This is a genomic window from Lapidilactobacillus dextrinicus DSM 20335 (genome assembly GCF_001436095.1).
GTDB classification, from domain to species: domain Bacteria; phylum Bacillota; class Bacilli; order Lactobacillales; family Lactobacillaceae; genus Lapidilactobacillus; species Lapidilactobacillus dextrinicus.
Genome location: NZ_AYYK01000009.1, coordinates 1 through 57,671, shown reverse-complemented (window position 1 = coordinate 57,671; position 57,671 = coordinate 1). Strand labels below are relative to the sequence as shown.

Sequence of the window (57,671 nt, the reverse complement as noted above, 5' to 3'; positions counted from 1 at the left end):
GCGCCGCAAATAGAGCAAAAATCCAAAAATGTGATGCCTAAGAAAGAAAATCGACCAATTAATCCTGTGGAAAAACTTGGCCGAAAAATTGGTAATACGTTAGATACTAAGCAAAAAATAACTGACCAAGCTAAAAAGGCCACAGAAAATATTGTTAATACGCCGACTAATGCCAAATACAACCTTCACCAAGGTAAGAAAAGTATCAAACATGGCGTGAATGATTTTAAAAACGGTATCACAAAACAACGCAGTGATAATCAAACTCAACGTGAACAGGCCCAAAAGAAACGTCGTGAACAATTAGCTACACGTAAGTTAGCCATCAACCCAAGCCCCAAAAAGTTCACCCAAGAAGCTTCAACAATCAGACCAATGCCAAGCGTTCGAAAACTTAAACAGTTACAATCATCAACCGAAAAACAGCCAACCGTTAATCTTAAACGACCACTTCAAAAATACAAGATTAAACAACCAACACAAGAACCAATTAAACGTTCCACAACAGATCATCAACTATCTGAAAAGAAATCAGCTAAAAACAATTCATTAGAAACAACATCGAAACAACGATCAGCGACCAACAAACCAAAATCACCACAACTTGTTCAACATCAAAAATTAACCCGACCTCAAGCCAAGAAGTATCAAATTAAAGCCTCTAAACGAGGTGGTCCTAAATGAAATTAACTAAATGGTTATTAGCTGGTACACTGCCACTCGTCCTGATTGTTGGTTTGTTATTCACTGTCGCAACTACTAGTGAAGACGATGAAGAATTAACAAATGACATTGAAATCTTTGATCCGGATAGTACTAATCTATCTTCTGACGTCCTGAAGTATCAATCGTTAGTTGAAAAATACTGCCAGCAATTCAAAATTCCTGACCAAATTAATGTCATTCTTGCCATCATGCAAGTTGAATCTGGTGGCAAAGGTAATGATGTGATGCAATCTAGTGAATCACTCAATCAAAAACCGAATAGCCTTAAACCAGAAGCCTCAATTAAGCAAGGCGTAAAATATTTCGCTGGTATTATCAAGCAAATGAAAACTGTAAAAGTCGATTTAAACGCTGCTATCCAAAGTTATAACTATGGCGGAGCTTTTATTGATTATGTGGCCAATCATGGCAAAAAATACACCCAAAAAGTTTCTAACGAATTCGCTAAAGCAAAATCCGGTAGAAAGAAAGTCAATTATGATAACCCAGTTGCTAAAGACAAATGGCGCTATGCTTACGGTAATATGTATTACGCTACTCTCGTCAATGACTATTTAGACACAGGTACACCAGTCGAATTCAATGACAAAACAGTTCAAAAAATCATGAATGAAGCCCTGAAATATAAAGGTCGTGCTTATGTTTTTGGTGGTAGTAATCCAAGTACAGGTTTTGATTGTTCTGGATTCACTCAGTGGAACTTCAATAAGGCTGGCATTAGCCTGCCCCGTACTGCTCAAGCACAATACAATGCCATGAAGCATCTCAAGCTTAAAGATGCCAAACCTGGTGATTTAGTTTTCTTTCATTCCACTTATAACACCGCTGATTACGTTACCCACGTTGGTATCTATGTTGGCAGGATGAAGATGTTTCATGCAGGCGATCCTATTGATTATGCTAACCTCAAAAATTCCTATTGGCAAAGTCACCTAATTGGTGCTGGTCGTATTAAAAAGTAGAAAGAAGGTTATCACGTGAACAAGAAACAACAGCAAAAAAGCGCTAAACCACGTATCAAACGTGTTGGTTTGCGCCATACAACGACCATATTTTGTTGGTTACTGCTATTAATTAGCGTTGGTTTTGGTATTTATAAAAGTTTTACCGCCGTAGATACTCATACCATTCAGCAAAAAACGATTGTTAAAACGAAGATAGTTGATACCAATCCTATGACAACCTTTGTCACCGATTTTGCCAAAATTTATTACGCATGGGAACCAAAGCAAGAACACCTTGACCAGCGACAAGTGCAGTTAAAACAATATCTATCCGATCAGTTAATCACACTAAACGCTGAGACGATTCGCACTGATATTCCCACTAAATCCACGGTTAGGGCGATTAAGATCTGGCAAGTTAAACAGCTGAAGAAAAATAATTATCAGGTTCTCTTTTCAGTTGATCAAGATATTGAACAAAACAAAGGTAAAGACAAAAAGATTACGCCGGTGTCTGCCTCATATCTCACGACAGTCTTCCAAAATAAACAGAAAGATTTAGTCATTACCCAAAATCCAACAGTTGCGGCTTCCCCTACTAAAGCTAACTTGAAAGAAAAAATTCAGCAAGCAGATGGTTCAGTTAATACCCAAACAACAAAACGAGTTGAAAAGTTTCTGACAACATTCTTTACGCTCTACCCTAAAGGAACTGAAAATGAGCTTCAATATTACGTTGAAGGTGGTACTAAACCATTAAACAAAGATTATAAGTTTGTAGAATTGATTAATCCTATCTTCAAAAAATCGGGTCGTAAGCTTGAAGCCATTATAACCGTTAAATATCTAGATACAGTTACTAATATGACACAGTTATCTCAATATCAGCTTATTTTAAAGAAAACGGCTGATAACTGGATTATTAAAGCAGGACTATAATTACCAGTGCAACAAATTATTCTTAATTTATAAACCTATAAAATTAAGAGTAAGTACACTATCAGTAAAATATTGCAGTGTATTTACTCTTCTTTACATATTTAACTAATTACTTTTTAAAAGCATTCTTTTCCCAATTTTGAGCAGCAAGTTGAATCGCATCCCATGGTGATCCAACAGGAGGTGAATAAGACAAGTCTAAATCGTTGATGTTACTCACAGTCATGTCATTGTAAATTGCAGTTGCAAAAATATCGTTACGTTTGGCGACCTCACTTCCGTATTTCCCAACCAATTGGGCACCCAATAACTTACCGGTATTCTCGTCTCCGGTAAGCTTAATTTTAATTCTATTAGAACCAGGAAAATAAGCCTTATGGTCATCTACATCAGTTGTTACAGTTAAGGGAGTAAATCCAACATTCATAGCTTCTTTTTCCAATAACCCTGTGCGAGCTACAACAAGATCGTATACCTTTAAAACCTGTGTCCCTATACTGCCTTTGTATGAACGTGGAACCCCTGCAACGTTAAACCCAGCAATACGTCCCTGCTTGTGTGAGGTTGTTCCTAATGGTAAGTATGTCCAATCTAATAATAAATGTTTAGTTTCAACTAAATCACCAGCTGCCCATATATCAGGCAATGTTGTCTGCATATAGTTATCGACTTTAATTGCACCGTTTACTCCAGTTTTGGCACCTGCTTCAACTAAAATATCAGTATTTGGTTTAACTCCAATCACAATTAAAGCCAAATCAAAACTAAATACATTATTGTTTTCCCGCATATCCGTACCAATTATATCCACAGTTGTTTTATTTTCCTTAATCTCTGAAACTGTCAGATCTGTAAGAACCTTTATCCCGTTGCTAACTAATTTTTTGTGAATAATCTTTCCTAAATCTGGATCAACTGTAGATAATACTTCTGAACCACGCTGAAAAATAGTAACGTTCAATTGTCGCCTTTGCAACGCTTCAGCCATCTCAATGCCAATATATCCTGCACCAACAATAGCTATATTTTTGATACTATTGGAAGTTAATTCGTTTTCAATTGCAAAATAATCATCCATCGTATGCAAGACATGTATCCTGCTGTTTTTTTGCTCAATCCTTTTTAAATTGAGTCCAGCAAGACTATCTAGCTTTGGAACAGCTCCAGTTGCTACGATTAATTTATCATAATAATATTTTTGAATTGTATCATCGTTCAATCTAGCAACAACAAAATGTTCGCGAGATTGTATTTTTTTGACAACAGTGTTCATGTGAAATTCAATTCCAGTATCTTCTAACTCTTTCAAACTCCGATGCGCTAATGAATGCCAATTTTCAACTTCACCACTGACCGCATAAGGTAATCCGCAGATTGATAGATTGGGAAATTCATCGGCAAGCAAGACTTGAACTTTTAAGTTTGGCTTTAGCTCTTTAGCTTTTAGAGCGGCTGAAATTCCTGCATCACTACCGCCAATAACTAATAATATTTCGTCCTTATTAACCATACAATTAATTCCTTTCACTTTTGCAAACTAGTAAAATTTTATAAATATTCAATAGTACCAGATAATTAACATAATTTTCCTTATCATCCAAAAATACTTAATGATAACCATAACCCGAATAGCGAAATGAACAAGACAGGAATTGTAACTGTAATACCGATTTTAAAGTATGTTCCCCAGGCAATTTTAACATTCTTCTGTGCCAAGACATGTAACCACACGAGCGTTGCTAAAGAACCAATTGGTGTAATTTTTGGACCCAAGTCAGACCCAATTACATTGGCATAAACTAAAGTTTGATGCATCAATCCTGATACATTTGCCGCTTTGATTGATAAGGCATTTATCATAACAGTTGGCATATTGTTCATTGCTGAGGAGAGAAATGCCGCCAGATAACCCATCCCCATTGTTGCAGCAAAACGACTACCAGTTGCCAACTTGCCAATTATTCCGGCAAGCAATGATGTTAAACCAACGTTTTGAAGGCCGTATACTACGACGTACATACCAATTGAGAAGAAGACAATATTCCATGGTGCGCCGCCTTTGATAACCGCTTTGGTATCAATTTGCGAGCTTTTACGAGCTACTAATAGAAATATTACGGCGATTAAAAGTGCGATAAATGATACAGGGATATTTAAAAAGCCACTACTAAAATAACCGAGTAATAGTGCTGCTAATACAAACCATGAGAACTTAAATAATCGGTGATCTTTAATTGCCGTGCTTGGTTTAGCAACTTGTGAGATATCGTAATGCTTGGGCAATGCTTTACAGAAATAAAGATATAAAATAACGATACTTGCGATCAGTGAGAACAAATCAGGTAACCACATTCTTAACGCATATTCAGAGAATGTAATGCCGAAAAAATCTGCTGAAACAATATTAACCAAATTACTTACGACTAAAGGCAATGAGGTTGCATCTGCGATAAAACCACTAGCAATGATAAAAGGAAAAACTCGTTTCTCATCAAAGTGTAGTGCCCGAACCATTGCAAGAACAATCGGTGTTAAAATGAGCGCGGCACCATCATTAGCAAATAAAGCTGCCACAATTGCGCCAAGAACCGCAATAAGAACAAACATCCGAATGCCATTACCTTTTGCAAGCCGAGCCATATGCAACGCTGCCCATTCAAAAAAGCCAATTTGATCAAGAATTAAAGAGATTAAGATGATTGCGACAAATGATAGTGTTGCATTCCAAACAATGCCGGTTACTGTGCCAACATCTTTAAATGTTACGACTCTAAATACCAATGCTAAGACCGCACCGCCAATGGCAGTCCAGCCGATTGATAATCCTTTTGGTTGCCAAATAACGAAGACCAAGGTCAATAAAAAAATAAATATTGCAAAAAAGACTTGCATAGCTCCTCCAAACTATCAAAAATCAAGGCATTTCTGCCTTGATTAAAGAATAACCACATATATTTTGATATTTAATACTTTTAGCTTATTAAATTGTTAGTAATACCTTTTCAAAATCAGGCTGCCATTGTTCAACTGCAAAATGATTATTTGAAAGTTCTTTTACTTTTTCAATCCATTCAACTTCATTCTGTGCTCTGGCTTGTAAACAAGGGTTGGTAGTATTGGTTGCAAGCATACTCTGGTTAACCAACCACCATGTGTGTGCCATCTGTGCCCGATCAAGATCATCATTTAGGCGCATTGATTCATAAACGGGGGTCGTTTCTGGCAAGGTTACCATCACGATTTCGGTTTGGCTTGGATCTTGTAACCGAGGTAATAAATCAATGATTGCTTGTGGAACTTCACCAGAAGTTCGCTGTACTTCTTGAGCGTAGCTTTGTGTAGAATCAAGTAATAACAGTGTATGACCAGTTGGAGCGGTATCAATTACGACCACATCGCTATCATCTTGAGCAACAATATTGGCAAAGGCACGAAACACTGCAATTTCTTGAGTGCATGGTGAACGTAAATCTTCAGCAATATAATCAACATCATCAGATTTCATGGTTTTCTGTGCACTTGCTAAAACTTCATCCTGATAATCCTTTAAAACTTGTTGTTCATCAATATGACTGACCGTAATATCAGGGTCATCAGTCTTAAAAAGATTTAGGTGATCTGCTGGATCTGTAGTAGCCAAATGAACAGTCTTATGTTGGGCTACTAATTTTTTGGCGATTTGAACAGCAACTGTTGTTTTACCAACGCCACCTTTGCCCATGGTGAAGATGATTTTTTTATTAGATTTTACTAGATCATTAACGATGACATCTAAATTAGGATAGTCGTTTTTGATACTTGGCTGAGGAGTTAATTTTGGTTGTTCAGATTGTAGGACTAAACGTAATTTATCCAGACCAGTAACATTATAAGGGCGTAAAGGCACTTCAAACTGGGCAAGTTCTTTCAATGAAGCCGGCATTTGTGCAAGGTCATTTTGTTGCTGTCTAAAGATTGTCTGTGATGGTAAATCAGTCGGATCTTTTAATGTGCCATTAATAATGAGTTGTTGGTTCTTAATGCCAATAGCGGCAAGTTCTTGTGCAGCGCGATCTGCTTCTAATAAGGATGCTTTCTGTGGGCGGGTCACTAACATTAATGTCGTCAATTCGGGATCATTTAAGGTAACGACGGCTTTCTCATACATTGCCTTTTTGTCATCCATTCCGGCAAGTTGTCCAAGACAAGAAGCGCCACGATCATTTTCATCTAAATAGTTATTCCAAGCTGATGGCAGTTGAAGCATTCTCAAAGCATGTCCAGTTGGAGCAGTATCAAAAATAATATAATCAAATTTTTGATCAACCTCTGAATCAGTTAAAAAATTAGCAAATTCATTAAATGAAGCAATTTCAACTGTACATGAACCAGAAAGTTGTTCGGCCATATTATTGATGGCAGTTTCTGGTAAGATTCCGCGATAAGGTCCAATGACACTTTCACGATATTCGGCGGCAGCAGTTACGGGGTCAAAGTTCGCAACAAACAATCCGGGAACATTCGCAATATCTTTAGGTTTATTGGTTAACTCTGTATCAAATACATCTTGCAAATTACTGGCTGGATCGGTAGAAGCCAACATTACTCGTTTACCAGAGTCAGCTAGATTAATTGCTGTCGCACTAGCAGTTGTTGTTTTACCAACACCGCCTTTTCCTGTAAAGAATAAATAATGAGTTAATTTTGTTGATTGAGGTTGATAAGTTTGCATATTATTTTCTCCTTAGATAGACGGTCATCTATATATAGTACAAAAGAAACGGCTGTGCCATTCTTACATCAAGTAGGAATTAGCAGCAGCCACTACCGCCACAACAACTATTCTTTTGTTCAGCAGGAACGAAAACCAAGCCAGTGTATTCGGATAGTTCATCGATTGTTGGATATGTGCCAGTTTTAACGATTTCGTCGTCAACGACTGTAATAGGTAATACTGAGTCAGCATCATCCTTGATAGCCGACAAAATTTCAGGTCGTCCACTAAAAACATCGGGGTTATTACTCAAATTGTAACGATTTGCTTCAACATTCGTAACACCTTGCATTGCCTCAAAGGCTGATGTGATTGTCAATAAGTCCTGATTAACACTGGGTCCGCAAACACCTGTGGAACAACACATAGCTGGTTCAAATAATTCAATTTTTTTCATTAGTAATGGCAACCTTTCCTGAAGAACAATTTGGACAATCAGCATCCGAATGACAAATACATTGGTCGTCACTAGTTAATAGCAGATCGGTGTCTTTTTTAAAAGACGTCATAAATTCTTCGTTAAGGGTATAATGTTGCCACTTACCGTCCTTGCGTGCTGATACGATGCCAGCATTCTGTAAAACTTTCATGTGATGAGATAAAGTTGGTTGTGAAAAGTTGAAATGCTCTAAAATATCACATGCACATAAAGACCCACAAGAAAGTAAATCTATGATTTTTAACCGATTAGGATCAGCCATTGCCTTTAGTATTTGTACGTAATTTTGATAGTCCATTAAAAATTCCTTTCTTATACATAGACAAACATCTATATTAGTTAGTATAGACATCCATCAATGTATTGTCAAGTATCCTTTTTGTTATTTAGATATTTAGATTTCTTATAATATTCTTGATAATTATTGATTCATAGACTTAATTGTACGAATTAGACTACACAAAACAAGGAGAGTGTCCAATGAAATATCGAACTTACAAATTTCCTGTTAACAATGGCAATGAAGTTGCTAGAAATTCTCTTTTTGGAGCTTTTATTCAGTTAATGGATCAAAAGCCAATTAACCAAATAACAGTATTGGAACCACCACCAAAATTAACTCGTATATAAAGATGATAATTTTGTAGAGTTGATTAATCCTATCTTCAAAAAATCTGATCATAAACTTGAAGCGAGCATAACTGTTAAATATCTAGATACAGTTATCTCAATATCAGCTTTTTTTAAAGAAAACGGCTGATAATTGGATGATTGAATCTGGCATATAAAAAATACCGCCAACATTTAAGTGTTGGCGGTACTACATAATTATCTATATTCTCTTCTACTTATCAATCACACCATTAACTTGCGTAAAACAACTCATAATGTTAGGTATGCGTATGATCGATATTTTTAATCAATTTTCTCTGAATCAAAATACTTCTTAATTTCTCTTTCCGAATTAGCTGTAAATCCCCTTAATAGCTCAACATCATTTTGCTGTGCAAGTTGCGTAAGAACCGGTAAACTATCTTGAATCGTACTCGATGCACTCGTTGTAAATGGAATTATTTTTTTACCTTTTAAATTAATAGATTCAAAAAAAGTGTGAATTAGCATTGGGGGTTGATACCACCAAGTAGGAAATCCAAGATAAATCAAATCATAGTCATCAATATTTATTGACAGCGAAGCTAAAGCCGGATGAATATCATTATCCTTTTCAGATTCTGCGCGCTTGCCGGCTTTTTCATAATTATTGGAATACGGTGTACTTGGCTTTAAAGATTCAATATCAAAGTGTTTGATTTCTTCTATTTTCTCTGCCACTTTTTCAGTATTCCCAGTTAAAGAGAAATATAAAATTATTTTTTTCATTGGAAGGCCTCACTTTTAACTTTTCTCAAACCTTTATATGCTTATTAAGCTAAGCTTTTATATTATTGACATTTTATTTCTAACCCTGACCATCTTTAAATGCTGGATAAAGTGTCATTCCACCATCGATAAATAGTGTAATTCCAGTAACATAGCTAGACTCATCAGATGCTAACCAAGCTTCCCCAGCGGCAACTTCCTCTGGTTTACCAATTCGATCCATTGGTACCATTTTGACTGTCTGTTCATACTGAGCTGGATCAGCAAACTTTTCAGCATTAATTGGTGTATTGATTGCTCCTGGTCCAATCGCATTAACCCGAATATTATCTTTAGCATATTCCATTGCAATCGTTTGGGTAAATAATTTAACACTGCCCTTTGCAGCAGCGTAACTAGCAAAGGTTGGCCAAGGAATTCGTTCATGAACAGATGACATATTGATAATATTTCCCTTTTTATTATGGTCTTTGAAGTATGCTAATGCTGTCCGAGAACCAAGAAAAACGCCTGTCTGGTCAATAGCAGTTACCTTGTTCCAATCATCAAGTGACAATTCATGTGTTGGTGACTTAATTTCCATACCAGCATTGTTCACCCAAACATCTAAATCGCCATAATTTTCAATAGCAGCATCAAGTAGTTTTTGTACCCCTTCTTCAGAAGTAACATTGGCTTGAACAATCACTGCTTCACCGCCGGCCTCAATAACCGCATCGGCAGCTTTCTGAGCGCCAACGGGGTCACTATTATAATTAAGTGTCTTCGGAATATATAGTGGAATTACTTTCTTAATAGTTTAAAAACAACTGGTGTTTAAATCGGATTTTCTGGTGGGATGTTAGGATAATCAATAGTATTTTATAAAAGTATCAATCACATACGAGTGATACTTTGGGAAAAAAATAAAATAGTCCAATTTACTTGAACGTGTACTATGGTACACGGTTTATAATATTCATGGGGTGAAATAAGATGATTTATCGCATTAGTGAGTTTGCAGATAAATGTGGAGTTAATAAAGAAACGATCAGATATTACGAGCGAAAAAATTTATTACAAGAACCTCACCGAACGGAAGCTGGTTATCGGATATATTCATATGATGACGTTAAGCGTGTTGGGTTTATTAAACGAATACAGGAACTTGGTTTTTCTTTAAGCGAGATTTATAAATTACTTGGTGTTGTAGATAAAGATGAAGTTCGTTGTCAAGATATGTTCGAATTTGTTTCTAAAAAACAAAAGGAAGTGCAAAAACAAATAGAGGATTTAAAACGAATTGAAACTATGTTAGACGACTTAAAACAACGATGTCCAGATGAAAAGCAATTACATTCGTGTCCAATAATAGAAACATTAACATGAGAGATTAATTAACGAAAGGAGCTTTTTTATGAATAAATTTAAGGTAAACATTTCAGGAATGACTTGTACGGGTTGTGAAAAACACGTAGAATCAGCACTTGAAAAGATAGGTGCTAAAAATATTGAGTCTAGTTATCGTCGTGGTGAAGCAGTATTTGAACTGCCCGATGATATTGAGGTTGAAAGTGCAATAAAGGCGATTGCTGACGCAAACTATCACCCGGGCGAAGCAGAAGAAATACAAGTGCAATCGGAAAAAAGGACAGATGTAAGTTTAAATGATGAAGGTAACTATGATTATGATTACATCATCATCGGTTCTGGTGGAGCTGCCTTTTCATCTGCCATTGAAGCCGTTACTTTGAACGCAAAAGTGGCTATGATTGAGCGTGGAACGGTGGGTGGAACTTGCGTTAATGTCGGATGCGTTCCTTCTAAGACCTTATTAAGAGCAGGGGAAATCAATCATCTAGCAAAAAATAATCCATTTGTGGGATTACACACTTCGGCTTCAAATGTTGATTTAGCGCCATTAGTAAAACAAAAGAATGATTTAGTAACCGAGATGCGAAATGAAAAATATGTGAATTTAATTGATGATTATGGTTTTGAATTAATAAAAGGTGAAGCAAAATTCGTAAATGAAAATACAGTTGAAGTAAATGGCAATCAAATCACAGCCAAAAGATTTTTAATAGCTACAGGTGCTTCTTCAACTGCACCTAATATTCCCGGATTAGATGAAGTAGATTATTTAACAAGCACTAGCTTATTGGAATTAAAGAAGGTTCCAAATCGTCTTACCGTAATTGGTTCAGGATATATCGGCATGGAATTAGGACAACTATTTCATAACCTCGGGTCAGAAGTCACTTTGATTCAAAGAAGCGAGCGTCTATTAAAAGAATACGATCCTGAAATTTCAGAAGCCATTACTAAGGCCTTAACAGAACAGGGAATTAATTTAGTAACAGGTGCAACCTATGAACGAGTTGAGCAAGATGGAGACATTAAAAAAGTTCATGTTGAGATAAATGGTAAAAAGCGAATTATTGAAGCAGAACAATTGCTAATTGCCACTGGAAGAAAACCAAATACAGAATCATTAAACTTACATGCAGCAGGCGTTGAAGTTGGTTCCCGTGGTGAAATTGTCATTGATGATTATCTTAAAACGACCAATTCCCGAATTTATTCAGCTGGAGATGTCACTCTCGGTCCCCAATTTGTTTATGTAGCTGCTTATGAAGGTGGACTTGCTGCTCGTAATGCAATCGGAGGACTAAATCAAAAGGTCAATTTAGAAGTGGTTCCAGGCGTTACGTTTACTTCTCCATCGATTGCAACGGTTGGTTTAACGGAGCAACAGGCAAAAGAAAAAGGATATGAAGTGAAAACATCGGTATTGCCGTTGGATGCTGTTCCAAGAGCGCTCGTTAATCGGGAAACAACAGGTGTTTTCAAATTAGTGGCAGACGCGAAAACATTGAAAGTGTTAGGGGCGCATGTAGTGGCAGAAAACGCAGGAGACGTAATTTATGCAGCAACATTAGCTGTGAAATTCGGTTTAACTGTTGGAGATCTGAGAGAAACGATGGCTCCATATCTAACAATGGCTGAAGGGCTAAAATTAGCTGCACTTACGTTCGATAAAGATGTTTCGAAATTATCTTGTTGTGCAGGCTAAGGGAACTTTTTTTACAACTCCCTATTCAAGTGAACCAGCTAATACTGTACTAAAGGTGTGCAGTAGTTTAGCAAAGTCTACAAAAGATTTCGGTTATTCACATTAGCTCCCGAATAGCTAAGCGAAAAAAAGATATTGCTTTTAATAAATTTTACTCTAAACAGCAAGATAGTATGTTTCAAGATAGTCAAGCTTTAGAGATATTAGAAGAACTTTATGTACAACATCCTAATGCTGTTTGTCTGCCTATGTATAATCAAAAAGTTAAGTTATTAGACCAGTATGGGCTCATAACAAAAGCTTCTAGTCAGGCTATTGTTGATATGAGTGACCCTGCTTTCCCTTATATTCTTCAGCCTATTGCTGAAGATCGATTGAAAAAAATGCATTCAACTATTAGAATGCATTTTTTTGTGGTTAAGCTAACACTAGCTTGCCCCGCTCGGGTAGAGTTCTGCATGAGATGCGCTTGCTATGCAATAGCCCGTCGGAGGTTTTTCTAGCCGGATAATAGGCGCAGAAAAATAGCAGTTCTCCCAGTAGGAAGGGAGAACGCTACTACCTCGTAGAGCCCACGCTTTACCATGTAAAGTATAGTGGGTTATACTTTACATGAAAGTAATCACCGAATTCCAGTTAGAAACTATTTTATAACTACGTTTTGAGGAGGAGTAAAATGCTTTCTTACGTCCGGCATTACCCACTAGCGATAGCTAAATTAATGTGTCTGTGCTCCCCTAAAATCTGCTGATTTATTACTGACTAATACAGGAGGTTTTTTTATGGGACAGACAATCATATCTGCTATTGGTGTTTATATTTCCACCAGTATCGATTATTTAATTATGGTAGATTGTAAAATTAAACCGAACACTTGAATAAAAAAGCCGCAGCGCCTTTAATGGTAATTGTCCAAAACAACCATAAAGGAACTGCGACTCATGACTAGTTTATCATCTCAAGAACGTACTGTCATTCAAACTTTGCTGGAATTGAATTATTCGATTCGTGCCATTGCGCGCTTTATTAAACGCTCTCCTTCAACCGTTTCGATTGAAATTCATCAAGTTACACCCTATAAAGCTGAGATTGCTCATGCGTTGGCATTGAAAAAACGTCATCTACGTGGTCGTCATGACACGCTAACACCAGCTATCGCTGTCTTTTTGAATCACCACATTGGTATATTGAAGTGGTCACCAGAAACCGCTGCGCATGTTTTAGGGTTACCTTTCAAAACGATTTATAATTGGCTCAATGCTGGTCGACTCAAACTATCATTGGCTGATTTACCTGACAAAGGTATCCGTCAAAAACGTCAATCTGATGGTAGACGACAAGTATTTGTTCATGGTCGTTCGATTGAAACGAGACCTGAAAGTGTGAAAGCACGACAAACCTTTGGACATTTTGAAGTTGACACCATGCAATCGGGTAAAAGACGTGGCGATGTGCTGGTGACAATTACTGAAAGACTAAGCCGACAACATATCGTGAGACGGGTCACTGGGCGCAATAGTCAGGCAGTGACACCAGTCTTAATTCGTTTTTTTCAAGGGATCAAAAATGCCAAGTCAATCACTGTGGATCGTGGGCGAGAATTTGCAAAATATAACGAAATCGAGCAAAAACTAGGCATTCCAGTCTATTTTGCGCACCCATATTCACCAGAAGAACGTGGGAGTAATGAGATATTAAATTGATACGTCCGTCGTTTTATACCGAAAGAACGCAAAATTGAAACAGTTAGCGCCAAAGAATTAGATCAAATTAATCATTGGATCAATGCGAGACCAATGAAAACACTCAACTGGCAATCACCACGAAAGGTTTTTCAGCAGTTCGCAGTGTTCGGTTAATTCTTGCAATCTACCATAAGTTAAAGGAGTCGTGAGGTTCTGTTGCAAAGTTTTAAATCTACTATCAAATAAGGTAGAATAATAGAATGTGTAACAAACTAACATAACTAAATATCTATTATTCCGTTTATGGATCAATTTAAAAAGGAGTTTTTTTATGAATTTAATTTTAACCATTCTCTCCGCTTTAGGGTCTTTTATAGTAACCAATATCGATGACATTTTTGTCTTGATGTTGCTGTTCTCTCAGGCAAGTTCACAAGCTAAAGCAAGTAATGGACGAACGGTGAAGGGAAATCGTATTTATCCTAAAGATATAGTCATTGGTCAATATCTTGGTTTTGCACTTTTAGTTTTAATCAGTCTTTTAGCTACATTTGGAGTAACACTCATTCCTGATCAATGGGTGGGTTTATTAGGACTAATCCCGATCTATTTAGGAGTTAAACTGTTTATAAAGGGTGAAGATGAAGATGAAGGTGCTATTTTTTCTAGTTTAAATAAATTTAATAAGTTCTATTTAAGTGTAGCATTTATCACATTTGCCAATGGTGGAGACAATATTGGAATTTATGTTCCATTCTTTTCTACTTTAAATAACAACCAACTGGTCATTACAGTTGTTACTTTCTTTATAATGGTTGCGGTTTGGTGTTTAATCGGCTATCGTCTAGCAAGATTTAGATATGTTTCTGAAACACTTGAGAAATACGGCCGATGGGTTATTCCAATTGTGTTTATAGGATTAGGATTTTATATCATGGCAGAAAATAATATATTTTCTAACCTGTGGTCTGACTTCGTAAATTTAAATTCCTAATTAACCGTAATAGTTCAAAAATTTTATTGTTATATCCCCTTGCTCCTATCCTAGTATTTGGTACATCTAATTCTGGACAGATGTGTCATAATTAAATCACTTAGGATAGGAGTTTTTTAATGAAACGATATACGAACGAATTCAAAGGAAGCATTGTCAAAATGCATCATGAAGAGAAACGCTCGGTACGTTCTCTTTCAGAGGAGTATGGTGTTTCTCCAGCCGCCATTCATAACTGGCTAAAAGATGCCAAATCAGTTGAACTATCTGATGGTTCTGAAGTGACAGCCAAGGAATTTAAGCAACTTCAAAAAGAAAATCAACGACTTAAAGAGGAATTAGAAATTTTAAAAGCTGCGGCGGTGTTATTGGGAAAGCGTTAGGCCGAATAAGTGGACTTGCCTTTATTAAGGACCAACTAGTTAAACACCGCTTGTCCATTATTTTAACTGCTTTGAAGCTACCATGAAGTACTTATTATCACTGGAAAGAACACCGATCTAGCCAGCACGAATGTGCTGATGTGAAATTAAAAGATCGGATTAGATCGATTTGGCAAAATAACTATAAGGCTTATGGCTATCCACGAATAACTATGGCTTTACAAAGTTTAGGTATTAAAATCGGCGCTAAACGCGTTTTTCGCCTGATGAGAGAAATGGGAATTCATTCATTAATGAATCGTAGATTCAAGAAACCAGGTACCCATGTCGATTACTCACAACGTCCTAACTTTGTCAAACGTTATCCCGAAGCAAGTGTATGGCGTACTGATATTACTTATCTAGAATTACGGCCAAGTACTTGGGTTTACCTTAGTTCTGTTTATGAGCCGAGGGCTCATCGTGTTCTTGCTTTTAAGATTAGCCGCCAAATGGATGCAAAACTAGTCGTTAACACGCTTAACCAAGCACTCGAAAACTTTAAAAAACCTGACTTCATTCATTCCGATATGGGATCATAATATACGAGTAACGAAGTCGAGACACTGCTTGAGAGGCATCAGATTGCCCACTCATATTCAAAACAAGGTTATCCCTATGACAATAGTCAAATCGAATCTTTTCATTCATTATTAAAACGAGAATTCGTGTTTCAAACTCACTTTTCAAGTTTCGAAGATTTGGTTGTCAGAACATCAAATTATATTAATTGGTTCAATACGAAAAGAATTAGAACAGCTGTCTAATAAAAAATGTACCAAATATTGACTTAGGAGCACTTTTTATTCATTAAACTTAAATTTTCTGTCTATAATTGACGCAAAAATAACTAACTGATCGCATTTACTCATCAAAAACATATAAATAAACCGATAAGTCGCAATTTTTTTAATATCATCTCACCTATTTTCATATCGAGCCATAAACAGCTTATATTTTAATCATATGGACTTACCGCATTGCTAAAATAGAGCACTTTAAGTAGAGTGTGTTTCATATTAATCCAGATTTAGAGCTTAGCTTTATGAAACAACCTTTTTTGATATACGATTTTGGAACCAAGTATATATCTTAAATTCTAAGAAGATAGAATTAACACTTATTTTTAGTAAGCTGTCGTGAGTTAAATTTTTTAAAAGACTAAACAAATCATGGAGAGTGTCCAATGAAATATCGAACCTACAAGTTTCCTGTTAATAATGGCAATGAAGTTGCTAGAAATTCTCTTTTTGCAGCTTTTATTCAGTTAATGGATCAAAAGCCAATTAACCAAATAACAGTATTGGAACTCTGCCAGAAAGCAAATATCTCTCGGTCTGCTTTCTACTGGAATTTCAATTCAAAGGAGGATATGCTACGCAAATATTTCGATGGTCAACTCTATTCAATGGTACGTCACCTGCATAAAGCTGATAATACACCCCATATCAATACATTGGAGTATTTAGTTAGATACTTTAGTCTCAATCGAAGACTAATTGATGATTTAATAGATAATCATCTGGAGAAGATTTTAACCGAACACTTAGTTCTAATTGTTCATCAGATTATCAAACAAAATGTACTTCCCGTTCAGAATCATCCTGTATTTCAAGAAAACTATATCGCTGGTGGCTTAACCGCGGTTATTAGAACTTGGTCTGAACATCATTATCAGGAAAGTAATCAAGAAATTATGATCATTATTCTCGGTTTAGTAAAATAATTTTTTAATGGGTTTCAAAAAATGAATAACTTGCATCTTTATATAGTGAACAGGAAATTCTAGCAATTTCACTACGTTTAGGAGGTAAGTCATTTGAAAACTGAAATTGAAGTCACTAAAATTTTTGTTTACTACGTCAGAAGTGCTCTCATTCGCCGGTCATTCCAACTATATCGCGAACAACTAAATCAGATTGAAGCTATTCCTTATGATACATGGCTGATTGAAAAATTAATGAAATCAGAAACACCACAATTGTTAGAACGTATGAGTTTCAATGATATCTGGCATATGGAGGATTTTGTTGATAATGACCAGCTCTCAATTGCACTATCTGAACTAAATATTCGTCAAAAATTCATCCTTTACTGGAAGTTCGTTGAGAATGCCTCTGACTATCAAATTGGCGAGCTTCTTGGTGTCAGTGGTCAGACAATAAGCCAACAACGTCGTTATGCGCTGAGTATTCTTGCAGATCGCTATTTCAGTTCATGAAAGGATGATTAAGACATGGAACAGATCAATTTAGTCCCAACGATTTTAGCAGCACAAGCCGGTAATGAAGAAGCAATGGTTGAACTACTATTTCGTTTTGATCCGATTTGTATTCGACAAGCTAAATATGGCCGTAAAACCTTTGATGAAGATTGCTATCAAGAGTTGCACTTACATTTAATCAAGGTCATCCGTAATTTTGATGTTGAGAAGTTTAAAAATAAATGAAAAAGAGTCCTCTATGGGCTCTTTTTATAATTCATATTATTTTTAATAACATCAGCTAATTACATTAATGACTTTCTTTAGAAAAATAATTTTAAAAATTTCACTCCGCAAAAAAATATAGAAACTTATTCTATCAGAAATAAAAAAGCTATTTATTGCTAGACGTCAGCAAAATCGTGCGATAAAGTTCTTGTAATATGTCTTCACGAAAAGCAGATAGTTTAAAAGTCTCGAAATCCTTTTTTGTTGCAAAACTTTTATCATATTTTAATTCATAAAGCATACTTAATAATCTTTTTCTTGGAGTATTGATTTGAATATTTAACTCCTTAAACTTAGGATATTTTTCATAAAATTTATTAATTTTGATCTTTTCTTCATTTTCCTGCCGTATTCTCAGCTGAATTCTCTCCTTTTTCTCTCTTTCTTCTCTTCCATTCTCCCATTCTTTTTTCGCTTTAAGAAAAGATTCACGTTGACGATTGAATTCTTCTATTTCTTGATCAATCTCATTTATCTTATCAATACATCGTTTAGGAAGTATTAGCTTAACACTATCTAGTACATCTTGAGCTTCTTTGGGATTTAAATATGCCCGATGGTAACAATTCATCATCCATTCTTTTCCTAACGGTTGATTCTGAGCAATAAACCAATCTTCAATCATTGGAGAAATATAAGTTATGTATCCCGGAAAACCAAATTTTCCATTGGTTTCTTTAGCAATTAAGGCATGCAAGATTAGATGCTCAAATAAATCACAAAATACTAGCCTTTCTTTTCTCTGTAGTTCAAATGGATAATTATTCTTTCTAATATAATTTATATCACTTAAATTTAAATATTTATCCTCATCGATATGATGGCAATATAGTCCATCAGCTGTTCTAGTAAATTTACCTTTCGTAATAGATTTTATTTCTTGATTAAAAAATCTATTATATGATTGCTCTCGGTAATAATCATCTGTACTTGCCCCATGTAAACTTAACAGCTTATTAATAGCATCACCATAGGTTAACTTCATCAAATCATTATAATATTGGATTTTGTCATTCATAATAATTTCTCCTAAAATCTAAAAATCTGCATTTAAAAAGGCTTATTGTGAACTACATAACATTAATTATAACCTAACAAATTATTTTTAAAACACCTTATATCATTCAGATACACAGTTATTACGATTAAATATTTTTTGAAATTATTTTTATTCTCGGGTTTCAAAAATCGAAATTTTTGCATCTTTATATAGTGAAGAAGAAATTCTTCGCTATATTTTTTTACTTAGATCTTTGACAACTGAATACCAATTACTAAAGACTTTATATTCTTGAATGAGCTGATTGATTTCTGCGCCAAGACCACTGCGAGCGAACGACAGATAAGATCAAATATTCTAACCAAATATGCCAGGACTTCAAGAATTGATAATGATACTTCTGCGAAGCTCCGACGTCACAAGGGAGAGGTGAAATGCCTATGTATCTGTTTGGTCACAGAACTTTAGTAATGGCTAATATGCAATTGAACTACCCTGCTGCTTTTATATATCGTAAGAACTATTAATCAAGGTTGTAAAGAAGGTGTTTAACATCAGTAATGATATTTCAATTTGTATTAGTGATGATCAAGTAGATAAACTTCAATCTGAGCTATATACATTGATGATGGATCAAGTAGTAAGAGTTCGTCAGGATGCTGAATTAAACATTCGCTATCTAAAGAAAAATGAAACTTGTAAATATCTACGGGTAACAAACAACACTTTAGATAAATGGATTAAAATTGGTCTCCCAAGAGTTGTTATTGGTAGCTCTGTTCGCTTTGATCGTATCGCCATTGATGACTGGATGACTAAAAATATGAGAGATGGTAATATGAGGTTATAGCCTTACGTTGCCAACAAATTACTTCTCAATTTCTTGGAGGTAACTATAATGGCAATTACAAAAACAGCAGCAGGAAATTATCGTGTGGAGGTGTTCTATCCAAAAGAAGTCAGATCAATTTTAAAAGTAAAACAAACTCGTTACCGCAAAACCTGTAATACTTTGAGAGAAGCTCATCAAGCTGAACGAGATATTCAATTCAAAATTGATAGTGTGCAACGAACTGGTAAAGGTCATCTATACGAAACCAAAGGTCAAGTCACTTTTGAGGATTTTTTCAAAACAGTTTTCTGGCAAATGTATGTCTCAGGTTCAACTGGTCGAACCAGAACCGTACCAACGAAAGCTACTCAAATTAATACGCTTAATCTATTCAACAATCATCTTATTCCGATGTTTGGCCAATATACACTAGCTGAATTAAACGAGGATAAAGATTTCGTGGTACGTGAATTGGTTACTTTTTCTCAAACCTACGCAAATATTCGAACAGTTAAGAGTTACGTTAGACAAATGTTTGAAACAGCGGAAGTTTTGGACTATATCGAATATGATCGTTTAGAAAAACCGTTACGTTTCATCAACTCGCCCAAGAAAGATCGATTAAAGAAACGACGTGAAGCTGAGGGTGAGTCACTAACAGCACAAGAGCTTTTAGAGTGGCTAGACGCTGCTTTTGAGGACTATCAAAATGGTAAGCTCAACTTACAAGACTATCTCCTATTCATGCTGACATTGCATCTAGGTGACCGTAAGAGCGAATCCTATGCTTTAAAGTGGCGGAATGTTGACTTAGAAGAAGGTAAGATATATATTACCCGCGCATTAGATCGTTATGGTGAAGAAAAGTCTACTAAAGGTCGTAAGCTCAGTGAAATGACGCTACCGAAAGAATTAGTCCCACTCCTGATCGAATGGAAAGAGCAACAAAAAGAAGAACTGAAATACTTCAACATTAGACAGAGTAATAGTCAGCTTCTTTTCAGTTATACAAATACTCATGGTGGCGTCAATCAACCTCTCCATTCTGACTACCTTAATTACCGGATTAAATCGATTAAGCATCGCCATCCTGAATTAGCGCCACTTCATCCTCATAAGCTCCGTCATACCTTTAGTACCCTTGCAAGACAAGGCGGCGCCACGATGGAACAGATCTCTGAATCATTAACCCATTCCGATGTTAAAACAACTAGAATTTACGTTAATACACCAGATATCATCAATCCAGAAGTTCATCGAATGTTCGTGAATAGATTGGAAAAAGAGCGGCGAAAAAAGGCCTGAAAATCTCTTAAAATTGACCAAAAAAACTCGTACCAATTTCGTACCAATTTGACCATAAAAAAAACACCTTCCATTTCTGGAAAGTGTCTGTAATCGTTGGTATGACAACGATTAACGCTTACTAAATTGTGAAGCTTTTCTAGCTTTCTTAAGGCCTGGTTTCTTACGTTCTTTCATACGTGAGTCACGAGTTAACATGCCTGCGCGTTTAAGAACATCACGGAAATCAGGGTCAACAGTTAACAATGCACGAGCGATACCGTGACGGATTGCACCTGTTTGACCAGAGAAGCCACCACCATGAACGTTAACATTAACGTCATAGCTACCTTCAGTTTCAGTCATAACTAATGGTTGCTTCAAGTCTAAAATTAAGTTAGCAAATGGCAGATATTCTTCTGCACTCTTTTTGTTGATCGTGATTTTACCTGTTCCAGGAACAAGGAAAACACGCGCAACTGAATCTTTACGACGTCCTGTGCCGTTATAAACAACTTGTTGTGCCACTTTTATTTCCTCCCTAGATTAAGTTTGTAATATCCAATACTTCTGGTTTTTGTGCTTGTTGCTCATGTTCTGCACCAGCATAAACATGTAACTTCATAAATTGGCTATGGCCTAAAGAGTTCTTTGGCAACATACCCTTAATAGAAAGTTCAAGCAAACGTACGGGATTATTTTCACGCATTTCGCCAGCAGTACGGCTCTTCAAACCACCGGGATGATTACTATGATGGTAGTAAATCTTGTCAGTTGCTTTCTTACCAGTTAATTTGACTTTTGAAGCGTTAATAATAATGACATTATCACCTGTGTCGATGTTTGGTGTGAATGTTGGCTTGTTCTTACCACGTAAGATTGCAGCAACAGCAGCAGAAACACGTCCTAAGGCGATATCTGTTGCGTCAACAACATACCATTTACGTTCGACATCAGCTGGTTTAGTTAAAGGGGTTGTACGCACGATAAATTCCTCCATAAATAATTTTGTTTGACACTCAATAAGTTTCCGGGGCCTATCGTGGGGCAAACAAATACCAAGAACTAGTGTACCTAATCTTTTGGGCAAAGTCAATCATCTGAACGGCTCAGGATGCTTTTTTGCACCTTTTTTCCGCAAAAGTTTGATAAAAAGCTGAAGTTTTAAATTAAACTAATTTTCTGAACATCTTTTTCTTCGCCAGGATAATAAACCTTCTTCAAATATAAACCACTTGCTGGCGCAGTTCCTCGTGCTTGTTGGCGATCTTTAACTTCAAATAATCTTAAAAAATCATGTTCAGCACGGCGCCCATTGCCAATTTCTAACAGTGTTGCCACTAAGATGCGCACCATATTGTATAAAAAGCCATTACCAACAAATTCGAAGATAACTTCATCATGTTGTTCATCAAATTCAACCGTTGCGCGATAAATCGTGCGGACTTTATTTTTAATAACCCCGCCACTAGCCGCAAAACTTGTGAAATCATGTTCTCCCAATAAATCTTGTAACGCGGTCTCAATTCGCTGCTGATTTAAGGCATAGGGATAATGGCCTGTATATAGTCGCTTAAAGGGATCGGTAAACCGACCACGACTTACCCGATATTGATAACATTTAGCAATCGTATTAAATTGCGCGTGAAAATCGGGTTCAGCAATTTCGCTAGCAATAACTTCAATATCTAAGGGCATGAGACTATTTAAGGCTAACAGCATATTACGTGCGGGAATTTCTGAAGGATAATCAAAATGAATCACCTGTCCCAATGCATGAACACCAGAATCAGTGCGCCCAGAACCATAGATCCGAATAAATTCGCCTTTGTTCATTTTGGTTAGTGCAGTTTCAATCGTTCCTTGGACAGTACGCTGATTCGGTTGACTTTGAAAACCAGCAAATTTCGTCCCATCATAGGCGACAGTTACTTTATAACGCGGCATTTTCTTCCCACTTTCTAAAAAAATCACTGATTTTATGATACACAAATCAGTGATTTAAACCAAGTCTTATTCAATTTAATTGATGACTAGAGAACAGCAACAATCGCAATAATCACAAAAGTTACTAGCGTCCAAGTATCTTGGCGCCGCCACTTAAGAATACGATAACGCGTCCGTCCTTCCCCATCACGGTAACCTCGTGAAATCATCGCCGTTGTTAAATCCGTAGCAATATCTAAACTACTCATCATCAACGGAATCAATAATGGAATTAAGGCTTTTACCCGCTTAATTAAACTACCATTATTAAAATCAACGCCCCGTGCCCGTTGCGCGTTCATAATCTTAGTTGTTTCGTCCATTAATTTCGGCACGAAACGGAGGGCAATAGATAGCATTAAAGCCACATCATTAACTGGGAAATGAACCACTTTTAATGGTCGCATTAAATATTCCATCCCGTCAGCAATCGCCAATGGCTGCGTCGTCAAGGTCAATAACGTCGACATAAAAATAATCAAGAGAAATCTAAGGGCAATATACGTTGCATTGATCAACCCTTCTTGGCTAATTGAGAGAACACCCCATTGCCAATAGACATGTTGACCACTGGTAAAGAATAACTGTAAGCCAACTGTAAATAATATCAGCCATAGCATCGGCCTCAAGCCCCGTAGGAAGAATCTTAACGAGACTCCCGATAATAGTACCCCAGCCAAAACCACACCGCCTAAAATCAAATAATCGTACCAATGCTTAATCAAAAAGATTAAGACAATAAAGATAATATTAATGATAAGTTTCAGACGAGGATCTAAGCGGTGAATGAACGAGCCGCCGGGATAATAACGACCAAAAATCATTTTATCCATTTTCTGGCCCCCGTTCTAATTGCGGTTTTATTGCCGTGATTAATTCGGCTTCAGTCAAAGGCAATCGTTCAAACTGAAATCCTTTTTTGATGAGCTGCTGAACTAATTGGCCCGTGCTAGGCAATTCTAGATTATGTTCGTTTAACCATTGTAAGTCAGCAAAAACCTCTTGAGGCGTGCCAAATTTAATCACTTCGCCATGTTCTAGGACGGCAACATCATCAGCGTAATTAACCACATCGTCCATTTGATGCGTAACTAGAATTGTAGTTAAGTGACGTTTTTGATGAATACTTAAAAAGAGATCCATGATCTGTTGCCGACCTAACGGATCTAAACCAGCAGTGGGTTCATCTAATACCAATACTTCTGGTTCCATCGCTAAAACACCAGCAATCGCAACTCGGCGCATTTGCCCACCAGATAGATCAAAAGGCATTTTATTTTCTAAAGATTCATCAATGCCGACTAAACGTAATGCTTCTTTAGCAATCTGATTGGCTTCATCTTCGCTTTTACCAAAATTCTTTGGTGCAAAGGCAACGTCTTTTAAAACCGTCTCTTCAAATAACTGACTCTCAGGAAATTGGAAAACTAAGCCAACTTTACGCCGTAAATCATAGAGTTCTTTATTCTTCGTCGTTGGCGTCACGACTTGTGAACCAACGACCACCTCGCCACTAGTCGGGCGCAACAACGCATTAAGATGCTGTAATAAGGTTGACTTACCACTACCTGTTTGACCGATAATTGCAGTATAGGTGCCACTCCTAAATTCCAAGTTAATATTTTTTAAACCCACCGTTGCTAACGGTGAATTGGCTTGATACGTATAATTTACATTTTTGAATGTAATGTCCATAATTCATCCACCAACTGTTTATCATTTAAATAGTGATCAGGTAGTGCATAATCTTCAGTACGTAATTTAGCACTGATACGCTCGCTTAACGGCACAGTGAGACCATGTGCATGTAATTGCTCTGGATAGCTGAATAATTCACTAGGCGAGCCCTCAGTGACCAATTTGCCATCGTCAATTAAGACCAGTTTATCTGCTAACGCTGCTTCATCAACATCGTGAGTAATTGAAATAATCGTAAAATTACCAGCTTGCCGTAGTTGCGTCATTAAACTAATAATTTCACGGCGTCCTTGTGGATCTAGCATACTCGTCGCTTCATCTAAAACAATCACCTGTGGTCGCTGCGCTAACACACCGGCTAAAGCCACACGTTGTTTTTGACCACCTGAAAGACGTGCAGGCTCTTGATGACGATAATCCCACATTCGCACCTTGCGCAAAGCCGCCTCAACACGCGGTAGCATCTCTGTGCGCGGAATACCATTATTCTCCATACCAAAAGCAACATCATCAGCAACTGTGGCACCCACAAATTGATTGTCAGGATTTTGAAAGACAATTCCTAATTTACTGCGTACGTCAAAAACAGTTGCTTCATCAAGCAACTTGCCAGCAAAATAAATTTCACCAGCTTGTGGTTCGATTAAGCCATTAAAGGTTTTAGCCAACGTACTTTTACCACTACCATTATGACCAACAATGGCAACCCATTGGCCGGCTTGAATATCTAAGCTAATATCATTAAGCGCTGCTTGCTCAGCATAGGGATAACGATAGGTCACATTTTTAACACTAATGATCGATTGTTCAGTCATCTCATAACTTCCTTAAATAAACATGCTAACATTTTACCATAAATCATCAGAGTATGGCGTAGCACAGGTTGGCCATCATGATTTAAATACTTTGTTCAAATCAAAATAGCTTACGATTTTAAAGACAATCACATGTTAACAACCCGTAATGAATAACAAAAAGGCCTAGGAAATTAATCCTAAGCCTTTTTGTTTACTATGTACAATAATCATTCACAGATGGGAAGCTCAAGATTAACTCAAATGAATTAATCAGCTTCTAAGCTAGACTTGGTGGGTTCCCATCATCGTAACGCTCGCACTCACATCTGTGAAATGAAAATTGGCCGAAATTAATCGTGCTGTTTAAATTATACTAACTCAATGATAACCATTGGTGCGCCATCACCGCGACGTTGACGTGTCTTTAAGATACGTGTATAACCGCCATTACGATCAGCATAACGTGGTGCAATATCACTGAACAATTTTTGCAAAGCAGATTGAACAATAACATCGTCACCGTCTTCGCGAATGTCAGCAACTTCGTTACGAACAAAAGCGGCAGCTTGACGACGTGCATGTAAATCACCGCGCTTGCCTAAAGTAATCATCTTTTCGGTTGTCCGACGGATTTCTTTGGCACGAGTTTCGGTAGTTTCAATGCGTTCATTAATCAGCAAATCGGTTGTTAAATCGCGTAACATAGCTTTACGAGGAGCAGATGCACGACCTAATTTACGATAACTCATGAATGTAACCTCCTTTTAAACAAAATTAATCATCTGAGCGTAATGACAATCCAAGATCATGTAACTTAGCTTTCACTTCTTCAAGTGATTTGCGGCCAAGATTACGAACTTTCATCATATCGGCTTCAGTTTTATTAGTCAATTCTTGAACGGTGTTGATTCCAGCACGTTTCAAGCAATTATAAGAACGAACTGACAAGTCGAGTTCTTCGATTGTCATTTCTAATTTCTTCTCTTTTTGCGTTTCTTCTTTTTCGACCATAATCTCAGTATTCTTAGCCTCATCAGAAAGGTCAATAAAAATATTAAGATGATCTGAAAGAATTTTTGCAGCAAGACTAATTGCTTCACGTGGCGAAATCGAACCGTTGGTCCAAACGTCTAATGTCAGCTTATCAAAGTCATTACGCTTACCAACACGGGTACTTTCGACCTGATAATTAACTCGGTTGATTGGGGTAAAAATTGAATCAACTGCAATGACACCGATTGGCATATCGCCATTCTTGTTTTGATCAGCAGGGACGTATCCACGACCGTTGCTAACTGTCATTTGCATGTGAACATGGCCACCCTCAGCGATTGAACAGATATATTGTTCTGGATTAAGAACTTCAATATCGTCATCAGCCTTAATATCTGCGGCTGTAACAGTCGCTGGGCCATCCACGTCGATTTCAATAACCTTTTGTTCTTCCGAGTGATTTTTTATGGCAATTTTCTTAATATTCAGGATAATCTGGGTAACATCTTCCATGACCCCATCGATGGTTGAAAACTCATGAAGCACACCATCGATTTGAATACTTGAGACAGCAGAGCCAGGTAAAGATGACAATAAAATCCGTCTCAATGAGTTGCCAAGCGTGGTACCATAACCACGTTCTAGCGGTTCAATCACAAACTTACCATAGTTGGTGCTTTCATCAACTTTTGTAATGTTTGGCTTTTCAAATTCGATCATTCAATCTTTACCCCTTTCAAAACGTGTCGTGTGTTGATCGTTTAACGTATCTACAACGCTGAATATGAACAACGGCCACTAAACACGACGACGCTTTGGAGGACGAGATCCGTTATGTGGCACGGGTGTGACGTCACGAATAGCACTGATTTCAAGACCAGTAGCTTGTAACGCACGAATAGCAGCTTCACGACCTGAACCAGGTCCTTTGACTGCAACTTCGACAGACTTCATACCATGTTCCATAGCTTCTTTAGCAGCAGCTTCTGCAGCCATTTGAGAAGCAAATGGTGTAGATTTACGGCTACCTTTAAAACCTAAAGAACCAGCAGAAGACCATGCAACTGCATTGCCTTGAGGATCAGTAATCATTACTAAAGTGTTATTAAACGTTGAATGAATATGTGCAACGCCGGATTCAATATTTTTCTTGACACGACGCTTACGTGTTCCTTTACGAACTGCCATGAATTCACTTACCTCCTATCTTAATTAAATTATTATTTCTTTTTACCTGCGATAGAGACTTTTGGTCCCTTACGTGTACGGGCATTGTTCTTCGTATTTTGTCCACGAACTGGTAGACCTTTACGATGACGGATACCACGATAAGAACCGATATCTTGGAGACGTTTGATACTACGTGAAATTTCACGACGTAAGTCACCTTCGACACGAATCTTGTCGACTTCTACACGAAGCTTATCTTCTTGATCTGGTGTTAAATCTTTAACACGGATGTCTTCAGAAATACCAGAATCTTTGATGATTTTTTCTGCAGTTGTGTTACCAATACCATAGATATAGGTCAACGCAATCACAATCCGTTTTTCACGGGGCAAGTCAACACCTGCGATACGAGCCATTAATTACACCTCCTATTAACCTTGACGTTGTTTATGCTTTGGATTTGCAGAGCAAATGATCATAACGCGACCCTTGCGCTTAATAACTTTACAATGTTCGCACATTGGTTTTACGGATGGTCTAACTTTCATTCTTTCTAAGCCTCCTGATAATATACGAAATCAATTGACACGACTTACTAACGATAACGGTAAGTAATACGGCCTTTGGTGAGATCGTACGGTGATAATTCGACTGTAACTTTATCGCCAGGAAGTATACGAATGTAATGCATCCTGATCTTACCAGAAACGTGAGCTAACACTGATGCTCCATTTTCTAATTCAACTTTAAAAGTTGCGTTAGGAAGCGTGTCAGTAACAGTTCCTTCGACTTCAATTACGTCATCTTTTGCCAAAAATTAATTCCTCCTAATTGGTTAAACGAGTGGATACAGAAAAAAACTAGCTGTGACAATTAAGTAAAAACAATCTTCATTAAAATTTGCTTTCATCATTCATAAAGTGAATGATGCACAATTTTTAAAGCAATGCCACAACAACTTGGCGTAAACAAGGACTAAGTTTATCACAAAGTAAATTGCATTACCAAGAAATTATCTTTACTTTATACCACTGAACCAAGAGTTAGTTCAATTTTGACAAAATTGACTTAATTTCATCAAAAACCAGATCAATATCTTGTTCACCATTGACGGTATAAAGTAAATCTTTACCGCGATAAAAATCAAGTAACGGTGTATTCATTTCAATATTGACTGCAAGACGATTCTTAACAGTCTCAGGTTTATCATCTTCACGTTGATAAAAATCATGACCACCACAACGATCACAAGTACCAGCAACTTTAGGCATATGGTATAACTTATGATAAGTTGCACCACAAGTTCTACAAATGAACCGACCGGATAAGCGATCAACCAGTACTTCAGGATCGACATCAATGTTAATTACAGCATCAACAGGTTTATTTAAGTCCTTAGAAATTTCTTCAAGCGCATTAGCTTGATCAATTGTCCGAGGAAAACCATCGAGCATGTAACCAACATCAGTGTCTGGCTTTTGCAAACGTTCTTTAACGATTGCATTCGTGACTTCATCAGGAACAAGATTACCATTATCAATATACTTTTTAGCTTCTAAACCGATTTTCGTTTGCTCAGCCATAGCTTCGCGGAACATATCACCAGTAGAAATGTGTGCTAAGTGATATTCATCAACGATCTTTTCTGCTTGAGTACCTTTACCGGCACCAGGCAGACCCATCAAAATCAAATTCACCTTACGGATACCTCCACTTAACGAATAAATCCGACGTATTGACGCTTCATCATTAATCCGTCTAATTGTCTTGAAGTTTCCAGTGCAACACCAACGACGATCAATAAACTAGTCCCACCTAAACCAATTGATTGAGGTAGTCCCCAAATATTTGCAGCTAATTGTGGTAACAATGCGACAGCACCTAAGAAGATGGAGCCAACAGTTGATAAACGCATTAGCAAGCCAGAGAAGTACTTTTCAGTTTCTTTCCCAGGCCAAACACTTGGAATATAAGCACCTTGTTTTTGTAAATTCTCAGCTAATTTTTCAGGATTAACCTGAACAAAAGCATAGAAGAACGTGAACAGAATGATTAAAACAGTATAAACAATTGAACCAGTTGTTGTTTGCATACTGAAAATATTGCTCAACGTTTGATACCAACTATCTTGACTGTGATTCTCTTGGAAAAACATTAAGATAGTTGATGGCGTAATGATGAACGAGCTCGCAAAGATTACGGGGATAACGCCAGAAACATTCACTTTCAATGGTAAGTAACTTTCGCTACCACCACTTGCTGCCCGACGTGTATATTGAATTGGCACTTTACGATTGGCTTGTTGGACAAACGTAACCCAATAAACAATAAACAAGACAGCAACGAGTAAAACAACCATCCAAACGATATTCATTGGACGTTCACTGTTCGTAGCGTTAATGATATTGTCGTTAAACAATTCGTAAATACCTTGAGGTAAACGAGCAATAATACCAGCAAAGATAATCATTGAAACACCATTACCAATACCCTTATCAGTAATCTGATCACCAAGCCAAGTCAATAACATCGTACCACCAGTTAGAATAATACCTAAGACGATATAAGTCTGGACACTTAAGTTTTCAACTAAAGCTGAACCACTTAAGTAATTTAATCCCGCTGTGATACCAATTGATTGAACAAATGCTAATAGAATTGTTAACCAACGTGTTGCTTGATTTAACTTACGACGACCAACTTCACCTTGTTTACTCCATTCAACAAACTTAGGGACAATATCCATCTGTAACAATTGAATGACGATTTGGGCAGTGATAAATGGTGAAACACCCATTGAAAATAATGAATAGTTGGATAAACTACCACCACTGACAGTATCCAACAACGAAACCAAGGAACTAGATTTTGTCAATGCTGCAGCATCTACGCCTGGCACTGTGATTTGTGCACCTAAGCGATAGATAAACAAAATCAACAAAGTGAAGAGAATCTTTTTACGAATCTCTTTTACTTTTAATGCATTACGCAGTGTCGTGAGCATTAAATCACCTCGACAGATCCACCAGCAGCTTCAACAGCTTCTTTTGCAGCTGCAGAATACTTAGCAACTTTGACATTGACCTTAGTTGTCAATTCACCATTGGCTAATAATTTAACACCATCAAGTTGTTTCTTGATGATACCAGCATTAATCAATGCTTCTGTCGTAACTTCAGCACCATCTTCAAAACGATTTAAATCGTTAAGATTGATGATTGCAAATTCTTTACGGTTGATGTTTTTAAAGCCGCGTTTAGGCATACGACGGAACAAAGGCATTTGGCCACCTTCGAAACCAAGACGAGTCTTGCCACCTTGACGAGCTAATTGACCTTTAGTACCTTTACCGGCAGTTTTACCTTGACCTGACGAAGTACCACGGCCAACACGCTTACGGTTGCGACGTGAACCTTCACTAGCTTTCAATTCATGCAAGTTCATGAAGTCTAGCACCTCCTTGTAATTTATATAATATTAGTCGTTAACTTCTTCGATTTCTACTAAGTGAGAAATTTTGAAAATTGCGCCACGGATTGCAGCGTTATCAGGCTTAACAACACTACTGTTGATGCGGCCTAATCCTAATTCCCTAACAATTTTTCTCTGAGCAGGAATGCGATGAGCGGCACTATGTTTTAACGTGATTTTAATCTTAGCCATCAACAAATCCTCCTAATCTTGTAAGTCTTGAGCAGAAATACCACGAAGACTAGCAATTTGCTCAGCAGTTTTTAATTGAGCTAATCCATCCATTGTGGCACGGATAACATTAATTGGTGTGTTGCTACCTAATGATTTAGAAGTAACATCGGCTACACCGGCTAATTCCATGATAGCACGAACGGCACCACCAGCAGAAACACCAGAACCTTCAACGGCAGGCTTCAACATGATAACACCAGAACCGAAGTGACCATACACTTCATGAGGAATTGTTGTACCAACCATAGGTACTTCAATCAAACTCTTCTTAGCATTTTCACTAGCCTTACGAATAGCTTCAGGTACTTCTTGAGCTTTACCAGTACCAAAGCCAACGTGTCCAGCTTTATCGCCAACAATTACGATTGCAGCAAAACGAAGACGACGTCCACCTTTAACAACTTTAGTAACACGGTTGATAGAAACAACATTGTCTTCTAAATCTAAATGAGTTGGATCAATATAAGTCATATGTGTGGTTTTCTCCTTTCTAGAATTTAAGTCCGTTTTCACGAGCTGATTCAGCTAAAGCTTGAACACGGCCGTGATAGAGATAGCCACCACGATCGAAGACAACTTCTTCAACGTTCTTAGCTTGAGCACGTTTAGCAATCAATTCGCCAACTTGTTGTGCTTGTTCTACTTTAGAACCTGATGCATTTAACTCTTTATCAAGAGTTGAGGCACTTGCAAGCGTCACACCCGCTACGTCATCAATAATTTGAGCGTAGATGTTTTTATTAGAACGAAAAACGTTCAAGCGAGGGCGCTCTGCAGTACCAGAGATTTTGCCACGGACACGCGTATGGCGTTTTTGCCGTGTCTTATTTTTGTCTGGTTTTGAAATCACAATGTTCACCTCATAGATTAATTTGAATTACTACTTACCAGTCTTACCTTCCTTACGACGAACAACTTCATCGACGTAACGAATACCTTTACCTTTATAAGGTTCTGGAGGACGGATAGCACGAATTTCTGCTGCAAATTGACCAATCTTTTGCTTGCTAATGCCGCTCAAATTGATTTCTGTGTTAGAAGGAACTTCAATCTTAATACCCTTTGGAGCTTCCAATTCAACTGGATGTGAAAAGCCAACATTAAGAACTAATGCTGTGCCTTTCATTTGGGCACGATATCCGACACCGACTAATTGCAACTTCTTAGTATAGCCTTCAGTAACACCGACAACCATGCTGTTTAAGTTAGCACGTGTTGTACCGTGAATGGCCTTGTAGTTATCATTTGGACGTTCAAATGAAATAACGTTGTTTTCTTCTTTAATAGTAATTGCTGGATCAAAAGTACGTGTTAATTCACCTTTAGGTCCCTTAACAGTTACTTGATCATTTTCAACAGTAACAGTAACGTCTGCTGGAAGTTCAATTACCTTATTGCCAATACGACTCATCTAACAAAACACCTCCTGACCTTTAAGGATTACCATACATATGCTAAAACTTCGCCGCCAATGTTTTTAGCGCGAGCTTCTTTATCTGTAATAACACCTTCAGATGTAGAAAGGATTGCGATACCTAAACCGTTCAATACCTTAGGAACATCATCAGCTTTAACGTAACTACGCAAGCCTGGTTTTGAAATACGTTTCAAACCAGAAATGACGCGTTGACGGTTTTGACCATATTTAAGGAAAATACGGATCATACCTTGTTTGCCATCTTCAGTAACTTCGTAATCGCGAATGAAACCTTCACGCTTCAAAATTTCAGAGATGTCTTTTTTGATTTTTGAGGCAGGAACATCTAATGATTCGTGGCGCACCATGTTGGCGTTACGAATGCGAGTTAGATAGTCTGCAATTGGATCAGTCATGACCATTGATTAATTTACCTCCCTTTCCTGTCTTATTAAACTACCAGCTAGCTTTTTTCATGCCTGGGATTTGACCTTCATGTGCTAATTGACGAAGGCAAACACGGCACAGCTTAAATTTGCGATAAACAGAATGTGGTCGGCCGCAACGTTCGCAACGAGTATATTCTTGTGTTGAGAACTTAGCAGGTCGATGATTCTTTACAACTAAAGACTTTTTAGCCAATTGTTCGACCTCCTTTATTTAGCAAATGGCATACCGACTTGAGTTAAAAGTTCACGTGATTCTTCATCAGTGTTGGCTGTTGTTACGATAACAATATCCAAACCACGAACACGGGCAACTTTATCAAAGTCGATTTCTGGGAAAATGAGTTGTTCTTTAATACCTAACGTGTAGTTACCACGACCATCGAATGAACGTGTGCTAACACCGTGGAAGTCACGGACACGAGGTAATGAAACATTGATTAACTTGTCAAGGAATTCGTACATACGATCTCCACGCAATGTAACCTTAGCACCAATAGACATACCTTCACGAAGACGGAAAGTGGCGATAGATTTCTTTGCTTTAGTAATCAATGGCTTTTGACCAGAGATAAGGGTTAATTCTTCAACGGCGTTATCTAAGTTCTTAGAATTAGAAACGGCATCACCAACACCCATATTTAAAACGATTTTTTCAATCTTTGGAACCTGCATAACTGAAGTGTAGTTAAACTTCTCCATTAAAGCAGGAGTAATTTCTTTAACGTAGCGTTCTTTTAAGCGACTCGTCATTTAAGCCTTGTCCTCCCTTCTTCTTACTTGCTTGTCTTATCGGCAGCTTTGTCGATGGGTTCGCCAGTCTTTTTAGATACGCGAACTTTTTTACCATCAATTACTTGATAACCAACACGTGTTGGTTGATTAGTTGAAGGATCGATTAACATGACATTAGAAACATGAATAGCACTTTCTTGATCTTTAATACCACCTTGTGGGTCGGTATTTGATGGCTTAGTATGTTTCTTTGTGACGTTAACGCCTTCGACAATGACACGGTCTTTTTTAGTAAGCACCTTAAGTACTTTACCTTCTTTACCTTTATCCTTGCCGCTAATTACTTTGACTTGATCACCAGTTTTTACGAACATCGTCTGATGTGCACCTCCTCATAGGCAATTGTGTAATGGATGCGAATTATAAAACTTCCGGTGCTAATGAGACGATCTTCATAAAGTCATTATCACGAAGTTCACGAGCAACCGGCCCAAAAATACGAGTACCACGTGGGCTCTTATCAGGGTTGATGATAACAGCTGCGTTTTCGTCAAAACGGATGTATGAACCGTCAGCACGACGAGCACCTGAACGTGTCCGAACGATAACTGCTTTCACAACATCACCTTTTTTGACAACGCCACCTGGTGTTGCTTGTTTAACTGTAGCAACGATGATATCACCAATGTTAGCTGTCTTGCGGTTGGAGCCACCAAGAACCTTAATTGTTAAGATTTCACGAGCACCTGAATTATCAGCAACTTTAAGTCGACTTTCTTGTTGAATCACTTTAGTATCCTCCTCTCGTTATTCTTAACGTTCTTTAAATGATAACTGCCTTTTCAACAACTTCTAATAAACGGAAGCGTTTCGAACGAGATAACGGACGTGTTTCCATGATCCGAACAATATCGCCAACTTTTGCTTCGTTGTTTTCGTCATGTGCATAATACTTCTTTGAATACTTAACACGCTTTCCATAAACAGGATGTGTATGGTATGTTTCAACTGAGACAGTGATAGTTTTGTCCATCTTGTCAGAAACAACGCGTCCTTGATAAATCTTACGATGATTACGTTTGTCTTCGCTCAAGTTGTAAATCTCCCTTCCGATTATTTGTTAAGTTCTTGCTGACGAAGAACCGTTTTGATCCGAGCAATGTTTGTACGAACTTGCTTCAGACGAGCGGTATTTTCCAATTGACCAGTAGCCTGTTGGAAACGTAAGTTAAACAATTCTTCTTTGTATTGTTTTTCTTTGTCAAGCATTTCGGCAGTGGTTAACTTTGTAATTTCACTAGTCTTCATTAGCTTCGCCACCTACTTCCTCGCGTTTTACAAACTTAGTCTTAATTGGTAGCTTGTTAGATGCTAACCGTAAAGCTTCACGGGCAACTTCTTCAGGAACGCCACTAATTTCGAACATAATTTTTTCGCGTTTTACAGGAGCAACCCAGCCAGCAGGTGCACCTTTACCAGAACCCATACGTACGCCGACACCTTTTGCAGTGTAAGATTTATGTGGGAAAATTCGAATCCAGACACGGCCGCCACGTTTCATGTAACGTGTCATTGCGATACGAGCGGCTTCAATTTGCCGGTTTGTAATCCAATGTGATTCAAGGGCACGTAATCCGTATTCACCAAAGTTAAGTTCCTTACCGCCTTTTGCAGCTCCACGCATTTTACCACGGAACTCGCGACGATGTTTAACACGCTTAGGTACTAACATTGATTATTTTCCTCCTTTCGCACTTCTGTTGTCATTTCTTCTGTTATCACGACGACCGTTATCACGGCGGCCACGACGGTTGTTACTCTTCTTATCGCCAGTATCAGCGTCACGGACAACTTTTTGGCCAGGAAGGATTTCGCCACGGTAGATCCATGTCTTAACACCTAATTGACCATAAGTTGTTGTTGCTTCGTTCCATGAATAGTCGATGTCTGCACGCAATGTATGCAAAGGAACAGTACCATCTGTATGCCATTCACGACGAGACATATCTGCACCATTTAAACGGCCAGAAATTTGTGTCTTAATACCCTTAGCGCCTGCACGCATTGTACGTTGTGTAGCTTGACGTTGAGCACGGCGGAAAGCAACACGAGCCTCTAATTGACGAGCGATTGACTCACCAACTAATTGAGCATCTAAATCAGGTTGCTTGATTTCGACGATATTAATGTGAACTTGTTTGCCAGTTAAATTGTTTAAAGCCTTGCGTAAGTTTTCAACTTCAGCGCCGCCTTTACCAATAACCATACCAGGTTTTGCAGTGTGAATTGAAACATTAACACGTTTTGCAGAACGTTCGATTTCTACAGTAGAAACAGAAGCGTCAGCAAGATTTTTTGCGATGTATTTACGGATTCTTAAATCTTCGTGCAAATAATCAGCGTATTCTTTGTCAGCATACCATTTTGCATCCCAGTCGCGAATGACGCCAACACGGAAACCAGTTGGATTTACTTTTTGACCCACGTTTTTCCCTCCTATTCTTCTCTTTCTTTAACAACCACTGTAATGTGGCTTGTACGTTTGTTGATTGGTGAAGCTGAACCTTTTGCACGAGGACGGAAACGTTTAAGTGTTGGTCCTTCGTTAACATATGCTTCACTTACAAACAAGTTTTGTGCGTCTAAATCATAATTATGTTCAGCATTGGCAATAGCTGATTTCAATACCTTAGCAACAACTGGTGAAGCACCACGTTGTGTGAATTGTAAAATAGCTAATGCTTCCGCAGCACTTTTGCCACGAATTAAATCAACTACTAGGCGAGCTTTACGAGCTGCAATGCGAACAGTCTTAGCTTCAGCTTTAGCTGATGTTACTTGATCTGCCATCGACTAATCTCTCCCTTCTACTTACCAGCAGTTTTCTTATCATCGTTTCCGTGACCACGGAATGTTCTTGTTGGTACAAATTCACCTAACTTATGACCAACCATGTCTTCTTGAATGAAAACTGGTACATGTTTACGTCCATCATATACGGCAATTGTGTAACCAACGAAACTTGGAAAGATCGTGGAACGACGTGACCAAGTCTTAATAACTTGTTTCTTTTCACTATCTGCCTGAGCGGCGATCTTCTTTAAAAGATGCTCGTCAGCAAAAGGTCCTTTTTTAAGGCTACGACCCATTATACTACCTCCCTTGAACGCAATTAATTATATTTATTTACCCTTACGATGACGAATAATGAACTTCTCAGAACGAGCTCTAGAGTTACGAGTCTTCTTACCCATCGTCTTCTTACCCCATGGAGACATAGGAGATGGACGACCGATAGGAGCTTTACCTTCACCACCACCATGAGGGTGATCGTTAGGGTTCATAACTGAACCACGAACTGTTGGGCGAATACCCATCCAGCGTTTACGGCCAGCTTTACCAATACTGATCAATTCATGTTGTTCATTACCAACTTCACCAATTGTTGCGCGGCATACAGAAAGTACCATACGAACTTCACCAGAAGTTAAACGAACTAATGAGTACTTACCATCATGACCAAGCAATTGTGCTGAAGTACCAGCTGAACGAACTAATTGGCCGCCTTTACCAGGTTTCAATTCAATGTTATGAATTAATGAACCAACAGGGATGTTGATCAATGGTAATGCGTTACCAGGTTTGATATCAGAGTTAGGGCCAGAAACAACTGTTTGGCCAACTTCAAGTCCCTTAGGAGCAAGAATATATGACTTGATACCATCCTCATAATGTAACAATGCAATGTTAGCTGAACGATTTGGATCATATTCAATTGCTTTTACAATTGCTTTTACATCGTCTTTATTACGTTTGAAATCAATAACACGGTACTTTTGTTTATGACCGCCGCCACGATGACGAACAGTGATGTGACCGTGAGCATTACGACCAGCAATATGGCTTTGTGATTCTAATAAAGTCTTTTCAGGTGTCGTCTTAGTGATTTCTGCAAAGTCAGAACCAGACATATTACGACGGCCGTTTGTGGTCGGTTTGTATTTAACAATCGCCAATGTTTTTCCCTCCTGTTATAAGTTTTGAATTAAATTAGTCTTCAAAAATCTTGATTTCATCAGAATCGGGTGTCAAAGTAACGATTGCTTTACGGCGTTTCTTTGTATAACCTTCGTAACGACCATAGCGTTTCTTCTTACCACGAACATTTAAAATGTTGACTTCTTTAACTTTTACACCGAAAATCTTTTCAATTGCCTGACGTACGGCAACTTTATTTGCATGAACGTCAACTTCAAAAGTATATTTCTTTTGATCCATGATGCTCATTGATTGTTCGGTAACGATTGGACGAATAATAATGTCATGTACTGCCATTATCCAAGCACCTCCTCAATTTTTGAAAGAGCGGCTTGTGTCAAGATAAGCTTTTGATTATTCATAACATCTAATACATTGATGCCATCAGCTTCAACGACAGTAACATTTGGTAAGTTACGTGCTGACAATGCAGCCATATCGTTATCTGCTTCTAAGACAACTAATGCTTTAGTTGAAACTTTTAAGCCAGCCAAAACTTTTGCAAATTCTGCAGTTTTTGGTTGTTCAAAACTTAATCCGTCCACAACAATCAAATCACCGTCGATAACCTTTTGGGAAAGGACTGATTTGATTGCTAAACGCCGAACTTTTTTAGGTAGCTTATAAGCGTATGAACGAGGTGAAGGACCATTTACGACACCACCACCACGCCATTGTGGAGAACGAATTGAGCCTTGGCGAGCACGACCAGTACCCTTTTGACGCCAAGGTTTACGTCCACCACCACTTACAGCTGAACGGTTTTTTGTTTGACTTGTACCTTGACGTAATGATGCGCGTTGCATGATTACAGCGTCAAAGATTACATTGTCGTTAGGTTCGATACCAAAAATTGCATCGTTTAATTCAACAGTGCCATTTTCAGTTCCGTTTTGTTTATAAAGTGTGACATTTGCCATGATAAAATCCTCCTTTCTTGATTATTTCTTTGATGATTTAATAGCGGATTTAATTGTTACAAATGATTTCTTAGCTCCAGGTACATTACCCTTGATCAAGATAACGTTATGGTCTGTATCAACACGAACAACTTCAAGATTTTGAATTGTTACTTTGTCGCTACCCATACGTCCTGGTAACATCTTACCCTTGAATACACGGTTAATGATTGCACCCATTGAACCAGGGATACGATGGTAACGAGAACCGTGGGTTTCAGGACCACGTGATTGACCAAAGCGTTTAATGTTACCTTGGTAACCATGACCTTTCGTAATACCAGTAACATCAACGATATCACCAGCGGCAAAGATATCAGCTTTGACCTCTGAGCCTAATTCATAATCTCCTAGCTCAACATCACGAATTTCTCGAATGAAGCGCTTAGGAGTCGTGTTTGCTTTAGCAGCATGACCTTTAGCTGGTTTGTTCGACAAAACTTCACGTACATCTTGGTAACCTAATTGAACTGCTTCGTAACCGTCGTTTTCAACAGTCTTAACTTGTAAGACAACGTTGTTGCTAACTTCGATAACTGTTACAGGAATTAATTCACCGTTTTCAGTGAAGACTTGGGTCATTCCAACCTTTTTCCCTAAGATTCCTTTTCTGGTCATGACTACACCTCCATTTTTTTGAATTTATTATAACTTGATTTCGATGTCAACGCCGCTTGGTAAGTCGAGCTTCATCAAAGCATCAACTGTCTTAGCAGATGGGTTAACAATATCGATCAAACGCTTATGCGTACGGATCTCGAACTGTTCACGTGAATCCTTGTACTTATGTGGTGAACGTAAAACAGTGTATAAGCTACGTTCAGTTGGTAGTGGAATTGGACCACTAATTGAAGCACCAGTACGTTTTGCAGTTTCAACAATTTTTTCAGCTGATTGATCTAAGATACGATGTTCATAAGCCTTCAACCGAATACGAATCTTTTGTTTTGCCATGGAATTTACCTCCTTTTCGTCTCATAAATGGACAAGCTCCGCAGAAATTCCCGCCACAACCGTCGTGGCAATGCAACCGGGTGTGTCGCAACCTTCTGTTTCTAAGCCCTAGTTCTTGTACCCGTTCAGGAGCGCATTACGCCCTTGTTTACAAGCACTTTATCTATAATACATGATGATTATTGATAAATCAACACTTTACACTGATTTTCTGAAATTTTTTTGAACATTTTCAAGATTTCTTTTTTGACAAGTTTATTACGCGTATAAACCATCAACTCCACAAAAAAACGCTAAGTCCAATTGGACTTAGCGTAAAAACATTTTTAATTATTTAGCGTTACCACCGTTTTTTTCGATGATTTCAGCTTGGATAGACTTAGGAACAGCTTCATAATGATCAAATGTCATTGTGAAGACACCACGGCCTTGAGTTGCTGAACGTAATGTTGTTGCATAGCCAAACATTTCTGACAATGGTACGAATGAGTGAATGACCTTAGCACCGCCACGATCTTCCATACCTTCCATACGACCACGACGAGCTGTAATTTGGCCAATGATATCACCCATGTATTCTTCAGGGACAGTAACGTCAACCTTCATGAGTGGTTCAAGGATAACAGCACCAGCGTCTTTAGCAGCGTTTCTTAATGACATTGAAGCGGCAACTTTAAAGGCAGCTTCAGAAGAATCGACTTCATGATATGAACCATCATATAACTTAGCTTTAACATCAATCAAAGGATAACCTGCAAGTACACCGTTAGCCATTGATTCTTTCAAACCTTGTTCTACTGAAGGAATGTATTCACGAGGAACAACACCACCAACGATAGCATTTTCAAATTCGAAGCCTTTACCTTCTTCGTTAGGTGAGAATTCAACCCAAACGTCACCATATTGACCTTTACCACCAGATTGGCGAACGAACTTACCTTGTGCAGAAGCTGTCTTCGTAAATGTTTCACGATAAGCAACTTGTGGTTCACCAACTTTAGCATCAACGTTGAATTCACGTTTCATACGATCGATATAGACATCAAGTTGTAACTCACCCATACCAGCGATTAAAGTTTCGCCAGTTTCTTGGTTAGTTTCAGCTCGGAATGATGGATCTTCTTCAGCTAATTTTTGAATAGCAACGTCCATCTTAGCCTGATCAGCTTTTGATTGAGGTTCAACGGACATTTGGATAACTGGTTCTGGAACTTCCATTGATTCAAGAATTAATGGATGATCTGGATCAGTTAATGAATCACCAGTTGTTGTATTCTTCAAGCCGATTGCAGCAGCAATATCACCTGAGAAGACTTCTGGGATTTCTTTACGTTGGTTAGAGTGCATTTGCACCAAACGACCAATACGTTCACGTTTGTCCCGTGAAGAGTTAAGAACGTATGAACCTGATTCCAAAGTACCAGTATAAACACGGATAAATGTCAAACGACCAACGAATGGATCAGTTGTGATCTTGAAAGCTAATGATGCAAAAGGTGCATCATCGTTAGCTTTCAATTCAACTTCTTCGCCAGTTTCAGGGTTTGTTGCGTTGTATGGTTTAACATCAAGAGGTGATGGTAAATAATCAACAACTGCATCAAGCATCATTTGGACACCTTTATTCTTGAAGGCAGAACCAGCAAGAACTGGGAATAATTCCAATGCTAAAGTACCTTTACGAATAGCAGCTTTAATTTCAGGAATAGAAATTTCTTCGCCTTCAAGATACTTGTCCATAATGTCATCATCGATATCAGCAAGCTTTTCGATCATGATATTACGACGCTTTTCAGCTTCTTCTTTGTATTCTTCAGGAACATCAACAGTATCCCATTCTGTACCGAGTTCGTCTTCGTCGTAGATATCGGCTTTCATTTCAACTAAGTCAATAACACCTTCGAAGTCGTCTTCAGCACCGATAGGCATTTGAATTGCTAAGGCATTAGCATTCAAACGTTCGCCAAGTGAGTCAACTGAAAAGTCAAAGTTAGCACCGATCTTGTCCATCTTGTTTGCAAAAACAATCCGAGGAACATTATATTCAGATGCTTGACGCCAAACAGTTTCAGTTTGTGGTTCAACACCTGCTTGTGCATCTAAGACAGTTACGGCACCATCAAGGACACGTAATGAACGTTCAACTTCCATTGTGAAGTCAACGTGACCTGGGGTATCAATGATATTGATACGGTGGTCTTTCCATTGTGCAGTTGTTGCGGCAGATTGAATTGTAATACCACGTTCTTGTTCTTGTTCCATCCAGTCCATTTGTGAAGCACCATCATGGGTTTCACCGATTTTATGGATTTTACCAGTGTAGTATAAAATACGTTCAGTGGTTGTTGTTTTACCAGCATCAATATGAGCCATGATACCAATATTACGTGTCTTTTCCAATGGGAATTCACGTTTGTTTGCCATTTGAGTAACTCCTCTCGAAAATAGTTCAGATTATAAAAGTGAGCGGCAAATTAAAGGCCGCTCACAACGAATAATTTTACCAACGATAATGAGCAAAGGCACGGTTGGCATCGGCCATCTTATGTGTGTCTTCACGTTTCTTAACAGATGCACCAGTGTTGTTAGCAGCATCCATAATTTCGTTAGCTAAACGTTCGTCCATTGTATGTTCGTTACGAAGACGAGCGTAGTTAACGAGCCAACGTAAACCAAGTGTCGTACGACGTTCTGGGCGAACTTCGATAGGAACTTGATAGTTAGAACCACCGATACGGCGAGCCTTAACTTCAAGTACTGGCATGATATTCTTCATTGCTTCTTCAAAGACTTCAAGTGGTTCCTTGCCTGTCTTTTCCTTAACAATGTCGAATGCGTCATAAAGAATTGTTGAAGCAGTTCCGCGCTTGCCATCAATCATTAAGCGATTGATTAAACGAGAAACTAATTTTGAATTATAAATAGGATCGGGTAAAACGTCACGTTTTGCCACAGTACCTTTTCTTGGCATTGAGTAAACCTCCTAGTAATGGTCAATTAATTGTATTGTTTAATTATTTCTTAGGGCGCTTAGCACCATACTTCGAACGGCTTTGTTTACGGTCAGCAACGCCGGCAGTATCTAAAGCACCACGAATAATATGGTAACGAACACCAGGAAGGTCTTTTACACGACCACCACGAATTAAAACAACACTATGCTCTTGTAAGTTATGACCAATACCAGGAATGTATGCAGTCACTTCAAGCAAGTTAGACAAGCGAACACGCGCATATTTACGTAACGCAGAGTTAGGCTTTTTAGGTGTCATTGTGCCGACACGAGTTGCAACCCCACGTTTTTGTGGTGCAGGATTATCAGTTAAAGATTTCTTTTTACTATTGTAACCAAAGTTCAAAGCTGGTGAATTCGACTTTGTTGTCTTTGATTGACGGCCTTTACGTACCAATTGGTTAATTGTTGGCATCAAAGATCCTCCTCAAATTATTAATAGGTTTTAAGTACACACATCCAGGCGGTTCTTTTTTTCGTAAAAAATAATAGCCCAGATGAATATTGGCTTGGAATAGAGCAGCACGGACGTCGAAACGTCGAACAATATTCAATAAGCACCTTTAATAGGTTATCACGATGTCATAGTTGTGTCAATTAATCATTATGAAAAAGATTTATTATTTTCAGTAAAGTTTTGGTCTGATTAAGTGTATTTAAACTATGGAGGTAGTCAACATGATATTTATTTTTCAATTTTTACTTTTTTTAATGGGTGCAACGTTAGCTTCTTTTTTTCAATTATTGGCCGATCGTCAACCACTTGGCCTTGATGTGGTGTTTACACCCTCTTACTGCGACAGCTGTTTTAAACAACTTGCTTATTATGATTTAATTCCTATTTTTGGTTATTTACGACAACATGGTCACTGTCGCTATTGCGATCATAACATTGCACCTGATTCTTTAATTTGGGAATTTATTGGTGGTTTTAGTATTTGCTGGATGGCTTCTCAAAATTATCTTTTTAACGGGCATTATTTATTGGTCCAGATTTTAATCTTACAATTGGCCATTTTTGACGCTCAGCATTTTTATGTTGATCAACTTTATTTAACACAACTATTTATCATCGTTATTTTGTTGTGGGGATCTAGTTTAGTAACCAATCTCATCCCTGCTATTTTGTGTTTTGTTGTTTTAACGCTTTTAAGCTATCTTTCAAAGGGATTAGGAAATGCCGATGTGCAATTAATTAGTCTGGCACTATTAGCCATTGGTTTTACGGCTACGCTTTGGCTTTGTTTACTGACCAACCTTTTTATCTTGATTCACTTTCTTTTAAGACGTACACAAACCAAATTCCCTTTTATTCCCTATTTTTACATTGCACTCCTTACCTTGCCGTTATTACCAATCAAGTAACACAACAAAAAAGCAGCCGCGAGAATATTCTCACGGCTGCTTTAAATTAGACTAACTATTTATCATTATGGTTAGCTTCTTCAGTTTCTTGCATTTGTTTTTCAATATCAGAAATTGAATAAATACTTTGTGAAGAAACCCCAACCTTTTCTGGTTCCATATGACGATACTTCGCCATACCAGTACCAGCAGGTACGATCTTACCGATAATGACGTTCTCTTTCAAACCAATTAATGGATCATTCTTACCGCGAATTGAAGCATCCGTCAAGACACGAGTTGTTTCTTGGAATGATGCAGCAGATAAGAAACTATTAGTTTCAAGAGAGGCCTTAGTAATACCAAGCAAGACTGGACGACCAGTTGCAGGAACACCACCGTTGACCAAAGTCTTTTGGTTTTGTTCTGTAAAGTCAGCAATATCTAACAAAGTACCAGGTAAGATATCAGTATCTCCAGGATCAAGAACACGAATCTTACGTAGCATTTGACGAACCATAACTTCAACGTGCTTATCACTGATTTCAACACCCTGCATCCGGTAAGTCTTTTGAACTTCGGAGAGCAAGTAGTTTTCAGTTGTTAAGACATCAGTTACGCGAATTAATTGCTTAGGATCAATTGAACCACCAGTTAACTTAGTACCACGCTCAACATGGTCACCTTCAGCAACAGCAACACTTGATGCATAAGGGACACTGTAAGTTCGAGTATCAGTTTGGCCTTCAACTGTAATTTCACGAGTATGTTCTGCAGGATTCTCATCGATTGCAGTAACAGTACCGTTAACCTCAGTGATAACCGCAAGACCCTTAGGATTACGTGCTTCAAAAATTTCTTGGACACGAGGTAAACCTTGAGTAATATCTTCGCCACCGGCAACACCGCCAGAGTGGAAGTTACGCATGGTCAACTGAGTACCGGGTTCGCCGATTGATTGGGCAGCAACTGTACCAACAGCTTCGCCGACTTCAACTTCGTCACCAGTAGCTAAGTTATAACCATAACATTTCTTGCAGACACCATGTTTTGTATTACATGTGAAGACGGAACGAATTGTTGCTTCTTCAACACCAGCATCAACAATGCGGTTGGCAATGTCTTCATCAACTAATTGACCACGAACAGCAATAATTTCGCCAGTTTCTGGATCAACGATTGATTTTTGCAAGTAACGACCAACTAAACGATCAAACAATGATTCGATTAATTCGTTACCTTCGCGAATTGCTTTGATTACGATACCGCGATCAGTACCACAATCTTCTTCACGAACAATAACATCTTGAGCAACATCAACCAAACGACGTGTCAAGTAACCAGAATCGGCTGTCTTCAAGGCCGTATCAGTCATACCTTTACGAGCACCGTGGGTAGACATGAACATTTCCATGACGGATAAACCTTCACGGAAGTTAGAAGTAACAGGGACTTCCATCATACCACCGTTAGGAGCGGCCATTAAGCCACGCATACCGGCTAACTGCGTAAAGTTAGAGATCGAACCACGGGCACCAGAATCACTCATCATTGAGATTGGGTTAGATGGGTCAAATGAGTCGATCAATTCTTGTTGAATTTCGTCCTTAGCATCGTTCCAAATCGTAATAACTCGATCATGACGTTCTTGATCAGTAATTAAACCACGACGGAATTGCTTAGAAACGTTGTTAACTTTCTTATGAGCATCGTCAATAATCTTTTCTTTGTCTGGCATGGTTGGTACGTCAGTAACGCCGACCGTAATACCAGAAAGTGTACAAACAGTGTAGCCTAATTCTTTCATGTCATCCAACAATTCAGAAGTTCGTTGTACACGGTAAACTTTGAAGACCTGAGCGATGATATCTGATAAGAAGCCTTTCTTGAATGGGTCGATCAATTCAGCCGTTTCCAAACGATCATGAATATCTTCGCCTGGTTCAAGATAATAAGCTGAAAGATCAGCATCAATTAAGTTTTTAGCAGTTGGTTCATTCAAATATGGTAAATCTTCAGGCAAGACCTGGTTGAAAATGGCCTTACCAACAGTTGTAATTAAGATACCATTACGATATTGATCTGGGAATGGTTTCTTTGGCATTGAGTTAATCGCAATACCAATACGAGAGTGATAATGAACATCGCCATTTTGCATAGCTGTCAAGACTTCACCGAAGTCTTTAAAGATCATGCCTTCGCCTTCGCGACCACGTTCTTCAAGCGTTAGGTAATAGTTACCTAAAACAACGTCCTGAGAAGGTGTAACGATTGGCTTGCCATCTTTAGGTGCCAAGATATGATGAGCAGCTAACATCAACATCCGTGCTTCAGCTTGTGCTTCATCAGATAATGGCACGTGAATAGCCATCTGATCACCATCAAAATCGGCATTGTAAGCTTCACAAGCTAATGGGTGAAGACGCATTGCTTTACCATCAACCAAGACAGGTTCAAATGCTTGGATACCTAAACGGTGCAATGTAGGGGCCCGGTTTAAAAGAACTGGACGTTCTTTAATAACATCTTCAACAACATCCCAGACATCGTCATCTTGACGTTCAATTTTACGTTTAGCATTCTTAATATTTGAAGCAAGCTCACGCTTAACTAATTCATGCATAACGAATGGTTTGAACAATTCCAAAGCCATTTGTCGTGGCAAACCACATTGATAGAATTTCAACGTTGGGCCAACGTCGATAACTGAACGACCAGAGTAGTCGACACGTTTACCAAGTAAGTTTTGACGGAAACGACCTTGCTTACCTTTCAACATATGTGACAATGACTTCAATGGACGATTACCAGGACCAGCAACTGGACGGCCCCGACGACCATTATCGATCAAAGCATCAACCGCTTCTTGCAACATCCGCTTTTCGTTTTGAACGATGATATTAGGTGCGTTTAAATCCAACAAACGTTTCAAACGATTGTTACGGTTAATCACACGACGATACAAATCATTCAAATCAGAAGTGGCAAAACGGCCACCTTCCAATTGAACCATTGGCCGTAAATCTGGTGGGATAACTGGAATAGCATCCATAACCATCCATTCTGGACGGTTACCAGATTGACGAAAGGCATCCAAGATATCCAAACGGCGAATAGCGCGCGTCCGTTTTTGACCTTGAGCACTCTTCAATTCTTCTTTTAACTCAACAACTTCTTTTTCAAGATCGACTTTTTCAAGTAATTCTTTGATTGCTTCAGCACCCATTTTGGCGTTGAATTGACCATTGAATTCTTCCATTCGTTCCCGATATTCTTGTTCAGTTAATAATTGTTTATATTCAAGTGTTGTATCAGCAGGATCGATAACAACATATGATGCAAAGTAGATAATTTCTTCCAAAGCACGTGGGCTCATGTCTAAGACAAGACCCATTCGGCTAGGAATACCTTTGAAGTACCAGATATGTGTTACTGGTGCAGCAAGTTCAATATGACCCATCCGTTCACGACGAACTTTTGAGCGTGTCACTTCAACACCACAACGGTCACAAACAATGCCCTTATAACGAACACGTTTGTACTTACCGCAGGCACATTCCCAGTCTTTTGTTGGTCCGAAGATGCGTTCGTCGAACAAACCATCACGTTCTGGTTTTAAAGTCCGATAGTTGATCGTTTCAGGCTTTTTAACCTCACCGTAAGACCAACTACGGATCTTATCAGGTGATGCAAGTCCGATCTGCATGCTTTCAAACTTATTTACATCGATCAAAGATTTAGACCTCCCTGTTATTTTCAGTCAACTAACATTATTTATCTGAGTCAGCGTTTCCTTTGCCAGTTAGTTCGGCTAACGCCTTACGGGCAGCCTCTTCTTGACGTTTCTTATCTTGTTCATCAGAGAATTTTTGAAGTGCGTCATTGTTAACATTGTCGTTTTCATCGTCATCCATATCACGCAATTCGATCTCTTGATGATCAGCATCAAGGACCTTCATATCAAGACCAAGTGCTTGTAATTCTTTAACCAATACTCGGAATGATTCAGGTACACCTGGCTTAGGAATTGGTTCGCCCTTAACGATGGCTTCATAAGTTTTAACACGACCAACAACGTCATCTGACTTGTAAGTCAAGATTTCTTGTAAGGTATAAGCGGCACCATAAGCTTCAAGTGCCCAAACTTCCATTTCACCAAAACGCTGGCCACCAAACTGTGCTTTACCACCTAAAGGTTGTTGCGTTACTAATGAGTAAGGTCCAATTGAACGAGCATGGATCTTATCGTCAACCATGTGGGCTAACTTCATGTAGTACATAACACCAACAGATACACGGTTATGGAAGGCTTCACCTGTTCGACCATCATAAAGAACTGTCTTACCATCGCTAGCCATACCAGCTTCTTTAACAGTTGCCCAAAGGTCATCATCATTAGCACCATCAAAAACAGGTGTTGAAACATGAATACCTAAGTTACGAGCAGCCATACCTAAATGTAAGTCTAAGACCTGACCAATGTTCATACGAGAAGGAACACCCATTGGGTTCAATAGAATGTCAACTGGTGTACCGTCTGGCATATATGGCATATCTTCTTCAGGAACAACGATTGAAACAGTACCCTTGTTACCATGACGTCCGGCCATCTTATCACCAACTTGGATCTTACGTTTCTGGGTGATATAAACACGAACCATCATGTTAACGCCAGGTGATAATTCATCGCCTGCTTCACGAGTAAAGATCTTAACATCTTGAACGATGCCGCCGCCGCCATGAGGAACTTTCAATGAAGTATCGCGAACTTCACGAGCTTTTTCACCGAAAATAGCATGTAACAAACGTTCTTCTGCAGAAAGCTCTGTCACACCCTTAGGCGTTACTTTACCGACTAAGATGTCACCATCGTTAACTTCAGCACCAATGCGGATAACACCGAATTCATCTAGGTCTTTAAGTGCATCTTCACCGACGTTAGGAATTTCCCGAGTGATCTCTTCTGGTCCTAACTTCGTATCACGTGCTTCTGATTCATATTCTTCAATATGAATTGATGTGTAACTATCATCTTTAACTAAACGTTCAGACAAGACAATGGCATCTTCGAAGTTATACATATTCCAAGTCATGAAGGCAATCAGTGGGTTTTGGCCTAATGCCAATTCACCCTTTTCCATTGCAGGACCATCAGCGATAATTTCACTAACATCAACATGATCGCCTTTTGCAACGATTGGACGTTGGTTATAGCACTTACCAGCATTAGAACGACGGAACTTCATTAATGGATACTTATCAAGCGTACCATCTTCACGACGAACCCGAACTTCTTTGGCGTCAACAAATTCAACAGTACCAGGATGTTTAGCTAACATTGCTGTTCCTGAATCGTGTGCAGCAACATATTCCATACCAGTACCAACTAATGGTGCATGTGGATTAACCAGAGGTACGGCCTGACGTTGCATGTTGGCACCCATTAAGGCACGGTTAGAGTCATCGTTTTCCAAGAAAGGAATGCAGGCAGTGGCTACGGCAACTACTTGCTTAGGTGAAACGTCCATATAATCGACTTTTTCAGGGCTGATTTCAATGTTGTCATCTTTATGACGAGCCAAAACAGTGTCATCAACGAAACTACCATCTTCATTTAATGGTGAGTTGGCCTGAGCAACAATGTAATTATCTTCTTCATCAGCAGTTAAATAATCAATTTTGTCTGTAACCTTATGATCAGTCCAAGCAACACGACGGTATGGTGTTTCAATGAAACCATACTTGTTAACAACGGCATAAGAAGCCAAACTGTTAATCAAACCGATGTTAGGACCTTCAGGTGTTTCAATTGGACACATACGACCATAATGCGTGTAGTGAACGTCACGGACTTCATATCCGGCACGGTCACGAGTCAAACCACCAGGCCCTAAGGCAGATAGACGACGTTTATGAGTTAACTCGCCTAATGGGTTCGTTTGATCCATGAACTGTGACAATTGAGAAGAACCAAAGAATTCTTTAATTGAAGCAACAACAGGACGAATGTTAATTAATTGTTGTGGTGTTACAGTAGCAGCGTCTTGGATAGACATCCGCTCGCGAACAACACGTTCCATCCGTGCTAAACCAATACGAAATTGGTTTTGCAATAATTCACCAACAGAACGAATTCGACGGTTACCCAAGTGATCAATATCATCAGTTGAGCCTAAGCCTTCACGTAAGTTCAAGAAGTAATTAATCGAAGCAATAATATCTGCAGGTGTAATATGCTTAACATCTTCAGGAATATTACCGTTACTAATTAAACGAACTTCACGTTCTGGATCATCAGGAGAAACAACTTTGATGGTTTGAATTGTCATTGGTTCAGTGACAACACCTTCATCAGAAGGTTCAAAAGTTTGTGTCTTAAAGTCATCACGTTCAAGATATGGACTTAATTTATCCATAACTTCACGGTCAACTAAACTTCCCTTAGCTGCAATAATTTCACCTGTATCAGGATCAGCTAATGTTTCAGCTAATGTTTGGTTAAGCAAGCGATGCTTCATACCAAGCTTCTTATTGATCTTATAACGACCAACTGGTGCTAAGTCGTAACGCTTTGGATCAAAGAAACGTGCATAAAGTAATGAACGAGAACTGTCAGCCGTCTTAGGTTCGCCTGGGCGGAGACGTTCGTAAATATCCTTTAAGGCTTCAGTGACACGAGAGTCTGTTGTATCCTTATGGATATCTTTTTCCATCGTTAACATTAGGCTTTCGTTTTCGCCTAAGATATCGATGATTTCTGAATCAGAGCCAAATCCTAATGCCCGAACTAAGACGGTCATTGGTAACTTACGAGTCCGATCAATCCGTACGTAAGAAAGATCCTTAGCGTCAGATTCATATTCCAACCAAGCACCACGGTTAGGAATAACAGTTGTGCCATATAAAGTACGGCTGTTTTTATCAATGGAAGAATTAAAGTAGACACCTGGTGAACGAACTAACTGTGAAACAATAACACGTTCAGCACCGTTAATGATAAAAGTACCTTGTTGCGTCATTAATGGGAAATCACCAAAGAAAACATCTTGAGTTTTGATTTCATTTGTTTCATGGTTAGTCAATTTTAAAGTGACGTGTAGTGGTGCAGAGTAGTTAGCATCGTGTTGACGTGCTTCTTCGACTGTATATTTTGGTTCTAAAAGTTTATAACCCACAAACTCTAAAGAAAGGTTACCTGCAAAGTCATCAATTGGCATGATATCTTGGAACATGCTCTTAAGGCCTTCATCAAGGAACCATTGGTAAGAATTTGTTTGGATCTCGATCAAATTTGGTAAATCAAGCACTTCTTTAATACGTGCATACGAACGACGTGTCCGATGTTTACCATATTTCACGATATGTCCTGTCAAACCGTTCACCCCTTCAAAAAATTCAGTAACAAATAAGATTACAGTTAGGTTACAAAAGTTACATTTTCATTAAGAACACTATTTTCGTCTTTTTTGAGCAAAAAAAAGACAAAAACAATGCGTTTAACGAATTGCTTTTGTACTTTATAATCACAAACCGGACAATAGATCGGCGTGATACTGCAATTATGCTACAGTTCTTTTAGACTAAACAAGTATAGCCTAATTTCACAAATAATGCAACAGAATTAGCTTTAGTATTCAATATTTTCAGAAAAATCCTTTTGTTTTTGCACGAGTTATTTTTCTTCGTTAGCACGAACAAAATCGCCCGGCTTAACTGGTGCGTCACAGGTGAAATGAACAATCTGCATCGCATGTGGTGCCCGTTCAATTGCTTGATCTTTATCATCAAATAGGTCTGTCACCTTTTGGGTATGATGAGCAAAGTTAGGACCATAGAATTCAATCGTATCCCCAACGCCGAAGTTATTTCGTTGTTGAACCGTGACTTGCTTAGTTACTTCATCATAAGCTAAAACTTCACCGACAAAGGCATAACGTGGCATCCGGCGACGTTTACCAAATAATTGGAAGTTCTCGTCAGGCGTACCATAATAAAAGCCAGTTGATAATTCACGTTGAGCAACTTTCCACAACTCATCAACCCAAGCCGGATCTAATTGATAGTTTTCTGGATCTTCGCAATATGAGCGAACCGCTTTTGAATAAACGTTAGCAACAGTTGAAACATAATGCACAGTCTTCATACGGCCTTCAATTTTTAATGAGTCAACGCCAGCCTCGACTAAATCAGGAATGTGTTCGATCATTGACATATCTACCGCACTCATCGAGAATTCTTCTAACTTGCCATCAGGACCATGACCAAGTAATTCTCGTTTCTGACCATTATCAGGAATATCAAACAGATCATATTTCCAACGACAGTTTTGCGCACAACCACCACGGTTAGCATCACGCAAACTTAAATGATTAGACAATACACAACGGCCAGAATAGCCAATACACATTGCACCGTGTACAAAAGCTTCAATTTGGACATCTGTATGTTGACGAATCTCTTTGATTTCGTCGATACCGACTTCACGAGCTAACACAACTCGTTCAAGACCCTCATTTTGCCAAAAATTCAATGTTTCATAGTTAGTTGCTGAAGCTTGTGTTGATAAGTGAACCTTCAAACCTGGCGCTTCAGTAATTGCCGTTTCAATCAAAGATGGATCGGAAACGATAACAGCATCAATTCCAGCATCACGAACCTGACGGTAGAATTCACCAGCACCAGCTAAATTTTGTTCATGGGCAACAATATTAGCAGCCACGTAAACTTTAGCATTGTGTTGATGGGCATATTCGGCCCCTTCTTTCATTTCATCAAATGAAAAGTTACCAGCTCGACTTCGTAATCCGTATGCATCACCGCCGATATAAACAGCATCAGCACCGTAATCAATGGCAATACGTAGTTTTTCTGGTGTACCAGCGGGTGCTAGGACTTCTGGATGTTTAACTTTAATTGCTTGCATTATTTCACCTCATTTGGATCGATATCAAAGAAGCCACGATCAAGTCCCCGTTCAGGTGCTTGATTATCATGAACAATTTCGTCTAATTTTGCTAGTTGTTGATCATCTAATGCTTGTTGTGCCATTAGATCCCGTGCTTTGGCAAAGGCCTTAACAATTTCAACGAATTTTGTTTCATCGGCATATAGTCCATCAAGTTTCCAACGGTTCAATTTTAACTCGCTTAATTTTGGCAAGACTGACATTAAATCAACATCATTGTTTGCAAAAATATGTGTGCCGTTAATATCTTCATAAATAGAATAATGGGTTTCCGGATGATGCGGTGCAGAAATGAATAAGCCCCGTTGACGATCGGCCTGATCCAAATGCTCTTGAACAAAATTAGAATAGTTTGTCACCAACGGACGACCTGATTGATGGATAACCGTTGCACCATAAACCAAAACTTCAACGGGAATCGTGATTACCTTTGCTAAAGGAACCATTTCTTCATAAGGAACTTCCCGAGCTAAGACAGCAGCACTAGCTTGATGCTTAGCCCAAAAATTAATTTGCCGAGAACTTGTTACTAAATCCGACGCATCATAAATATAAGGTAAATTGATTTGTTCTTTTGTTAGTAAATAAATAGCCCCAGGATCACCAATGCTAATTTCATCAACATTGATTGATTCCAAGAAACGTAAATATTCAGCGACCTTTTTAATACGATCACTATGAAAAATAGCATTCACTGCCACTGTCACTTTTTTACCATGTTGATGGGCAAGCTCAACCACTTGAGTCAGCTCAGCACGTTCAAAACTATGAGGTAACCGCAAGCCAAAGTAGTCTTCACCCAAATATAAACGATCGGCACCAGCTGCTAATAATTGATCAGCTTGATCAAGGCTGGCCACTGTCGTAACTAATTCTGTCATATATAGACCTCTCCAAAAAAGAATTCCCAACAAGCATAGCATAAAATAACACTAAAAATCTAGCCAAGTTAAGCCTGGTATCGCTCGCTAATAAAAACAACCTTTTGCTGCTTTTTTATTAATCAGTTTAAGACAATAAAAATAGGATCATCAGCTGATCCTATTATTTATTTCGTATTAACTTTTAACGGTTGCCCGGGGTTCAACATCATCTTGATGAACATTAAATGTGATTTTACCTTTGCTAGCACCGATCGTTAACTTAGCACCACTTTGTAATTCTTTGCTAAGTAACATTTCACTGACTTTATCCTCAATATCACGTTGCAAAGCTCGACGTAACGGACGTGCACCGTATTCAGGATTATAGCCATCGGACGCAATAACGTCCATTGCTGCTGGCGTAATCTTAACTTTAATGTCTTGTTCACTTAATCGTGCTAACAATCGTTTAGCAAGAATCTTGACAATAACGCGTAATTGTTCGCGGTCTAAGGCGTGAAAGATAACTGTTTCATCAATCCGGTTTAAAAATTCTGGTCGGAAGAATTGCTTTGTTGCTTCCAAAATCTTAGCTTGCATTGCTGCGTAATCATTACCAGTTGAATGACTACTAAAACCAACGCTCTTATCATCACGTAAGGCAGTTGCCCCTAAGTTAGAAGTCATAATCAAGATTGTATTACGGAAATCAACTTTTCGGCCTTTAGAATCTGTTAAGAAGCCGTCATCTAACACTTGCAATAATAAGTTGAACACATCTGGATGAGCTTTTTCAACTTCATCAAATAAAACAACAGAATATGGCTTATTACGCACTTTTTCGGTTAATTGACCACCTTCATCATAACCAACATAGCCAGGAGGTGAGCCGATTAAACGTGAGGTTGTGAATTGTTCCATGTATTCTGACATATCAATTCGAATCATGTTGTCTTCAGAGCCAAACATTGCTTCTGCCAACGCTTTAGCTAATTCAGTTTTACCAACACCCGTTGGTCCTAAGAATAAAAACGAACCAATTGGCCGACTTGGATCTTTCAAGCCACTGCGTGCACGACGAATTGCTCGTGATACAGAAACAACAGCTTCATCTTGACCAACAACGCGTTGATGCAAGATTTTTTCTAAATCAAGCAGTCGTTCACTTTCTTTTTTCTGCAATTGAGTTACCGGAACACCTGTCCATTCGGCAACAACTTGCGCAACATCATCAGCTTTAACTTGTACATCAGCGCGAACATGCTTTTCATCGTCATCAAAATTATCTAATTGCTTTTTAACGGACTTTTCTTGTTCACGAATCGTTGCTGCTTTTTCGAAGTCTTGTTGTTCAATTGCCTTTTCTTTTTTAGCAACTAATTCCTGCAACTGTTGTTTCATTTTTTCTTCAGGGGTCAGTGTACTATCCGTTTCATTTAAGCGCACTTTAGCTGCAGATTCATCGATTAAATCAATCGCCTTATCAGGCATAAAGCGCCCTGTAATATAACGATTAGCTAAAACAACGGCTTCATGTAATGCTTCGTCAGTAATCGTAACACCATGATGCATTTCATAGCGTGGCCGCAAACCTTGTAAAATCTCCTCAGTTTCAGCTGGGGTTGGTTCATCAACCATAACCGTTGAAAAACGTCGTTCTAAGGCCTGGTCTTTTTCAATATACTTCTGATACTCGTCTAGTGTTGTGGCACCAATTAATTGTAATTCACCACGAGCTAATGCTGGCTTCAAAATATTAGAAGCATCAATAGCACCTTCTGCACCACCAGCACCAATTAGAGTGTGTAATTCATCAATAAAGAGGATCACTTGACCATCTTGATAAATTTCATCGATGACTTTCTTTAAGCGATCTTCAAATTCACCACGATACTTAGTACCCGCAACTAATGAGCCCATATCTAGCATCATCAAACGCTTCTCTTGCATGTCAGCTGGCACATTGCCAGTTACAATTCGTTGTGCTAAACCTTCAGCGATAGCAGTTTTACCAACGCCTGGTTCACCAATTAAAACTGGATTGTTCTTAGTTCGCCGACTTAAAATCTGAATAACTCGTTTAACTTCTTGATCACGACCCACGACTGGATCCATCTTACTTTCACGAGCTGATTGCGTTAAATCTCGTGCTAACTTATCTAAAGTTGGCGTCATTGATTGTTGATTATTTTTTGGTGTTGTGGTGGTTTGATTACGGTGCTTTAATGAACTTTCAGAAAGCCCCATCTTTTTCATTAACAACTGCTTTGTTTTAGAAAGACTGAGACCTAAATCCGTTAAAATTCGTGAAGCTAAGATATCATCTTCACGCAATAAGCCCAGTAAGACATGCTCCGTACCAATTTTAACAGCACCTAATTTCTTAGCTTCATCTCCTGCGTAAGCCAAAATTTGCTTAGATTTAGGTGAGTATGGTAAATAACCATCAGCATCCTCATTAGACTGTTGTGATGAACCATAGCCAGTTAGGCGTTCAATTTCTTCTTTAACATAATCAGGCGTAATCGTTAATTGCCGTAAAGTTTTACCGGCAATACCGCTTTTTTCCATTGTCAGTGCGAGTAACAAGTGTTCTGTGCCAACAGCATGATGATGAAAATAACGTGCTTGCTCTTGGGCAATAACGAGTACTTGACTAGCACTTTCTGTAAATAAATTATCCAAGTTAACGCCTCTCTTTCTCTATGAACGTTTATACCGCAAACTATTTAATAAGGCAATTAATAAGTTAGCACGTAACGTTTCTTCTGCTTCTTGATTGGAAACATTTAAGGTTTTATGTTCACCCATGATTGCCATAATTTGTGCTTCACGCTTGGTTAATAGTTGATTATCATAAAGTTGTTGCAAAAACATTTGTAAATCCTGCTCAGTTATTTGGGTACCAACTAATTCAAGTAGTCGAGTCAAGTATTCGTCTAAATCGGTTGACTGTAGTTTTTCAATACGAATATAGCCGCCACCACCACGTTTACTCTCAACCCAATAACCTTGCTGTTCATTAAAACGAGTTTTAATAACATAATTAATCTGTGAAGGAACACAATTGAACTGTGCTGCAATATCTGAGCGATTAATTTCAATTTGTTGTTGCTCTGCTAATATTTGCTTTAAGTAAGCTTCAATAATATCAGAAATATTTTGTCCAGTCATTGCAAGATCCTTTTCTTTTTATCAAATACGTTCTCACGAAAATCATGATTGACCTTCATTGACCATTATTATAAGAGATAAATGATTGCTTGCCAACCAAATGGACTCGAATTTTCTTAATTTCAAAAAAATAGAACTCAGCCATGATTACTGAGTTCTATTTTTTAATCGGAAAAACAGGATTTGAACCTGCGACCCCTACGTCCCGAACGTAGTGCTCTACCAAGCTGAGCTACTTTCCGTCGGTCTATTTTTTAAACAATAAAAAAAGCCCAAAAGCTAACTTTTAGACTAAAAGCGGAAGACGAGATTCGAACTCGCGACCCCCACCATGGCAAGGTGATGTTCTACCACTGAACTACTTCCGCAAAAACTATTTAATTATTAGAACTTTGATACCTTATGCTTGGTATCATCGGGAAGACAGGATTCGAACCTGCGACCCCCTGGTCCCAAACCAGGTGCTCTAC

At 38.4% G+C, this 57,671-nt stretch carries 65 protein-coding genes, 2 tRNA genes and 4 pseudogenes (1 of these 71 running past the window's edge); 17 read left to right on the top strand and 54 right to left on the bottom strand.

The features are described 5' to 3' along the window. The 3 genes in view from FC84_RS05970 to FC84_RS05960 are tightly spaced (at most 15 nt apart) and all read left to right on the top strand, a layout consistent with a single transcriptional unit that may run on beyond the window. Window positions 1-684: the 3' end of a CD3337/EF1877 family mobilome membrane protein gene (locus FC84_RS05970; RefSeq protein ID WP_225733084.1), read on the top strand. It extends 1,422 nt beyond the left edge of the window; 684 of the gene's 2,106 nt are visible here — the last part of the coding sequence; its start codon lies off the left edge, out of view; its stop codon occupies window positions 682-684. After that, a complete protein-coding gene (locus FC84_RS05965) occupies window positions 681-1,688 on the top strand; it encodes a bifunctional lytic transglycosylase/C40 family peptidase (protein WP_057756811.1) in 1,008 nt (335 codons plus the stop codon). The genes FC84_RS05970 and FC84_RS05965 overlap by 4 nt, the downstream gene beginning before the upstream one ends. 15 nt (window positions 1,689-1,703) lie before the next feature. Continuing rightward, the gene (locus FC84_RS05960; protein WP_057756810.1) at window positions 1,704-2,609 is read left to right on the top strand and encodes a conjugal transfer protein; all 906 of its coding nucleotides are present in this window, start codon (window positions 1,704-1,706) and stop codon (window positions 2,607-2,609) included. A 109-nt stretch (window positions 2,610-2,718) separates the two neighbouring features. On the opposite strand, the gene FC84_RS05955 is transcribed toward FC84_RS05960, so the two are convergent. The 5 genes from FC84_RS05955 to FC84_RS05935 form a co-directional block, all read right to left on the bottom strand. Next, entirely contained in the window at window positions 2,719-4,119 is a 1,401-nt protein-coding gene (locus FC84_RS05955) for an FAD-dependent oxidoreductase (protein WP_057756807.1), read from the bottom strand. 83 nt (window positions 4,120-4,202) lie between these two features. Then, window positions 4,203-5,501, bottom strand: coding sequence for an arsenic transporter (locus FC84_RS05950; protein ID WP_057756805.1), 1,299 nt, complete (start codon window positions 5,499-5,501; stop codon window positions 4,203-4,205). 88 nt (window positions 5,502-5,589) lie between these two features. Then, the gene (gene arsA / locus FC84_RS05945) at window positions 5,590-7,320 is read right to left on the bottom strand and encodes an arsenical pump-driving ATPase (RefSeq protein ID WP_057756804.1); all 1,731 of its coding nucleotides are present in this window, start codon (window positions 7,318-7,320) and stop codon (window positions 5,590-5,592) included. A gap of 79 nt (window positions 7,321-7,399) precedes the next feature. Then, a complete protein-coding gene (gene arsD, locus FC84_RS05940) occupies window positions 7,400-7,759 on the bottom strand; it encodes an arsenite efflux transporter metallochaperone ArsD (RefSeq protein ID WP_057756802.1) in 360 nt (119 codons plus the stop codon). Beyond that, window positions 7,746-8,099, bottom strand: a complete 354-nt coding sequence (locus FC84_RS05935; RefSeq protein WP_057756800.1) for an ArsR/SmtB family transcription factor — start codon at window positions 8,097-8,099, stop codon at window positions 7,746-7,748. Before FC84_RS05935 ends, arsD begins: the two co-directional genes overlap by 14 nt. A gap of 182 nt (window positions 8,100-8,281) precedes the next feature. Here FC84_RS05935 and FC84_RS08985 point away from each other — a divergent pair, with 182 nt between their 5' ends. Further along, the gene (locus FC84_RS08985; protein WP_157051856.1) at window positions 8,282-8,431 is read left to right on the top strand and encodes a hypothetical protein; all 150 of its coding nucleotides are present in this window, start codon (window positions 8,282-8,284) and stop codon (window positions 8,429-8,431) included. Between the two features lie 285 nt (window positions 8,432-8,716). Here the strand turns inward: FC84_RS08985 and FC84_RS05930 are convergent, their stop codons facing one another. Together FC84_RS05930 and FC84_RS05925 are read right to left on the bottom strand one after the other, a co-directional pair. Further along, entirely contained in the window at window positions 8,717-9,181 is a 465-nt protein-coding gene (locus FC84_RS05930; protein ID WP_057756798.1) for a flavodoxin, read from the bottom strand. Window positions 9,182-9,260: 79 nt separating this feature from the next. Further along, window positions 9,261-9,941, bottom strand: a pseudogene (locus FC84_RS05925) (SDR family oxidoreductase); the annotation flags it as partial. Window positions 9,942-10,156: 215 nt separating this feature from the next. On the opposite strand from FC84_RS05925, the gene merR reads away from it, so the two are divergent. The 10 genes and pseudogenes from merR to FC84_RS05875 all read left to right on the top strand — a co-directional run bounded on the left by merR (window position 10,157) and on the right by FC84_RS05875 (window position 17,786). Then, window positions 10,157-10,549, top strand: coding sequence for an Hg(II)-responsive transcriptional regulator (gene merR / locus FC84_RS05920; protein WP_001863748.1), 393 nt, complete (start codon window positions 10,157-10,159; stop codon window positions 10,547-10,549). A 28-nt stretch (window positions 10,550-10,577) separates the two neighbouring features. Next, a complete protein-coding gene (merA, locus tag FC84_RS05915) occupies window positions 10,578-12,236 on the top strand; it encodes a mercury(II) reductase (protein WP_010825986.1) in 1,659 nt (552 codons plus the stop codon). An 86-nt stretch (window positions 12,237-12,322) separates the two neighbouring features. Beyond that, on the top strand, window positions 12,323-12,739 hold the full coding sequence (locus FC84_RS09205; RefSeq protein ID WP_404804619.1) for a super-infection exclusion protein B: 417 nt from the start codon (window positions 12,323-12,325) through the stop codon (window positions 12,737-12,739). 279 nt (window positions 12,740-13,018) lie between these two features. Next, window positions 13,019-13,087 (top strand): annotated as a pseudogene (locus tag FC84_RS08980) (cadmium resistance protein CadD); the annotation flags it as partial. 90 nt (window positions 13,088-13,177) lie between these two features. Beyond that, window positions 13,178-14,095: pseudogene (locus tag FC84_RS05905) on the top strand (IS30 family transposase). Window positions 14,096-14,252: 157 nt separating this feature from the next. Then, a complete protein-coding gene (locus FC84_RS05900) occupies window positions 14,253-14,915 on the top strand; it encodes a CadD family cadmium resistance transporter (protein WP_057756794.1) in 663 nt (220 codons plus the stop codon). Window positions 14,916-15,034: 119 nt separating this feature from the next. Next, window positions 15,035-16,104 (top strand): annotated as a pseudogene (locus tag FC84_RS05890) (IS3 family transposase). Between the two features lie 419 nt (window positions 16,105-16,523). Beyond that, complete coding sequence (locus FC84_RS05885; RefSeq protein ID WP_057756790.1) at window positions 16,524-17,063, top strand: TetR/AcrR family transcriptional regulator; 540 nt, start codon at window positions 16,524-16,526, stop codon at window positions 17,061-17,063. Between the two features lie 93 nt (window positions 17,064-17,156). Next, window positions 17,157-17,558, top strand: coding sequence for a sigma factor-like helix-turn-helix DNA-binding protein (locus FC84_RS05880; protein ID WP_057756788.1), 402 nt, complete (start codon window positions 17,157-17,159; stop codon window positions 17,556-17,558). A gap of 15 nt (window positions 17,559-17,573) precedes the next feature. Next, complete coding sequence (locus FC84_RS05875) at window positions 17,574-17,786, top strand: helix-turn-helix domain-containing protein (RefSeq protein WP_057756787.1); 213 nt, start codon at window positions 17,574-17,576, stop codon at window positions 17,784-17,786. A 148-nt stretch (window positions 17,787-17,934) separates the two neighbouring features. On the opposite strand, the gene FC84_RS09045 is transcribed toward FC84_RS05875, so the two are convergent. Beyond that, the gene (locus FC84_RS09045; RefSeq protein WP_057756785.1) at window positions 17,935-18,846 is read right to left on the bottom strand and encodes an SAV1803-related protein; all 912 of its coding nucleotides are present in this window, start codon (window positions 18,844-18,846) and stop codon (window positions 17,935-17,937) included. A gap of 526 nt (window positions 18,847-19,372) precedes the next feature. On the opposite strand from FC84_RS09045, the gene FC84_RS05865 reads away from it, so the two are divergent. Together FC84_RS05865 and FC84_RS05860 are read left to right on the top strand one after the other, a co-directional pair. Continuing rightward, a complete protein-coding gene (locus tag FC84_RS05865; protein WP_225733083.1) occupies window positions 19,373-19,678 on the top strand; it encodes a helix-turn-helix domain-containing protein in 306 nt (101 codons plus the stop codon). A 48-nt stretch (window positions 19,679-19,726) separates the two neighbouring features. Next, window positions 19,727-20,965, top strand: a complete 1,239-nt coding sequence (locus tag FC84_RS05860) for a tyrosine-type recombinase/integrase (RefSeq protein ID WP_057756783.1) — start codon at window positions 19,727-19,729, stop codon at window positions 20,963-20,965. Window positions 20,966-21,076: 111 nt separating this feature from the next. On the opposite strand, the gene rpsI is transcribed toward FC84_RS05860, so the two are convergent. The 38 genes from rpsI to rpsL form a co-directional block, all read right to left on the bottom strand. Beyond that, window positions 21,077-21,472, bottom strand: a complete 396-nt coding sequence (gene rpsI, locus FC84_RS05855; RefSeq protein ID WP_057756781.1) for a 30S ribosomal protein S9 — start codon at window positions 21,470-21,472, stop codon at window positions 21,077-21,079. A 13-nt stretch (window positions 21,473-21,485) separates the two neighbouring features. Then, a complete protein-coding gene (rplM, locus tag FC84_RS05850; protein WP_057756779.1) occupies window positions 21,486-21,929 on the bottom strand; it encodes a 50S ribosomal protein L13 in 444 nt (147 codons plus the stop codon). A 179-nt stretch (window positions 21,930-22,108) separates the two neighbouring features. Then, window positions 22,109-22,891: a tRNA pseudouridine(38-40) synthase TruA gene (truA, locus tag FC84_RS05845; RefSeq protein ID WP_057756777.1), complete on the bottom strand. Its 783-nt coding sequence runs from the start codon at window positions 22,889-22,891 to the stop codon at window positions 22,109-22,111. Between the two features lie 86 nt (window positions 22,892-22,977). Beyond that, the gene (locus tag FC84_RS05840; protein WP_057756775.1) at window positions 22,978-23,763 is read right to left on the bottom strand and encodes an energy-coupling factor transporter transmembrane component T family protein; all 786 of its coding nucleotides are present in this window, start codon (window positions 23,761-23,763) and stop codon (window positions 22,978-22,980) included. Beyond that, window positions 23,756-24,625, bottom strand: coding sequence for an energy-coupling factor ABC transporter ATP-binding protein (locus FC84_RS05835; RefSeq protein WP_057756773.1), 870 nt, complete (start codon window positions 24,623-24,625; stop codon window positions 23,756-23,758). Before FC84_RS05835 ends, FC84_RS05840 begins: the two co-directional genes overlap by 8 nt. After that, the gene (locus FC84_RS05830; protein WP_057756771.1) at window positions 24,601-25,443 is read right to left on the bottom strand and encodes an energy-coupling factor ABC transporter ATP-binding protein; all 843 of its coding nucleotides are present in this window, start codon (window positions 25,441-25,443) and stop codon (window positions 24,601-24,603) included. The genes FC84_RS05835 and FC84_RS05830 overlap by 25 nt, the downstream gene beginning before the upstream one ends. A 350-nt stretch (window positions 25,444-25,793) precedes the next feature. Then, on the bottom strand, window positions 25,794-26,174 hold the full coding sequence (rplQ, locus tag FC84_RS05825) for a 50S ribosomal protein L17 (RefSeq protein ID WP_057756769.1): 381 nt from the start codon (window positions 26,172-26,174) through the stop codon (window positions 25,794-25,796). A gap of 25 nt (window positions 26,175-26,199) precedes the next feature. Next, on the bottom strand, window positions 26,200-27,138 hold the full coding sequence (locus FC84_RS05820) for a DNA-directed RNA polymerase subunit alpha (RefSeq protein ID WP_057756766.1): 939 nt from the start codon (window positions 27,136-27,138) through the stop codon (window positions 26,200-26,202). Window positions 27,139-27,216: 78 nt separating this feature from the next. After that, complete coding sequence (gene rpsK / locus FC84_RS05815; protein WP_057756763.1) at window positions 27,217-27,606, bottom strand: 30S ribosomal protein S11; 390 nt, start codon at window positions 27,604-27,606, stop codon at window positions 27,217-27,219. A gap of 32 nt (window positions 27,607-27,638) precedes the next feature. Next, window positions 27,639-28,004 carry a 30S ribosomal protein S13 gene (gene rpsM, locus FC84_RS05810; protein WP_057756762.1) on the bottom strand — a complete coding sequence of 122 codons (366 nt, stop codon included), beginning with the start codon at window positions 28,002-28,004 and terminating at the stop codon, window positions 27,639-27,641. Between the two features lie 15 nt (window positions 28,005-28,019). Continuing rightward, complete coding sequence (gene rpmJ, locus FC84_RS05805; RefSeq protein ID WP_057756760.1) at window positions 28,020-28,136, bottom strand: 50S ribosomal protein L36; 117 nt, start codon at window positions 28,134-28,136, stop codon at window positions 28,020-28,022. Window positions 28,137-28,183: 47 nt separating this feature from the next. Beyond that, complete coding sequence (infA, locus tag FC84_RS05800) at window positions 28,184-28,402, bottom strand: translation initiation factor IF-1 (RefSeq protein ID WP_057756758.1); 219 nt, start codon at window positions 28,400-28,402, stop codon at window positions 28,184-28,186. A gap of 229 nt (window positions 28,403-28,631) precedes the next feature. After that, window positions 28,632-29,285: an adenylate kinase gene (locus FC84_RS05795; protein WP_057756756.1), complete on the bottom strand. Its 654-nt coding sequence runs from the start codon at window positions 29,283-29,285 to the stop codon at window positions 28,632-28,634. Between the two features lie 17 nt (window positions 29,286-29,302). Beyond that, on the bottom strand, window positions 29,303-30,592 hold the full coding sequence (secY, locus tag FC84_RS05790) for a preprotein translocase subunit SecY (protein WP_057756754.1): 1,290 nt from the start codon (window positions 30,590-30,592) through the stop codon (window positions 29,303-29,305). Further along, a complete protein-coding gene (gene rplO, locus FC84_RS05785) occupies window positions 30,592-31,032 on the bottom strand; it encodes a 50S ribosomal protein L15 (protein WP_057756753.1) in 441 nt (146 codons plus the stop codon). Before rplO ends, secY begins: the two co-directional genes overlap by 1 nt. Before the next feature lie 33 nt (window positions 31,033-31,065). After that, window positions 31,066-31,251, bottom strand: a complete 186-nt coding sequence (rpmD, locus tag FC84_RS05780; RefSeq protein WP_057756752.1) for a 50S ribosomal protein L30 — start codon at window positions 31,249-31,251, stop codon at window positions 31,066-31,068. Between the two features lie 12 nt (window positions 31,252-31,263). Next, window positions 31,264-31,764, bottom strand: a complete 501-nt coding sequence (gene rpsE, locus FC84_RS05775) for a 30S ribosomal protein S5 (RefSeq protein ID WP_057756750.1) — start codon at window positions 31,762-31,764, stop codon at window positions 31,264-31,266. Window positions 31,765-31,783: 19 nt separating this feature from the next. Further along, complete coding sequence (rplR, locus tag FC84_RS05770; protein ID WP_057756748.1) at window positions 31,784-32,152, bottom strand: 50S ribosomal protein L18; 369 nt, start codon at window positions 32,150-32,152, stop codon at window positions 31,784-31,786. A 21-nt stretch (window positions 32,153-32,173) separates the two neighbouring features. Continuing rightward, window positions 32,174-32,704, bottom strand: a complete 531-nt coding sequence (gene rplF / locus FC84_RS05765; protein WP_057756746.1) for a 50S ribosomal protein L6 — start codon at window positions 32,702-32,704, stop codon at window positions 32,174-32,176. A gap of 29 nt (window positions 32,705-32,733) precedes the next feature. After that, on the bottom strand, window positions 32,734-33,132 hold the full coding sequence (gene rpsH / locus FC84_RS05760; RefSeq protein WP_057756744.1) for a 30S ribosomal protein S8: 399 nt from the start codon (window positions 33,130-33,132) through the stop codon (window positions 32,734-32,736). Between the two features lie 34 nt (window positions 33,133-33,166). Then, complete coding sequence (locus tag FC84_RS05755) at window positions 33,167-33,352, bottom strand: type Z 30S ribosomal protein S14 (RefSeq protein WP_057756742.1); 186 nt, start codon at window positions 33,350-33,352, stop codon at window positions 33,167-33,169. Between the two features lie 14 nt (window positions 33,353-33,366). After that, window positions 33,367-33,909 carry a 50S ribosomal protein L5 gene (gene rplE, locus FC84_RS05750; RefSeq protein ID WP_057756739.1) on the bottom strand — a complete coding sequence of 181 codons (543 nt, stop codon included), beginning with the start codon at window positions 33,907-33,909 and terminating at the stop codon, window positions 33,367-33,369. Window positions 33,910-33,932: 23 nt separating this feature from the next. Continuing rightward, complete coding sequence (gene rplX, locus FC84_RS05745; protein WP_057756737.1) at window positions 33,933-34,265, bottom strand: 50S ribosomal protein L24; 333 nt, start codon at window positions 34,263-34,265, stop codon at window positions 33,933-33,935. Window positions 34,266-34,311: 46 nt separating this feature from the next. After that, window positions 34,312-34,680: a 50S ribosomal protein L14 gene (gene rplN / locus FC84_RS05740; protein WP_057756735.1), complete on the bottom strand. Its 369-nt coding sequence runs from the start codon at window positions 34,678-34,680 to the stop codon at window positions 34,312-34,314. Window positions 34,681-34,714: 34 nt separating this feature from the next. Next, window positions 34,715-34,984 carry a 30S ribosomal protein S17 gene (rpsQ, locus tag FC84_RS05735; RefSeq protein ID WP_083479557.1) on the bottom strand — a complete coding sequence of 90 codons (270 nt, stop codon included), beginning with the start codon at window positions 34,982-34,984 and terminating at the stop codon, window positions 34,715-34,717. A gap of 20 nt (window positions 34,985-35,004) precedes the next feature. Continuing rightward, window positions 35,005-35,199, bottom strand: coding sequence for a 50S ribosomal protein L29 (gene rpmC, locus FC84_RS05730; protein WP_057756733.1), 195 nt, complete (start codon window positions 35,197-35,199; stop codon window positions 35,005-35,007). Then, window positions 35,189-35,623 carry a 50S ribosomal protein L16 gene (gene rplP / locus FC84_RS05725; RefSeq protein ID WP_057756732.1) on the bottom strand — a complete coding sequence of 145 codons (435 nt, stop codon included), beginning with the start codon at window positions 35,621-35,623 and terminating at the stop codon, window positions 35,189-35,191. Before rplP ends, rpmC begins: the two co-directional genes overlap by 11 nt. 3 nt (window positions 35,624-35,626) lie before the next feature. Continuing rightward, the gene (gene rpsC, locus FC84_RS05720; protein ID WP_057756729.1) at window positions 35,627-36,376 is read right to left on the bottom strand and encodes a 30S ribosomal protein S3; all 750 of its coding nucleotides are present in this window, start codon (window positions 36,374-36,376) and stop codon (window positions 35,627-35,629) included. Window positions 36,377-36,387: 11 nt separating this feature from the next. Further along, window positions 36,388-36,741, bottom strand: a complete 354-nt coding sequence (gene rplV / locus FC84_RS05715; RefSeq protein ID WP_057756722.1) for a 50S ribosomal protein L22 — start codon at window positions 36,739-36,741, stop codon at window positions 36,388-36,390. Window positions 36,742-36,758: 17 nt separating this feature from the next. After that, window positions 36,759-37,040 (bottom strand): 30S ribosomal protein S19, encoded by a 282-nt coding sequence (rpsS, locus tag FC84_RS05710; protein ID WP_057756720.1) that lies wholly within the window; start codon window positions 37,038-37,040, stop codon window positions 36,759-36,761. A 33-nt stretch (window positions 37,041-37,073) separates the two neighbouring features. Beyond that, window positions 37,074-37,907 carry a 50S ribosomal protein L2 gene (rplB, locus tag FC84_RS05705; protein WP_057756718.1) on the bottom strand — a complete coding sequence of 278 codons (834 nt, stop codon included), beginning with the start codon at window positions 37,905-37,907 and terminating at the stop codon, window positions 37,074-37,076. Window positions 37,908-37,941: 34 nt separating this feature from the next. Next, window positions 37,942-38,226, bottom strand: a complete 285-nt coding sequence (gene rplW / locus FC84_RS05700; RefSeq protein ID WP_057756716.1) for a 50S ribosomal protein L23 — start codon at window positions 38,224-38,226, stop codon at window positions 37,942-37,944. After that, the gene (gene rplD / locus FC84_RS05695; protein ID WP_057756715.1) at window positions 38,226-38,849 is read right to left on the bottom strand and encodes a 50S ribosomal protein L4; all 624 of its coding nucleotides are present in this window, start codon (window positions 38,847-38,849) and stop codon (window positions 38,226-38,228) included. The genes rplW and rplD overlap by 1 nt, the downstream gene beginning before the upstream one ends. A gap of 21 nt (window positions 38,850-38,870) precedes the next feature. Next, the gene (rplC, locus tag FC84_RS05690; protein ID WP_057756713.1) at window positions 38,871-39,506 is read right to left on the bottom strand and encodes a 50S ribosomal protein L3; all 636 of its coding nucleotides are present in this window, start codon (window positions 39,504-39,506) and stop codon (window positions 38,871-38,873) included. Window positions 39,507-39,533: 27 nt separating this feature from the next. Next, window positions 39,534-39,842, bottom strand: a complete 309-nt coding sequence (rpsJ, locus tag FC84_RS05685) for a 30S ribosomal protein S10 (protein ID WP_057756711.1) — start codon at window positions 39,840-39,842, stop codon at window positions 39,534-39,536. Between the two features lie 330 nt (window positions 39,843-40,172). Beyond that, complete coding sequence (gene fusA / locus FC84_RS05680; RefSeq protein WP_057756708.1) at window positions 40,173-42,266, bottom strand: elongation factor G; 2,094 nt, start codon at window positions 42,264-42,266, stop codon at window positions 40,173-40,175. 76 nt (window positions 42,267-42,342) lie between these two features. Further along, the gene (gene rpsG, locus FC84_RS05675) at window positions 42,343-42,813 is read right to left on the bottom strand and encodes a 30S ribosomal protein S7 (protein ID WP_057756705.1); all 471 of its coding nucleotides are present in this window, start codon (window positions 42,811-42,813) and stop codon (window positions 42,343-42,345) included. 43 nt (window positions 42,814-42,856) lie between these two features. Further along, complete coding sequence (gene rpsL, locus FC84_RS05670; RefSeq protein WP_057756703.1) at window positions 42,857-43,270, bottom strand: 30S ribosomal protein S12; 414 nt, start codon at window positions 43,268-43,270, stop codon at window positions 42,857-42,859. Window positions 43,271-43,533: 263 nt separating this feature from the next. Here rpsL and FC84_RS05665 point away from each other — a divergent pair, with 263 nt between their 5' ends. After that, entirely contained in the window at window positions 43,534-44,220 is a 687-nt protein-coding gene (locus FC84_RS05665; protein WP_057756701.1) for a prepilin peptidase, read from the top strand. 55 nt (window positions 44,221-44,275) lie between these two features. On the opposite strand, the gene rpoC is transcribed toward FC84_RS05665, so the two are convergent. The 8 genes from rpoC to FC84_RS05625 form a co-directional block, all read right to left on the bottom strand. Beyond that, window positions 44,276-47,932: a DNA-directed RNA polymerase subunit beta' gene (gene rpoC / locus FC84_RS05660; protein ID WP_057756699.1), complete on the bottom strand. Its 3,657-nt coding sequence runs from the start codon at window positions 47,930-47,932 to the stop codon at window positions 44,276-44,278. Between the two features lie 37 nt (window positions 47,933-47,969). Beyond that, on the bottom strand, window positions 47,970-51,581 hold the full coding sequence (gene rpoB / locus FC84_RS05655; protein WP_318655623.1) for a DNA-directed RNA polymerase subunit beta: 3,612 nt from the start codon (window positions 51,579-51,581) through the stop codon (window positions 47,970-47,972). A gap of 290 nt (window positions 51,582-51,871) precedes the next feature. Further along, window positions 51,872-53,122, bottom strand: coding sequence for a peptidase U32 family protein (locus FC84_RS05650; RefSeq protein ID WP_057756695.1), 1,251 nt, complete (start codon window positions 53,120-53,122; stop codon window positions 51,872-51,874). Then, window positions 53,122-54,045: a peptidase U32 family protein gene (locus FC84_RS05645; protein WP_057756693.1), complete on the bottom strand. Its 924-nt coding sequence runs from the start codon at window positions 54,043-54,045 to the stop codon at window positions 53,122-53,124. Before FC84_RS05645 ends, FC84_RS05650 begins: the two co-directional genes overlap by 1 nt. Before the next feature lie 177 nt (window positions 54,046-54,222). Continuing rightward, on the bottom strand, window positions 54,223-56,712 hold the full coding sequence (locus FC84_RS05640; RefSeq protein ID WP_057756691.1) for an ATP-dependent Clp protease ATP-binding subunit: 2,490 nt from the start codon (window positions 56,710-56,712) through the stop codon (window positions 54,223-54,225). A gap of 18 nt (window positions 56,713-56,730) precedes the next feature. Continuing rightward, entirely contained in the window at window positions 56,731-57,201 is a 471-nt protein-coding gene (locus tag FC84_RS05635; protein WP_057756689.1) for a CtsR family transcriptional regulator, read from the bottom strand. A 168-nt stretch (window positions 57,202-57,369) separates the two neighbouring features. Next, window positions 57,370-57,443 (bottom strand) — tRNA-Pro (locus tag FC84_RS05630). 54 nt (window positions 57,444-57,497) lie between these two features. Beyond that, a tRNA-Gly gene (locus FC84_RS05625) sits at window positions 57,498-57,569 on the bottom strand. Window positions 57,570-57,671 lie beyond the last annotated feature (102 nt).

Excerpts from the sequence above, each read along its gene's own strand:
- rpsJ (WP_057756711.1), bottom strand. The coding sequence starts at position 39,842 with ATGGCAAAACAAAAGATTCGTATTCGGTTGAAGGCTTATGAACATCGT.
- arsA (WP_057756804.1), bottom strand. The coding sequence starts at position 7,320 with ATGCAAACTTATCAACCTCAATCAACAAAATTAACTCATTATTTATTC.
- FC84_RS09045 (WP_057756785.1), bottom strand. The coding sequence starts at position 18,846 with ATGAATGACAAAATCCAATATTATAATGATTTGATGAAGTTAACCTAT.
- FC84_RS05950 (WP_057756805.1), bottom strand. The coding sequence starts at position 5,501 with ATGCAAGTCTTTTTTGCAATATTTATTTTTTTATTGACCTTGGTCTTC.
- FC84_RS05965 (WP_057756811.1), top strand. The coding sequence starts at position 681 with ATGAAATTAACTAAATGGTTATTAGCTGGTACACTGCCACTCGTCCTG.
- fusA (WP_057756708.1), bottom strand. The coding sequence starts at position 42,266 with ATGGCAAACAAACGTGAATTCCCATTGGAAAAGACACGTAATATTGGT.
- rpmJ (WP_057756760.1), bottom strand. The coding sequence starts at position 28,136 with ATGAAAGTTAGACCATCCGTAAAACCAATGTGCGAACATTGTAAAGTT.
- rpsE (WP_057756750.1), bottom strand. The coding sequence starts at position 31,764 with ATGACTTATATTGATCCAACTCATTTAGATTTAGAAGACAATGTTGTT.
- rpmD (WP_057756752.1), bottom strand. The coding sequence starts at position 31,251 with ATGGCTAAGATTAAAATCACGTTAAAACATAGTGCCGCTCATCGCATT.
- FC84_RS05650 (WP_057756695.1), bottom strand. The coding sequence starts at position 53,122 with ATGCAAGCAATTAAAGTTAAACATCCAGAAGTCCTAGCACCCGCTGGT.
- FC84_RS05955 (WP_057756807.1), bottom strand. The coding sequence starts at position 4,119 with ATGGTTAATAAGGACGAAATATTATTAGTTATTGGCGGTAGTGATGCA.
- rplP (WP_057756732.1), bottom strand. The coding sequence starts at position 35,623 with ATGTTAGTACCTAAGCGTGTTAAACATCGTCGCGAGTTCCGTGGTAAA.
- rplF (WP_057756746.1), bottom strand. The coding sequence starts at position 32,704 with ATGAGTCGTATTGGCAATAAGGTAATTGAACTTCCAGCAGACGTTACT.
- FC84_RS05930 (WP_057756798.1), bottom strand. The coding sequence starts at position 9,181 with ATGAAAAAAATAATTTTATATTTCTCTTTAACTGGGAATACTGAAAAA.
- FC84_RS05900 (WP_057756794.1), top strand. The coding sequence starts at position 14,253 with ATGAATTTAATTTTAACCATTCTCTCCGCTTTAGGGTCTTTTATAGTA.
- FC84_RS05875 (WP_057756787.1), top strand. The coding sequence starts at position 17,574 with ATGGAACAGATCAATTTAGTCCCAACGATTTTAGCAGCACAAGCCGGT.
- FC84_RS05820 (WP_057756766.1), bottom strand. The coding sequence starts at position 27,138 with ATGATCGAATTTGAAAAGCCAAACATTACAAAAGTTGATGAAAGCACC.
- FC84_RS05860 (WP_057756783.1), top strand. The coding sequence starts at position 19,727 with ATGGCAATTACAAAAACAGCAGCAGGAAATTATCGTGTGGAGGTGTTC.
- FC84_RS05645 (WP_057756693.1), bottom strand. The coding sequence starts at position 54,045 with ATGACAGAATTAGTTACGACAGTGGCCAGCCTTGATCAAGCTGATCAA.
- rplQ (WP_057756769.1), bottom strand. The coding sequence starts at position 26,174 with ATGAGTTATCGTAAATTAGGTCGTGCATCTGCTCCTCGTAAAGCTATG.
- merA (WP_010825986.1), top strand. The coding sequence starts at position 10,578 with ATGAATAAATTTAAGGTAAACATTTCAGGAATGACTTGTACGGGTTGT.
- rplX (WP_057756737.1), bottom strand. The coding sequence starts at position 34,265 with ATGTTCGTAAAAACTGGTGATCAAGTCAAAGTAATTAGCGGCAAGGAT.
- truA (WP_057756777.1), bottom strand. The coding sequence starts at position 22,891 with ATGCCGCGTTATAAAGTAACTGTCGCCTATGATGGGACGAAATTTGCT.
- rplV (WP_057756722.1), bottom strand. The coding sequence starts at position 36,741 with ATGGCAGATCAAGTAACATCAGCTAAAGCTGAAGCTAAGACTGTTCGC.
- rpmC (WP_057756733.1), bottom strand. The coding sequence starts at position 35,199 with ATGAAGACTAGTGAAATTACAAAGTTAACCACTGCCGAAATGCTTGAC.
- rplD (WP_057756715.1), bottom strand. The coding sequence starts at position 38,849 with ATGGCAAATGTCACACTTTATAAACAAAACGGAACTGAAAATGGCACT.
- merR (WP_001863748.1), top strand. The coding sequence starts at position 10,157 with ATGATTTATCGCATTAGTGAGTTTGCAGATAAATGTGGAGTTAATAAA.
- rpsK (WP_057756763.1), bottom strand. The coding sequence starts at position 27,606 with ATGGCAGTTCGTAAAGGAACACGTAAGCGTCGTGTCAAGAAAAATATT.
- FC84_RS05635 (WP_057756689.1), bottom strand. The coding sequence starts at position 57,201 with ATGACTGGACAAAATATTTCTGATATTATTGAAGCTTACTTAAAGCAA.
- rplO (WP_057756753.1), bottom strand. The coding sequence starts at position 31,032 with ATGAACTTGCATGAATTGAAAGCTAGTGAAGGTTCACGTCGCAACCGT.
- FC84_RS05665 (WP_057756701.1), top strand. The coding sequence starts at position 43,534 with ATGATATTTATTTTTCAATTTTTACTTTTTTTAATGGGTGCAACGTTA.
- rpsH (WP_057756744.1), bottom strand. The coding sequence starts at position 33,132 with ATGGTCATGACTGATCCAATTGCAGACTATCTAACTCGCATTCGTAAC.
- arsD (WP_057756802.1), bottom strand. The coding sequence starts at position 7,759 with ATGAAAAAAATTGAATTATTTGAACCAGCTATGTGTTGTTCCACAGGT.
- FC84_RS05830 (WP_057756771.1), bottom strand. The coding sequence starts at position 25,443 with ATGACTGAACAATCGATCATTAGTGTTAAAAATGTGACCTATCGTTAT.
- FC84_RS05840 (WP_057756775.1), bottom strand. The coding sequence starts at position 23,763 with ATGGATAAAATGATTTTTGGTCGTTATTATCCCGGCGGCTCGTTCATT.
- rpsS (WP_057756720.1), bottom strand. The coding sequence starts at position 37,040 with ATGGGTCGTAGCCTTAAAAAAGGACCTTTTGCTGACGAGCATCTTTTA.
- rpsL (WP_057756703.1), bottom strand. The coding sequence starts at position 43,270 with ATGCCAACAATTAACCAATTGGTACGTAAAGGCCGTCAATCAAAGACA.
- rpsG (WP_057756705.1), bottom strand. The coding sequence starts at position 42,813 with ATGCCAAGAAAAGGTACTGTGGCAAAACGTGACGTTTTACCCGATCCT.
- FC84_RS05835 (WP_057756773.1), bottom strand. The coding sequence starts at position 24,625 with ATGGACATTACATTCAAAAATGTAAATTATACGTATCAAGCCAATTCA.
- rplC (WP_057756713.1), bottom strand. The coding sequence starts at position 39,506 with ATGACCAGAAAAGGAATCTTAGGGAAAAAGGTTGGAATGACCCAAGTC.
- FC84_RS08985 (WP_157051856.1), top strand. The coding sequence starts at position 8,282 with ATGAAATATCGAACTTACAAATTTCCTGTTAACAATGGCAATGAAGTT.
- FC84_RS05935 (WP_057756800.1), bottom strand. The coding sequence starts at position 8,099 with ATGGACTATCAAAATTACGTACAAATACTAAAGGCAATGGCTGATCCT.
- rplW (WP_057756716.1), bottom strand. The coding sequence starts at position 38,226 with ATGGCAGTACATGACATTATTATTCGTCCAATCGTTACCGAACAATCA.
- rpsM (WP_057756762.1), bottom strand. The coding sequence starts at position 28,004 with ATGGCTCGTATCGCAGGTGTTGACTTGCCCCGTGAAAAACGGATTGTG.
- secY (WP_057756754.1), bottom strand. The coding sequence starts at position 30,592 with ATGCTCACGACACTGCGTAATGCATTAAAAGTAAAAGAGATTCGTAAA.
- FC84_RS05885 (WP_057756790.1), top strand. The coding sequence starts at position 16,524 with ATGAAATATCGAACCTACAAGTTTCCTGTTAATAATGGCAATGAAGTT.
- rplE (WP_057756739.1), bottom strand. The coding sequence starts at position 33,909 with ATGACGAGTCGCTTAAAAGAACGCTACGTTAAAGAAATTACTCCTGCT.